Source organism: Streptomyces sp. NPDC046870 (genome assembly GCF_040704595.1).
In the GTDB taxonomy this organism is placed as follows: Bacteria; Actinomycetota; Actinomycetes; order Streptomycetales; family Streptomycetaceae; genus Streptomyces; species Streptomyces argyrophylli.
Genome location: NZ_JBEYXM010000008.1, coordinates 230,687 through 287,771, shown reverse-complemented (window position 1 = coordinate 287,771; position 57,085 = coordinate 230,687). Strand labels below are relative to the sequence as shown.

Genomic DNA, 57,085 nt, shown 5'->3' with positions numbered 1-57,085 from the left:
ATGTGAAGGGTCGTATAGACTTACAGAGTCACCTGTAGTCGTACTTCTGGAGCGCCCCCCATGGCGACAGTCCCGACCGCCCTCGCCGGCCGCCACTTCCTCAAGGAGCTGGACTTCACCGAGGAGGAGTTCCGCGGCCTGGTCGAGCTGGCGGCCGAGCTGAAGGCCGCCAGGAAGGCCGGGACCGAGACACGGTACCTGCGGGGCAGGAACATCGCGCTGATCTTCGAGAAGACCTCGACGCGCACCCGCTGCGCGTTCGAGGTCGCCGCCGCCGACCAGGGCGCCCACACGACCTACCTCGACCCCTCGGGCTCGCAGATCGGGCACAAGGAGTCGGTCAAGGACACGGCGCGCGTGCTGGGCCGGATGTTCGACGGCATCCAGTACCGCGGCGACAGCCAGGCCAAGATCGAGGAACTGGCCGCGTACGCCGGCGTGCCCGTCTACAACGGGCTCACCGACGACTGGCACCCCACCCAGATGCTCGCCGACGTGCTCACCATGACCGAGCACAGTGCCAAGCCGCTGCGGAAGATCGCCTTCGCCTACCTCGGCGACGCCCGCTTCAACATGGGCAACTCCTACCTGGTCACCGGCGCCCTGCTCGGCATGGACGTACGGATCGTCGCCCCCAAGTCCTACTGGCCCGCCCCGGAGATCGTCGACCGTGCCCGCGCGCTCGCCGGGACCAGCGGTGCCCGCGTCACCCTGACGGAGGACATCGGCGAGGGCGTCCTGGGCGCGGACTTCGTCGCCACCGACGTCTGGGTCTCGATGGGCGAGCCCAAGGACGTGTGGGACGAGCGGATCGCGGCCCTCGCCCCCTACGCCGTGACGATGGACGTGCTCCACGCCACCGGCAACCCGGACGTGCGGTTCCTGCACTGCCTGCCGGCCTTCCACGACCTCGGCACCACCGTGGGGCAGCAGATCCACGAGACCCACGGCCTGGCGTCGCTGGAGGTGACGGACGAGGTCTTCGAGTCCGCCCACTCGATCGTCTTCGACGAGGCCGAGAACCGCCTGCACACCATCAAGGCGGTGCTGGTCGCCACACTCGGCCGTGAAACCCTTGCCTGACCCGCCTCACCAGGCCTTATCCTGACCGGCGGCCCCGAGCCACCCCTTCTCGGGGCCGACGCCGCGCCCCTACGCCGGGCGCCCGCACCACCAGAAACGAGCACCACCCGCATGCCCGCTCCCCGTATCAAGTCCCCGCACCTGCTCGTCGCCGAATCCGGAGCCGACCGCGAGGGACACGGCCTGAAGCGCACCATGGGCCTCTTCCAGCTCATCTGCTTCGGCGTCGGCGCGATCGTCGGCACCGGCATCTTCGTCGGCCTCTCCGACTCCGTCGCACAGGCCGGTCCGGCCGTCGTCGTCTCCTTCGTCCTCGCCGCGCTGACCTGCGTGTTCACCGCCTTCTCCTTCGCGGAGCTGGGTGGCGCCATCCCGGTCTCCGGCTCCTCGTACTCCTTCGCCTACGCCGGCCTCGGCGAGTCCACCGCCTTCCTGGTCGGCTGGTGCCTGCTGCTGGAGTACGGCATCTCCATCTCGGCCGTCGCGGTCGGCTGGAGCGAGTACGTCAACGAACTGCTGCACAGCCTCACCGGCCTGCAGCTCCCGGCCGCCCTGTCCGCCGGCCCCGGCGACGGCGGCCTGGTCAACCTCCCCGCCGTGCTCGTCATCGCCATGGCCTCCGTGCTGCTGGTGCGCGGGGTGCGCGAGAGCGCCCGCGCCACCGCCGCCATGGCCGCCGTGAAGCTCGCGATCCTCCTCGCCTTCTGCGCCATCGGCTACAGCGCCTTCAAGCACGGCAACCTCACGCCGTTCTCCCCGGCCGGGCTCGGCGGCATCGGAGCGGGCACCACCGCCGCGTTCTTCTCCTACATCGGCTTCGACGCGATCACCACCGCCGGCGAGGAGGCGAAGAACCCCCGCCGGGACATCCCGGTCGCGATCATGGTGTGCATGGGTCTGGTGACGCTGCTGTACTGCGCGGTCGCGCTCGCGGCGATCGGCGCCGTCGGCGGTGGCCAGGTCGCCGGCCGCCCCGCCGCCCTCTCCTACGTCGTCAACGAGGTCACCGGCTCCACCGTCGGCGGCGGTGTCATCGCCTTCGGCGCGGTCGTCGCCATCGCCTCCGTCGTCCTCGCCGTGATGTACGGCCAGACCCGCATCCTGATGTCGATGTCCCGGGACGGCCTGATCCCGCGCGTCTTCGAGAAGGTCAGCCCGAGGACCTCCACGCCGGTCGCCGGCACCCTGATCGTCGCGGTCGTCTTCGCGCTCCCGGCGGCCTTCGCCTCCCTCGACGCCGTGATGAACCTGTGCACCATCGGCACGCTCGCCATCATGGCCGTCGTCAACATCGTGGTGATCGCCCTGCGCCGCCGCGAACCGGGCCTCGCCCGCAGTTTCCGGGTGCCGCTCTACCCGGTGGCCCCCCTGCTCGGCGTCGCCTTCTGCCTGTACCTGATGTACGAGACGGGCTGGCGGACCTGGCTCCAGTTCGCCGTGTTCCTCGCGGTGGGCCTGCTGGTCTACGGCGTCTACGGCCGCCGGCACTCCACGCTGGCGCGACCGGCCGCCGAGGTCACGCCGGCCGGCGCTGAGCGGGAATCACAGGCAGTCTGAACCACACCGCCTTGCCCGAGGGGGTGGGGCGGTGCCCGCAGGACGAGCTGAGGGCGCGGATCAGCAGCAGCCCGCGCCCGCCCTCCTGCCAGACGTCGGGCTCCTCGATCACGGGCCGGGTCAGGTGCCCGGGCGGGGCCGGGTCCGGGTCGTGCACCTCGACCTGGCAACCGGTCGGCGCCAGCTCCACCACCAGCTCTATCGGGCCGCGCCCGGCGGTGTGCTCCACCGCGTTGGCCACCAGTTCGGCCGTGAGCAGCTCCGCCGTGTCGCAGTCGGCCACGTGCTCCACCTCGGTGAGGGCCGAGCGCACCAGGGCACGCGCCACGGGCACCGCGGCCGCGGTGTGCGGCAGCGCGATGCGCCAGGAGGCCGATTCGGCGGGGCGTTCGTGCAAGGCGAGTCCGTTCATGGAGCAGGCTGTCCTGCTTTCGACTGTAGGAAATGGTACGGGCCCGGCCGTCCGAGGCCGTCGCCGGGCTTCGCCCGGGACCCCCCTGGCCCCGGCACCAGGCGGTCTACCCGGGTGAACGGCCCGCCTCCCCCGCGCGTCCGCACTGTTACGGCCCTGTCGACGACCGGTGACCGGCGCGCCGAAGGCTTGTCGCGCCATGGTGACGACAGTCACAAACAAGTGATAACTTCATGGGACAGAGCAACGTACGGCACCGCCGCGCTAGGAGGCCGCACGTCATGAGTCCCTTCACCGGCTCCGCCACCCGCACCGCCGACTGGGCCCACCTGCGGGTCGAGATCGCCGACGGGGTGGCCACCGTCACCCTCGCCCGCCGCGAGAAACTCAACGCGCTCACCTTCGGCGCCTACGCCGACCTGCGCGACCTGCTCGCCGAGCTGTCCCGGGAGCGCTCGGTGCGCGCCCTGGTCCTGGCGGGGGAGGGCCGCGGCTTCTGCTCCGGCGGCGACGTGGACGAGATCATCGGCGCCACGCTGGCCATGGACACGGCCGAGCTGCTCGACTTCAACCGGATGACCGGCCAGGTCGTCCGGGCGATCCGCGAGTGCCCGTTCCCGGTGATCGCGGCGGTGCACGGCGTGGCGGCCGGCGCGGGCGCGGTCCTCGCCCTGGCGGCCGACTTCCGGATCGCCGACCCCTCGGCCCGCTTCGCCTTCCTCTTCACCCGGGTCGGCCTGTCCGGCGGCGACATGGGCGCGGCCTATCTGCTGCCCCGGGTCGTCGGCCTCGGCCACGCCACCCGCCTGCTGATGCTGGGCGAGCCGGTGCGGGCCCCCGAGGCCGAGCGCATCGGCCTGATCAGTGAGCTGGCGCCGGAGGGCCGGGCGGACGAGACGGCCGCCGGGCTGGCCCGCCGCCTCGCCGACGGCCCGGCCCTCGCCCACGCCCAGACCAAGGCGCTGCTCACCGCCGAGCTGGACATGCCCCTGGCGGCGGCGGTGGAACTGGACGCCTCGACCCAGGCCCTGCTGATGAACGGCGAGGACTACGCGGAGTTCCACGCGGCCTTCACGGAGAAGCGCCCGCCGAAGTGGCGGGGGAGGTGAGGTCCGGTGCGCGTGGCGATCATCGGCGGAGGCCCCGGCGGGCTCTACGCCGCGGCCCTGCTGAAACGCCTCGACCCCGCCCGTGACGTCACCGTCTGGGAACGCAACGCCCCCGGCGAGACCTTCGGCTTCGGCGTGGTCCTCTCCGACGAGACCCTCGGCGGCATCGAGCACGCCGACCCCGTCGTCCACGAGGCCCTGCGACGCGAGTTCGTGCGCTGGGACGACATCGACATAGTGCGCCGCGGCACACGCCACCGCTCCGGCGGCCACGGGTTCGCCGCGCTGGGCCGGCACCGGCTGCTGGAGATCCTCCAGACGCGCTGCCGCTCGCTGGGCGTGGAGCTGCGGTTCTCCACGCCGGCGCCGCCCGTCGACCGGCTCTCGCAGGACCACGACCTCGTCATCGCCGCCGACGGTGTGCACAGCACCACCCGCGAGACCCTTTCCGATGTGTTCCGTCCCCAGGTGACCGAACACCACTGCCGTTACATCTGGCTCGCCGCCGACTTCGCCCTCGACGCCTTCCGCTTCGAGATCGCCGAGACCGAACACGGCGTGATGCAACTGCACGGCTACCCCTACGGGGCCGGTGCCTCCACCGTCATCGTCGAGATGCGCGAGGAGGTCTGGCGCGCGGCGGGGTACGACGAACTCACCCCCCAGGAGTCCGTCGAACGCTGTGCCAAGATCTTCGCCGACGCGCTCGGCGGACGCCCCCTGCGCTCGGGCACGTCGGCCTGGACCACGTTCCGTACCGTGGTCAACGAACGCTGGTCGCACGGCAACGTCGTCCTCCTCGGCGACGCCGCCCACACCGCCCACTTCTCCATCGGCTCCGGCACCAAGCTCGCCGTCGAGGACGCCCTCGCGCTGGCCGCCTGCCTGTCGGAACAGCCGGACGTGCCCGGAGCGCTGGCGGCCTACGAGGAGGAGCGCAAGCCCGTCGTCGCCTCCACGCAGCGGGCCGCCCGGGCCAGCCTGGAGTGGTTCGAGAACCTGCGGCTGTACCTCGGCCAGCCGCCCCGGCAGTTCGCCTTCAACCTGCTCACCCGCAGCCGCCGGGTCACCCACGACAACCTCCGGCTGCGCGACGCCCGCTTCACCGGGGCCGTGGAGCGCGAGTTCGGCTGCCCGCCCGGCACGCCCCCGATGTTCACGCCGTTCCGGCTGCGCGGCCTGACCCTGCGCAACCGGGTCGTCGTGTCACCCATGGACATGTACCGCGCCACCGACGGGGTCCCCGGTGACTTCCACCTCGTCCACCTGGGCGCTCGGGCCCTCGGCGGGGCCGGCCTCGTGATGACCGAGATGGCGTGCGTCAGCGAGGAGGGCCGGATCACCCCCGGCTGCGCCGGCCTCTACACCGGCCGGCAGGCCGAGGCGTGGCGGCGCGTCACCGACTTCGTGCACCGCCAGGCACCGGGCGCCGCGATCGGCGTACAGCTCGGGCACTCCGGACGCAAGGGCTCCACGAAGCTGATGTGGGAGGGCATGGACGAGCCGCTGCCCAGCGGCAACTGGCCCGTCGTCGCCCCGTCCCCGCTGCCGTACAAGCCGGGCAGCCAGATCCCGCGCCAGCTCTCCCGCGCCCAGCTCACCGACATCCGCGAGCAGTTCGCGGCGGCCGCCTGGCGGGCCGCCCGGGCCGGCTTCGACCTGCTCGAACTGCACTGCGCCCACGGCTATCTGCTCTCCGGTTTCCTCTCCCCGCTCACCAACCACCGCACCGACGCCTACGGCGGTTCCCTGGAGGGGCGGCTGCGGTTCCCGCTGGAGGTCTTCGACGCCGTCCGCACGGTGTGGCCGGCCGAGCGGCCGATGACGGTCCGGATCTCGGCGACCGACTGGGCCGAGGGCGGGACGACCGCCGAGGACGCCGTCGAGATCGCCCGCGCCTTCGTCGCGCACGGCGCCGACGCCATCGACGTCTCGACCGGGCAGGTGGTGGCCGAGGAACGGCCCGAGTTCGGGCGGTCGTACCAGACGCCGTTCGCCGACCGGATCCGGCACGAGGTCCGCGTCCCGGTGATCGCGGTCGGCGCGATCTCCTCGTGGGACGACGTCAACTCGCTGATCCTGGCGGGCCGCGCCGACCTGTGCGCGCTGGCCCGGCCGCACCTGTACGACCCGCACTGGACCCTGCACGCGGCGGCCGAACAGGGCTACGACGGCCCCGCCGCACCCTGGCCCGCCCCCTACCGAGCGGGCAGCCGCCGCCCCCGCACCGGCCGCACGGACGCCCCACGCCCCCGGCTCTCGCTCGGCGGCTGACACCACCGGGCCGGTCCCCTCGCGAGGGCCGGACGTCACAGCCCCGCGAACTCCGCTCCCGCGTCGCGGAGCCGTTCGTGGAGGCGGTGGAAGACCCGGGCCGAGCGGACGCCCGGCCAGTTCGCCGGGAGGAGGCGGGTGGGCAGGCCCGGGTCGGTGTAGGGGAGGTGGCGCCAGGAGTCCAGGACCAGGAGGTAGTCGTGGTACGCCTCCTGGGGCGGGGTGTCCGGCCGGCGCTCCCAGGACTGGAGCACGGGCTCGTGCGCGTCCAGGAAACGCTCGTGCTCCTTGGCGATCGCGGCCAGGTCCCACCAGCGGCCCACCGCCTCGGCCGTGGCCGCGAAGCCCAGGTGCTCACCGCGGAAGAAGTCCACGTACGCGTCCAGGCGCAGCCGCCGCAGGGTGTGCTCCGTCTCCTCGTACAGCCGGGCGGGGGCGATCCACACCCCCGGGGCCGCGGTGCCGAAGCCCAGTCCGGCCAGCCGGGAACGCAGCACGTGGCGTTTCTGCCGCTCCGACTCCGGGACCGAGAACACCGCGAGCACCCAGCCCTCGTCCGCGACGGGCGCCCCGGCGTAGATGCGCCGGTCACCGTCCTCCAGCAACTGCCGCGCCTCGGGGGAGAGCTCGTACGCCGCCGCGCCGGACTGCGTGCGGGCCGGCGACAGCAGACCGCGGCGTTTGAGCCGGGACACCGAGGAACGCACGGAGGGGGCGTCCACGCCGACCGCGGCCAGGAGCCGGATCAGCTCGGCGACGGGCACCGGGCCGGGCATGAAGCGGCCGTACGCGCCGTAGAGCGTGACGATGAGGGACCTGGGGGCGTGTTGCTCGGACACGTTGATCATTTTAGGTCGTCGGCATCACTGCTGGTCACCTCCGGTGCGCAGCCGGAACCGCTGCAACTTGCCGGTGGCCGTGCGGGGCAGCGCGTCGAGGAAGACGAACTCGCGCGGGCACTTGTAGGGCGCCAGCTGGGAGGTGAGGAACGCGCGCAGCGCCGACGGGTCGCGCGGGGCGCCGGCGCGCAGCACCGTGTAGGCGATCGCCACCTGGCCGCGGGCCTCGTCGGGCCGCCCGACGACCGCCGTCTCGGTCACGTCCGGATGGCGCAGCAGCGCCTCCTCCACCTCCGGGCCCGCGATGTTGTACCCGGCGGAGATGATCATGTCGTCGGCGCGGGACACGTAGCGGAAGTAGCCGTCGGCCTCGCGGACGTAGGTGTCGCCGGTGACGTTCCAGCCGCCCCGGACGTAGTCCCGCTGCCGGGGGTCGGCCAGGTAGCGGCAGCCGACCGGGCCGCGCACGGCCAGCAGTCCGGGCTCGCCGTCCGGCACGGGCCGGCCGTCGGCGTCCTGGACGCGCGCCTGCCAGCCCGGCACCGGCAGGCCCGTGGTGCCGGGCCGGATCAGCTCGTCGGCGGCGGAGACGAAGATGTGCAGCAGTTCCGTGGCGCCGATGCCGTTGATGAGGCGCAGGCCCGTGCGCTCGTGCCAGGCCCGCCAGGTGGCCGTCGGCAGGTTCTCGCCGGCCGACACGCAGCGCCGCAGGGAGGAGACGTCGTACGTGTCCAGCTCGTCCAGCATGGTGCGGTAGGCGGTGGGCGCGGTGAACAGGACCGAGACACGGTGCTCGGCTATCGCGGGGAGCAGCTGGCGCGGGCCCGCCTGTTCGAGGAGCAGGGCGCTGGCGCCGGCCCGCAGCGGGAAGACGACCAGTCCGCCGAGGCCGAAGGTGAAGCCCAGCGGGGGACTGCCGGTGAAGACGTCGTCCCCGTGGGGCCGCACCACGTGCCGGGAGAAGGTGTCGGCTGTCGCCAGCACGTCCCGGTGGAAGTGCATGCACCCTTTCGGGCGACCCGTCGTGCCGGAGGTGAACGCGATCAGGGCGACGTCGTCGGAGGCGGTGTCGACCGCCCGGTAGGGGCCGGCGGGGGCCGGCCGGCGCAGGAGGTCGTCGGGGGTGTCACCGCCGTACGTCGTGATCCGCAGCCCGGGTATCGCGGCCTTCGCCAGGTCGTCCACCACCCGGACGTCGCACAGCGCGTGCCCCACCCGGGCGATGTCGCACAGGGTCGCCAGCTCGTGCGGGCGCTGCTGGGCCAGCACGGTGACCGCGACCCCGCCCGCCTTCAGCACCGCCAGCCAGCAGGCGGCGAGCCAGGGCGTGGTCGGGCCGCGCAGCAGCACCCGGTTGCCCGGGACCACGCCCAGGGCGTCGGTGAGGACGTGCGCGATCCGGTCGACCCGCGCGCGCAGCTCCCCGTAGGTCCAGGTGGGGCCGTCCGGGGTGTGGAAGACCGGGCGGGCCGGATCGGCGTGGTCCAGGAGTTCGGCGGCGCAGTTGAGCCGGTCGGGGTACCGCAGCTCCGGCAGGTCGAACCGCAGCTCGGGCCACTCGTGCGGCGGGGGCAGATGGTCGCGCGCGAAGGTGTCGACGTGGGCCGAGCGATGCATGGCGGTCCGCCCCCTTGCCGTGACAGAGGTCCGGGACATCCAAGGCGGATGCCCGATCGGGCTTCCTGGTGGGCTCGCGCTCCCCCGGAGAGGGGGGACCCTCAGCGTATCGTGTCGGTGACGACAGTCAACTGTGCGCGATAACGTCGGGAGATGGGTAGGGAAGGGCGTGGGGACGGCCACGGGCCCGTCCCGGAGGGAGGACCGGCTGTGTCCGCATTCTCACTCGGACCGGAGCAGACCGCCTGGTGTGCCGAGCTGCGGGAGCTGGCCGCCGAGCGGCTGCGCCCGCTCGCCGACCGAGGCGAACCCGGCCGCGTCAACCGGCCGCTCCTCACCGAACTCGGCCGGCTCGGCCTGCTCGCGCGGCTGTTCGGCTCCGGTGCCCTGGAGCTGTGCCTGATGCGGGAGTCCCTGGCCCAGGCCTGCACCGAGGCCGAGACCGCCCTCGCCCTGCAGGGGCTCGGCGCCCACCCGGTGCACGCCCACGGCAGCCCGGCCCAGCGGGAGCGCTGGCTGCCCCGCGTCGCCGACGGCAGCGCGGTCGCCGCCTTCGCGCTCAGCGAGCCCGGCGCCGGCTCGGACGCGGCGGCGCTCGCCCTCGCGGCCGAGCCCGACGGCGACGGCTGGCGGCTCACCGGCGCCAAGTGCTGGATCTCCAACGCCCCCGAGGCCGACTTCTACACCGTCTTCGCCCGCACCACGCCAGGCGCCGGCGCCCGCGGGGTGACCGCCTTCCTCGTCCCCGCCGACCGGCCCGGACTCACCGGCGAGCCGCTGGAGATGATCTCGCCGCACCCCATCGGCGCCCTGCGCTTCGACGCCGTGCCGGTCACCGCCGCCGATCTGCTCGGCGAGCCCGACCGCGGCTTCGCCGTCGCCATGGGCACCCTCAACCTCTTCCGCCCCAGCGTCGGCGCCTTCGCGGTCGGCATGGCCCAGGCCGCGCTGGACGCCACCGTCGCCCACACCAGCCGGCGCGAGGCCTTCCACGGCAGACTGATGGACCTCCAGGCCGTGTCCCACCAGGTCGCCGAGATGGCCCTGCGCACCGAGGCGGCCCGGCTCATGGTGTACGCGGCCGCGGCGGCCCACGACGGCGGAGCCGACGACGTGCCCCGGCGGGCCGCGATGGCCAAACTGCTCGCCACCGAGACCGCGCAGTACGTCGTCGACACCGCCGTCCAGCTGCACGGCGCCCGCGCCCTGCGCCGCGGCCACCTCCTCGAACACCTCTACCGGGAGGTGCGCGCCCCCCGCATCTACGAGGGCGCCAGCGAGGTCCAGCGCGGCATCATCGCCAAGGAGCTGTACGCCACGGCGCAGAAGGAGGCACGGTGACGACCGAGCGCGTCAACCCGCCCGAGCTGTCCCCGCCCACGGGCTTCTCGCACGCCGTCGTCGCGGCCGGCACCCGCGTGGTGTTCCTCGCCGGGCAGACCGCCCTGGACGCCGACGGCAAGATCACCGGCGACTCGCTGCCCGAGCAGTTCGCCAGGGCCCTCGGCAACCTCCTCGGCGCCCTGCGCGCGGCCGGCGGCACCCCCGCCGACCTCGCCCGGGTCACCGTCTACGCCACGGACGTCGCCGCGTACCGCGCCCACGCGCGGCAACTCGGCCGCATCTGGCGGGAGTCGGCGGGCCGCGACTACCCGGCGATGGCCGTCGTGGAGGTCGTGCGCCTGTGGGACGAGCGGGCGCTGGTGGAACTGGACGGGTTCGCCGTCCTGCCGTAGCGGGGCAGGGGCGATCGCTGCCGCGCCTGCGGCGACCGGACCGGACGGTGCCATGACGCGCCACCGAAGGAGTGACGGTCACGCCCGCCGAGCCGACCTGCGGGTACCAGTGGAAGCCCTCGACCCCCTGGAACCCGGAGGTATCCCATGCCCCTGCGCCCCGTCGTCGCCACGGTCCTCGGCGCCACCGTCCTGCTGTGCGCCGCCGTCGGCCAGGCGGCCGCCGATCCCTCCGAGCTGATCACCGTCGACCCCGTCGGCCGGATCGCGTCCGACGGCACGGTGACGCTCTCCGGCACCTACCGCTGCACCGGCGGCACCGGCCCGGTTCTCGTCAGCTCCTCGGTCAGCCAGGGCGACCCCGGCCTCCAGCACGGCATCGGCGGCAGCGTCGCCCAGTGCGACGGCGCCGAACACCAGTGGGAGCACTCGGGCAAGGCCTCGCCGGAGGCGCTGAAGGCGGGTGCGGCGCGGGTGGAGGCCACCCTCACGGAGCTGCGTCCCTCCGGCATCATCGTGCTGCCCTCCTTCCACGCGGTGTCGCACCAGGACATCGAGCTCGCCCGGCAGGACGCCAGCTCACCGTCCGCGAAGGAGCCGGGGAAGTCGTCCGTGAAGGCGCCGGGCAAGCCGCAGGCGAAGGCGCCGGGCAAGTCGTCCGTGAAGGCGCCGGGCAAGCCGGCCGAGAAGGCGCCGGGCAAGCCGCAGGCGAAGGAGCCGGGCAAGCCGGCCGCCAACGAGCCGGGCAAGTCGGCCGTCAAGGCGCTCGGCAAGCCGCAGGCGAAGGCGTCGGCCGTGCCCGTTCGCTGATCCGCGACTCCCCGCAGGTCCTCTGCCTCAGGGGCGGCCGGCCGCGTCCGGGTCCGGCGGAGCCGCCCTGCGCCGGACCACCGGGGTGCCCGGCCGGCGCAGGGCGGCCACGAACTTGTAGCGGGAACCGCGGTACACCGAGCGCACCCACTCCACCGGGGTGCCCGCCGCGTCCCGCGAGTGCCGGGACAGCAACAGCATCGGCAACCCCACGTCGGTGCCGAGCAACTGCGCCTCGCGCGGGGTCGACAGCGAGGTCTCGATGGTCTCGTCGGCCTCGGCGAGATGGACGCCGTACACCTCGGCGAGCGCCGTGTACAGCGAGGGGTACGTGGCGAGGGACCGGCGCAGGCCGGGGAAGCGGCGTACGGACAGATGGGTCGTCTCGATCGCCATCGGGTCGCCGCTGGCCAGCCGCAGCCGCTCGATGCGCAGCACCTTCCCGCCGATCCCGATGCCCAGCAGACCCGCCAGCTTCTCGTCCGCCGGGACCTCCCCGATGTCGAGCACCTGCGAGGCGGGCGTGAGCCCCTGGGCCCTCATGTCCTCGGTGTGCGAGGTGAGTTGCAGCGTGCGGTACAGCTTGGGCTGGGCGACGAAGGTGCCCTTGCCCTGGATCCGGTCGAGCCGGCCCTCGCCCACGAGTTCCTGGAGGGCCTGCCGGACGGTGGTCCGCGAGGTGTCGAAGCGGACGGCGAGCAGACGTTCCGCGGGCATGGCCGAACCGGGCTGCAGCGCCTCGGCCATGGAGAGCAACTGCTGCTTGATCCGGTAGTACTTCGGCACGCGCGCGGTGCGGCCGGACGCCCCCCTGTAGGGCTGGGCGCTGCTGACGTCGGTGGTCATGCCTGCCTTCCCGGCTGTGTCGACGGTCTCCCGTTATAGCGACCAACTGCCCTATGGTCTAGTCCAACTGAACGGTCCGGGCGAAAGGGCCCGAATGCGGACGGACGCGCTCCGGTGACTTTCTCGTAACGGCCCGGACCGGCTTTCCGAACCGCCCTTGACACTCCAAAAGGTCTAGGCCAAGCTCCACCGTACTGGTCTACACCATTAGTGGCCAGGTCCCGAGCCCTACGTGCAACAGCGTCGTACGCAGGTCACCGCCGAGGGCGTGGGGGGTTAGTGGCATCCCTGAGGAGGGTGGCGTGAAGCGCAAGCTTGCGGCCGCGATCGTGATCGCGGGCATGATGGTGTCCGTGTCGGCGTGCGGCGGGGACGACGGCGACGACAGCGGCAAGAACGCGGGACCGGACAGCTTCAAGGGGCAGACCCTGACGGTCTGGGCGATGGACGGCTCCACGCCGGACCAGTGGGTCAAGGACGTCACGGCCGCGTTCGAGAAGAAGACCGGCGCCAAGCTGAAGTTCGAGACGCAGAAGTGGGACGGGATCCAGCAGAAGATCACCACCGCCCTCTCCGAGTCCAACCCGCCGGACGTGCTGGAGGTCGGCAACACCCAGACCCCGGCCTACGCGGCCACCGGCGGCCTCGCCGACCTGAGCGACCTGAAGAAGGAGATCGGCGCCGACTGGACGCCGTCGGTCTCGCAGTCCTCCGTCTACGACGGCAAGCAGTACGGGGCCCCCTGGTACTTCGCCAACCGCGTCGTCGTCTACAACAAGAAGATCTGGGCGAAGGCCGGCCTGAAGGACACCCCCAAGACCCGGGACGAGTTCTTCAAGGACCTGGAGACCATCGGCAAGAAGACGGACGCCGAGCCGATCTACCTGCCCGGCCAGAACTGGTACTTCTTCGACGGCCTGACCATCGGCCAGGGCGCCGACCTGGTGAAGAAGGACGGCGACAAGTACGTCTCCAACCTCGGCGACCCGAAGGTCTCCAAGGCCATGGAGATCTACAAGAAGTACGCCTCCTACTCCAAGGCCCCCAAGGACAAGGACGAGGCCACCCCGCAGCAGGCCGAGGTCTTCGCCAAGGGCAAGACCGGCGCCTTCATCGGCATGGGCTGGGAGGCCGGCACCGCCGTCAAGGCCAACAAGGCCATCGAGAAGGACCTCGGCTACTTCACCATCCCCGGCGAGACCGCGGACAAGCCCGAGGGCGTCTTCCTCGGCGGCTCCAACCTCGCCGTCGCCCAGGGCAGCAAGAAGCAGGCCCTGGCCAAGGAGTTCCTGAAGATCGCCCTGTCCGACCAGTACGAGGGCGAACTGGCCAAGCTCAACGGCGTCATCCCGAACAAGCAGGCCCTGGAGTCCAACCTCAAGGGCAACGCCGTCGCCGAGGCCGCCGCCCCCGGTGCCGCCGTCGGTGGCACCACCCCGCTGATCCCCGAATGGGGCGCGGTGGAGAACAACCCGAACCCGATCAAGTCGTACATGACGGCCGTGCTCAACGGCAAGTCCCCGGCGGACGCCGCCAAGCAGGTCGAGGGCGAGATCAACAAGCGCCTGGCCCAGCAGAACTGATGACCGCGCCGGGGGCGCCACGCTCGCGCCCCCGGCTCACCAGTGTCGTCCGTACGGCCACGGAAGAGATGGCAACTCATGTCAGTGCAGACCGAAGGCACGGACACGGCCGGGGAGCCCGCTGTCCGCAAGGCCCGGGTGCCGGCCCCGCCGCGCGGTGACAGCCGCACCAGCGGCGCCCCGTCCCGGCGCGGAGCCGCCGCCCCCTACCTGCTCCTGCTGCCCGCGCTGCTGGCCACGGCGGTGCTGCTCGGCTGGCCCCTGGTCAAGAACGGCCTGCTGTCGTTCCAGAACCTCAACCCGCGCCAGCTCATCCAGCACCTCACCGAGTGGAACGGCGTCGACAACTACCAGGAGGTGCTCAGCGGCGGGGACTTCTGGCGCGTCGTCGAACGCTCCGTCGTCTTCACCGCCGTCAACGTCGCACTGATCATGGTGATCGGCACCCTGGTCGGCCTGCTGCTGGCCCGCCTCGGCGCCAGGATGCGGCTGCTGCTGATGATCGGGCTCGTCCTCGCCTGGGCCATGCCGGTCATCGCGGCCACCACCGTCTACCAGTGGCTGTTCGCCCAGCGCTTCGGCGTCGTCAACTGGGTGCTGGACAAGCTCGGCTGGCACTCCATGGCCGACCACAACTGGCTCCAGACCCAGTTCTCCACCTTCGCCGTGATCACCCTGCTCCTCGTCTGGCAGTCCATACCCTTCGTGGCGATCAACCTCTACGCCGCGACCACCACCATCCCCCGCGAGCTGTACGAGGCGGCCTCCCTGGACGGCGCCGGAGCCTGGAAGAGCTTCACCTCGGTGACCCTGCCCTTCCTGCGGCCCTTCCTGTACGCCACGACCTTCCTCGAAGTGATCTGGATCTTCAAGGCGTTCCCGCAGATCTTCGCGATGAACGAGGGCGGCCCCGACCACCTCACCGAGACCCTGCCGATCTACGCCTATGTCGAGGGCGTCGGCAACCAGCACTTCGGAGTCGGCGCCGCCATCTCCTTCCTGACCATCCTGGTCCTGCTCGTCATCACCTCGTACTACCTGCGCATGGTGCTCAAGCAAGAGGAGGACGAGCTGTGAAGCGCTCGCTCTTCGGCCGTTTCTGGCCCAACGCGACCGCCGTCGTCCTCTTCGTCGGCTTCGTGTTCCCCGTGTACTGGATGTTCGCCACGGCCTTCAAGCCGACCGGCGACATCATCTCCGAGAACCCGGTGTGGTTCCCGACCGACGCCACCCTCGAGCACTTCAAGAAGGCCGTCGACGCCGACCACTTCTGGACCCTGGTCGTCAACTCCGTCACCGTCACGGTCCTGTCGGTGGTCTGCTCGCTCGTCATCGCCCTGTTCGCCGCCTTCGCCCTGGCCCGGCTGCGGTTCAAGGGCCGGCGCGGCCTCATCGTGACGTTCATGCTGGCGCAGATGGCCCCCTGGGAGGTCATGATCATCGCCATCTACCTGATCGTCCGCGACAACGACATGCTCAACAGCCTGGTCCCGCTCACCGTCTTCTACACGATGATGGTCCTGCCGCTGACCCTCCTCACGCTGCGCGGCTACGTCGCCGCGGTGCCCAAGGAGCTGGAGGAGTCGGCGATGGTCGACGGCTGCACCCGCACCCAGGCCTTCGTCAAGGTGATCTTCCCGCTGCTCGCGCCCGGTCTGATGGCGACCTCGCTGTTCGGCTTCGTCACCGCCTGGAACGAGTTCCCGCTCGTCCTGATCCTCAACAAGGACATCGAGAAGCAGACCCTGCCGCTGTGGCTGTCCCAGTTCCAGACCGCCTTCGGCGACGACTGGGGCGCCACCATGGCCGCCTCGTCCCTGTTCGCGCTGCCCATCCTGATCCTCTTCATCTTCCTGCAACGCAAGGCTGTCAGCGGTCTGACCGACGGCGCCGTGAAGGGATGACGCCCCCGATGACCACCATCGCCACCGCCGCGTCCGGCAGCGGCTCCGCCGCCGGCGACGGCCTGACCCGGGACGCCCTCGCGGTGCTGCAACCGGGGTTCGACGGCACCACCGCGCCCGACTGGGTGCGCCGCCGCATCGGCGAGGGCCTCGCCTCCGTCGCCCTGTTCGGCCGCAACGTCGTCAGCGAGGAACAAGTGACCGCCCTCACCGGGCAGTTGCGCGCCGAACGCGACGACCTGCTGGTCGCCATCGACGAGGAGAGCGGCGACGTCACCCGCCTCGACGTGCGCACCGGCTCCTCCTTCCCCGGCAACCACGCCCTCGGCGCCGTCGACGACCCCGATCTCACCCGGGCCGTCTCCCGCGAGCTGGGCCGACGCCTGGCTGCCTGCGGCGTCACCTTCGACTGGGCGCCCTCCGCCGACGTCAACGCCAACCCCGACAACCCCGTCATCGGTGTGCGCTCCTTCGGCGCGAGCCCCGCGCTGGTGGCGCGGCACACGGCCGCCTGGGTCGAGGGCCTGCAGTCCACCGGCGTCGCCGCCTGCACCAAGCACTTCCCCGGCCACGGCGACACCAACGTCGACTCCCACCACGCCGTACCCCGCATCGACGTCGACGCCGACACCCTGTACGCACGCGAACTGCCTCCGTTCCGCGCGGCCATCGCCGCCGGCACCCGGGCGATCATGAGCGCGCACATCCTCGTGCCGGCGCTCGACCCGGACCGCCCCGGCACCCTGTCCCGGCGCGTCCTCACCGAGCTGCTGCGCGGCGAACTCGGCTACCAGGGCCTGATCGTCACCGACGGCATGGAGATGCGCGCCATCTCCGGCACCTACGGCCTCGAACACGGTGTGGTCCTCGCCATCGCGGCCGGCGCCGACGCCATCTGCGTGGGCGGCGGACTGTGCGACGAGGGAACCGTGCTGGGGCTCCGGGACGCCCTGGTGGCCGCCGTACGCTCCGGGGAACTCCCCGAGGAGCGGCTCGCCGACGCGGCGGCCCGGGTCCGTGAGCTGGCCGCCTGGACCGTCGCCGCCCGCGGTGACGCCGCCAGGACCCCGGCCGACCCGGAGATCGGCCTGGTCGCGGCCCGCCGTGCGCTGACCGTGACCCGCGCCGGCGCCGCCGCACCCGTCACCGCACCGGTGTACGTGGCCCAGTTCAACCCCACGCCGAACATCGCCGTCGGCGACCGGACCCCCTGGGGCGTCGCCGGCGAACTCCAGCGGCGACTGCCCGGCAGCGCCTCCGGCTCCTTCACCGGCGAGGGCGCCGGTGCCGCCGTCCTCGCCGCGGCCGAGGGCCGCCGCATCGTCGCCGTGGTCCGCGACGAGCACCGGCACGACTGGATGCGCTCCGCGCTCGACACCCTGCTCGCCGCCCGGCCCGACACGGTCGTGGTCGAGATGGGCCTGCCCCAGGCCCCGCCGCGCGGCGCCCTGCACATCGCCACCTACGGCGCCGCCCGCGTCTGCGGTGTGGCGGCGGCCGAAGCGGTCGCCGCGGGCTGACCCACGCGCTCACCGGCCGCCCGCCGCAGCGGGCGGCCCGCTCGCTCTTGCTCTTTTCCCGGATCTCCACCGCACTTCGTGTTCCAGTTCCAGAGGAATCGCATGCAGACGCCCCACCCCTTCCTCCACCGCGCGGCGACCGGCCGCCCCTACTTCAGCGCCGACGGCGAGACCTACCTCGCCCCGACCCCCCTGCGCGACCTGCGCAAGACCCAGCCGCTGCGCGTACTGTCCGAGGAGGACTTCGCCTTCTGGCAGACGTACGGCTACGTCGTCGTGCGCGAGGCCATCACACCCGGCGAGGCCAAGCAACTCCTCGACTTCGCCTGGGAGTTCCAGGGGCTCGACCCCGACCGCCCCGACACCTGGTACGAGGAGCCGGAGTTCCGGTCCGAACTCGACCGGCACCTCTTCATCTACGGCTTCGTCGAGGCCTACCACCACCAGCTCCTGTGGGACAGCCGGCAGAACCAGCGCGTCTTCGACGCCTTCGTCGACATCTGGGACAGCCCGGAACTGTGGGTCACGCTGGACCGCCTCAACCTCAACCCGCCCAACATACGCACCCGTTCGCGCTCCCTCATCGAAGCCACCGACGAGGGCTTCGACATCGAGCTGCACTGGGACGTCGACACCACCCTCGCCGTCCTCCCGCAGCGCGTGCAGGGGATCATCGCGCTCACCGACACCCGCCCCGAACTCGGCGGCTTCCAGTGCGCGCCGGAACTCTTCCGCCGCTTCGAGGAGTGGCGCGTCGCCCAGCCGCCCGGCCGCGACCCGGTCCGCCCGAACACCGACCGCGCCGAGTTCCCGGTGGTCCGCCCCGACCTTCAGGCCGGCGACCTGCTGATCTTCAACGGGCTGCTCGCCCACGGCGTGGCGCCCAACCTCTCCGACAACGCTGTCCGAGCCGTCCAGTACCTGTCGATGATGCCCGCGCTGGAGGAGCACACCACCCTGCGGGACTCCCGCGTGGACTCCTGGCGCACCCTCGCCACCCCCGACTGGAACGCCACCCTGCTCGGTGACGCCCGCGAGCCCGAAGCCCTCCGCTACGGCCCCGCCGAACTGAACGGCCTGGGGCGCAAGCTGCTCGGCCTGGACTCCTGGGCCGCCGCGGAAGGTGCCCGGTGAACCGCGTCTGCCTCACCCTGCCCACCAACCGGGCCTGCTCCGCGACCATCACCGCCCTGCACGCCGAGGCCGTCCACGCCGCCCGGCACTTCGGCGCCGACGTCCAGCTGCTGATCCTGGACTCCGCCGACGACCGCACCCGCGGCGAGCACACCCGCACGGTCGCCGCCCTGCCCCCGCACCAGGGCGTGACCGTCCACCACTACGACGAGGCGGCCCAGCGGGACTTCCTGCGCCGGGCCGTCCGGAGGGCGGGCCTGCCCGAACCGGACCGCCTGCTGCGCCTCATGCTCCCGCCCGCCGTCTCCTACGGCGCCTGCACCAACCGCGCCTTCCTGCTGGCCGCCGCCCTCGGCTGCGACTCGGTGCACCGCCGCGACTCCGACAGCACCTACCAGCTCCACGCCGGACAGCCGGTGTTCCCCGTCCACCACGAGCTGCCCTGGCTCGGCCGCCCCGCCGCCGGGGCCGCGGCGGCCGTCACCCGCACCGACCTCGAACCGGCGCTGGCCCACCGCCCGGTCTCGCTGGCCGGAGCGTCCTTCATCGGCGAACTCTCCGTGGACATCGCGGAGATACGGCGCCTGGACGAGGCGGTCTACCACGACGTGGTCGGCCTCTGGGCGCCCGGCGACTGGCCGGAGGACCGCAGACGCGCGCTGGTCGAGGAGTCGTTCACGGGCGCGGGCACCACTCCCTTCACCGGGGACCACTCCACCCTCACCCTGGTGGACCCGATGCGCGTCGACATGTGCAACGTCGCCTTCGACCGCGCGGTGTACGAGCGCGTCCCCCTCCCGCCCGCCACCGACACCATCGGCAGCGACTACTTCCTCCTCCACCTCGTCCACGACGCGGGCCTGCCCGGCATCCTCCACAACCGCCACATCGAGAACTTCCACACCCCCGAACGCCGCACGGACACCGGCTTCCCCGCCTACCAGCGCCGCTTCGTGAAGTTCCTGCTGTCGATGCTGTACTTCCACGACGTGTACGACCGGATGGCGGCGCGGGGCTCGGGCCTGCTGGACGAGCGGCAGCACGTGCGGACCGAGGCGGTCACCGCCTTGCTGCGCGAGAGCACCGGCCTGGACCGCACGGAGAACATCTGGCGCCTGGACCGGGTCGACACCGCCTACCGCAAACTGGGCGGCCGGTACGCGGCCTTCGCCGGCCAACTCTGGAGGGAACGCGAAGCATTACTCGACCAGGCCGAGCGGGACATCGAGGACTTCGCCCACCTGACCACATGCTGGCCGGCACTGATCAGGGCGGCCCGCGCATGAGCGCCCCGAAGGCGCGCGGGGAACGGCGCGCCCAACCACAGGGGACCGGCAGCCGCACGACGGCACTCCGTGGCACCCCGGACCGCCTCCTCTACGACCTCACCGGCATAGAGCGCCAATACGACGCCCTGCTCGAAGAACTGCCCGGCACCCACATCCGCTTCGCCCTCAAGGCCTGCCCGGTCGGCGGGGTCCTGCACAGCCTGGCCGCCCGCGGAGCGGGATTCGACGCGGCCGGCCCCGCCGAGATCGAACAGGCACTGCGTGCCGGTGCGCACCCGGACCGCATCCACTACGGCAACACCATCAAGTCGGACCACGACATCGCCGAGGCCCACCGCCTGGGTGTCCGCACGTTCGCCACCGACAGCGTCGAGGACGTCACCGCCATAGCCGCGCACGCGCCCGGCGCCCGCGTGTTCTGCCGTCTCGCCACCAGCGGGGACGGCGCCCTGTGGGGCCTGAACCGCAAGTTCGGGTGCGCTCCGGACGACGCCGTCCGGATCCTGGACACCGCCCGCGCCGCCGGCCTCGTCCCGGCCGGCCTGTCCGTGCACGTCGGCTCCCAGCAGATGACCGGCGAGGCCTGGCAGCAGGCCCTGGACACGCTCGCCGGGACGCTGACGGCACTGGCCGGGCGGGGGATCGTGCCCGACCATGTGAACCTCGGCGGCGGGCTGCCGGCGCTCGGCTACCTCGACCTGCGCGGCAATCCCCTCGACCCGCCGCTGGACAAGATCTTCACCGTGCTCCGCGAGGGCATGGAACGCCTGACCGCGCTGGCCGCCGCACCGCCGCGCTTCGTGCTGGAGCCGGGGCGCCACCTGGTCGCCGATCACGGTGTGGTCCGCGCCCACGTGGTCCGGCTGACCGAGCGCACGCAACCGGACGGCGGGCGGACCCGCTGGCTGTACCTGAGCGTCGGCAAGTACAACGGCCTGTACGAGATGGACCAGGTCACCCACCCGCTGGTCTTCCCCGGGCGGGAGACGGAGGAGCACGTTCCCGCGATCGTCGCCGGACCCACCTGCGACAGCGACGACGCCTACGGCGCCGGCCGCCACCCGGTGCCCGTGCCCCGGTCCGTCCGCTCCGGCGACCCGGTCCGGATCCTCTCCGCCGGCGCCTACGCCAGCAGCTACATGACCCAGGGGTTCAACGGCATCCGCCCGCTGCGGGCCGAGTGCACCCGCGGCCAGGAAGGACACCACTGAGATGACAGGCCTCGTACGGGGCATCACCGAGGCCGACTGGCCGCAGGTCGCCGCCCTGGAGGCCGGGGCGTACGCGGACACCTCGCTCACGGAGGGCGAGGCCGTCCTGCGGTCCCGGGCCCCGGCGGGCACCAGCTTCGTCCTGGAGCTCGACGGGCGGATCGCGGGCTACGTCCTCGCCCTGCCGTACCCGCGGTTGCACTGCCCCGACCCGGCCCGCCCGGAGCGGGTCGCCCACCACACCACCAACCTCCACCTGCACGACCTGGTCGTCAGCGCGCCCGTGCGGCGCCGGGGCCTGGGCACCCGCCTGGTCCGGCACCTCACCGACGCGGCCCGCGCCCGGGGCTTCGCCACCATCTCGCTGGTCGCGATCGCCGGCAAGGAGCCCTTCTGGCGGGCCAACGGCTACCGCCCCGACCACGGGGCGCGGGTGCCGGCCGGCTACGGCGGCGGCGCGGTGTACATGTCGGCCCAGGTGGCCGCCGTGCGGCAGGCGGGCTGATGAGCACACCCACCGCCCCCTCCTTCCAGCGCGCCAAGTGGTCGATCGCCGCGCTGTTCTGTTTCCTCGGCTTCCAGTACGGCACCTGGGTGTCCCGGCTGCCCGCGCTGAAGACGCGGCTGGACCTGGGCGCCGGCGAGGTCGGGCTGCTGCTGATGGCCTGCGGGGCCGGAGCGGCCGCCTCCTTCCCGCTGGTCGCCGTCCTGATGCGGCGGCTCGGTTCCCGCCTGCTGTCCCTGGCCTCCGCCGCCGCCCTGATCGCCGTCCTGGCCGCCCTGTCCGCCGTACCGGACTACCCGCTCGCGCTGCTGGCCGTGTGCGCCGACGGCGTCGCGGTCGGCTGCCTCAACGTGGCCATGAACGCGCAGGGCGCCGCGCTGGAGAGCACCCACGGGCGTACGGCCATGTCCCAGCTGCACGCCACCTTCAGCGGCGGGCTGCTCGCCGCCGCCCTGCTCACCTCCGGCGTGACCACCCTGACCGCGTCCGTTCCGGCGCACTTCGCCGTGGCCGGCGTGCTGCTGCTGCTCCTGCTCGGCGGCGCCCGGCCGGGCCTGCTGACCCACCGGGAGCCCGACCCCGCGGCCCCGGACGGGCCGAAGCGCCGCGGCCGCCGCGGCCTGCCCTCCGGCACGACCCTCCTCATGGGCTGCGCCATGGCCTTCGGCACGATCACCGAGGGCGCCATGAACGACTGGTCGACCCTCTACATGAAGGACGTCGTGAAGGCGTCGGCGGCCGTCGCCCCGCTCGGCATCGCGGTCGTCTCCGTGATGATGCTGCTGGCCCGCGCCTGGGCGGACCGCTGGCGCACCCGCTGGGGCGACGGACGTGTGGTGCGGGCCGGCAGCGCGGTGGCCGCCGTGGGCCTCGCCCTCGCGCTGGTCGCCGGGGGAGTGGTGCCCACGCTGCTCGGCTTCGCCTGCGTCGGCCTCGGCGCGGCGGCCGTCACCCCGTGCGTGTACGTGGCGGCGGCCGGCCACGGCGCGGACGCGCTGGCGCTGGTCGCCGCGATGGGCACCACGGGCCTGCTGGCCGGCCCCGCCCTGATCGGCTTCGTCGCCGGCGCGGCGAACCTGACCGTGGGCATGGCCACGGTGGCGGCCTCCGCCCTGATCGTCACGGCGACCGCCTTCCGCATCCCGTGGCGGGCCCGCACGCCGGAACCGGTCGGCTGACGCCTGATCCCGCAGGCGTGACCCGACCGGCTCCGCTGAACCGTCCCTCCGCTACGCTCTGCGGCGGTGTCCCGGCGCGCGTGAGGCGGAGTTCTCCTCCCAGGCGGTGTGCACCTGGGCGGAGTCCAGCAGGTGCTCGCCGTAGAGGTCCTGCAGCCAGTTCCCCTGGTAGATGGTGTCGAGGTAGCGCTCCCCGAGGTCGGGGGCTATCGCCACCGCCGTGAGGTCACGGGTGCCGTGCCGGGCCAGCCAGTCCGTCGCGGCGCTCACCACGGTGCCCGTGGAGCCGCCGAACAGGAAGCCCCGCCGGGCCAGCCGGTGGCAGGTGCGGATGGTGTCCGCCTCCTCCACCCGGACCACCTCGTCGACGTAACTCTCGTCGAGCAGCGGCGGGCGCATGCTCATGCCCAGGCCGGGGATCATCCGGCGGCCGGGGGTGCCGCCGAAGGCCACCGAGCCCACGCTGTCCACGGCGACGATCCGCACCGGCCGGTGCCACTTGCGGAAGTAGCGGGCGCAGCCCATCAGCGTCCCGGCGGTGCCCGTCCCGACGAACAGCACGTCCAGGCGCGGGAAGTGGACGGCGATCTCCGGTGCCGTCGTGCGGAAGTGCGCCCGCCAGTTGCCCGCGTTGGTGTACTGGCTGAGCCACACGTAGCGGTCGTCGGACGCGCACAGCGAGCGGACGTACTCGAGCCGCGTGCCCAGGAAGCCACCGCCCGCGTCCAGGTCGGTCACGACGTGCACGTGACTGCCGAGGGCTTCCATCAACAGTTTCGTCGACAGGTTGCACCGGGGGTCCGTCACGCACAGGAACCGGTAGCCCTTGCTGGCGGCGATCATGCTGAGGGCGACGCCCAGGTTTCCGGACGAGGACTCCACGAGGATGGAATCCGGCGTCAGGGATCCTTCCCGCTCGGCGCTCTCCACCATCTCCTTCGCGGCCTTCAACTTGATGGAGCCGGCGAAGTTGAAGCCCTCGCACTTGAGGTAGAGGCGGTGTCCGAAAATCGACTCTAGGTCGACGAAGAGACTTCCTTCGTTGAAGGCGTGGGGAGCGGAGATGACGGGCACGGCAGGCCTCCTGGTCCCAGGGCTGAGGGCAACGGCCTCAGCCGTACCGGCGCAGATCGTGGAAGAAGTCGTCGATGAGGCGGAGTTCTCCCGCCCTGGCCACTTGCTCGTAGACGTACTTGCCGACGGCCAGGTCGAGCACGCCCAGGCCGAAGGGCGAGAAGATCACCGGCTGGTCGCCGGGCGGGGCGGCCCGTCCTTGCAGCACGTCGTAGAGGGTCCCGTTGAGGAAGTCGCGGTTCCCGGTGCGCTGCTCGACCAGGTGCGGGGAGGTGTCCGCCTTCAGGCAGTGCTCCACGTCGTCCACGAAGTTGGCCGAGGCGAGCAGGACCTCGGGCGCGAGGTCGCGCAGCGACACGTGCAGCACCAGGGGGTTGTGGGCGAACCAGCCGGGGGCCGTGACATGCGGCCGGCCGGCGACGGTGGCGAAGATGACGAGGTCGCTGGAGCGGATCAGGTCCTCGGCGCTGTCGTGGACGGTGACCTGACCGGTGGCACCCGCCTGGCGCAGGTAGCCGCAGAAGCCGGCGGTGCTGTCGGGGGACACGTCGTGCACGCCGACGGCGTCGAAGGTCCAGCCGGAGCCGGCCAGGAACGTGTGGATGTACCGGGCGATCAGACCGGTGCCGAAGAACCCGACGCGCCGCGGACGGCTCCGGGTGCGGCTGAGCCAGTCGGCCGCCAGCGCGGCGGAGGCCGCGGTCCGGGTGGCGCTGATGACGGAACTCTCCAGGCACGCGAACGGGTAGCCGGTGTCGTGGTCGTTGAGGATCAGCACCGCGGAGGCCCGGGGCAGCCCGGTGCGCACGTTGTCGGGGAAGCTGGAGATCCACTTCAGGCCGTCCACCCGCGTGGAGCCGCCGATGGAGGCGGGCAGCGCGATGATCCGCGCCGTCGGCCGGTCGGGGAAGCGCAGGAAGTACGAGGGCGGGTTGACCGAGTCCCCGGCGCCGTGCAGCCGGTAGGTGGCCTCCACCAGGTCCACCAGCTCCTGCTCGCGCCCGCCGAGGGCCTCTTCCACCTGCTTGCCGGAGATCACCGCGAAGGAGGGCACCCGCCCCTCGTGGGGCGTGCCCGGTTCGGTGGCGGTAGACAGCATGTCGGTCATCGACGGCTCGCCTCCCCCGTCGGGCAGGAGTCGGCCAGGCGACGCGGCTCGGCCATGCCCACCAGCACCTGCCGGTCGCCCGTGAACGCCTCCCGGCTGTGCGCGGAGCCGATGTTGTCCACCAGCATCAGGTCACCGGCCTGCCAGGGCTCGCGCCGGGTGTGCTCCTCGTAGGTGGCGTTCAGGAGCTGGACGACGTCCTCGCCGATCGGGCTGCCGTCGCCGTACCGGGTGTTGAACGGCAGGCTGTCGGCGCCGTACTCGTCCACCAGGTACTCGCGCACCTCCGGGGCCAGCGTCCATTCGTTGAGGAACGCGATCTGGTTGAACCAGCACCGCCTGCCGGTGACCGGATGCCGTACGACCGCGCAGCGGCGCTGCTCGGTGCGCAGGGACCCGTCCGGCTGCCAGTGGAAGTCGATGGCGTTGGCCCGGCAGTAGCGCTCGATCGCGGCACGGTCGTCGGTGCCGAAGGACTCCGCCAGGGACGCGCCGATCTCCTCTTTGTAGCTGCGGGTCAGCAGCCAGCCCTCCCGCTCGAACCGCTCGGTCAGCTCGGCGGGCAGGGCCTGAAGGACCCGCTCGGCGTCGGCGACCCCGGTCGCCCCGCCCTGTCCGGGCGCGGTCAGGCACGCGAACAGCAGCAGGCCGGGCACCTCCAGCGGGTAACTCAGCTCGTGGTGCATGCACATCGGCTGGTTGGCCGGCCACGGCGTGGAGGAGTACAGGCCATGGCCGTGGTCCTGCCGGGGGGCGAAGGCCTCCCGCTCCGGCATGAGCGTCCCGGCCAGCCGTGTGAAGACGGCACCGACCTGGTCCGCGTCCCGCAGGCCGAGCCCGCGCACCAGCAGTGCCCCGTGCTCGGTGACCTGTGCCCGCAACGCCTCGCGGTGTTCGGCCGCCCAGCTCGCGGCGTCGGCGGGCCTCTCCACGCGCAGCAACGGTGGTCGGTCCGGCCGCAGCTCCACGTCGAGCGGTGCTGCCAGGGATGAGGACGGCATCTCGGTTTCCTTTCGGTCGCCCGTCGTGTGGACGTACGGGTCAGGTGGAGGCGAGGGGGACGGCCGCGCTCAGCACCGCGTGCGCGGCCCCGGCCGGCCGGGTACGGAGGAAGTAGTGGCCCCCGTCGGGCAGTTCGTGCAGGTCCACGTGGTCGGCCAGGAGCAGCCAGTCACGGTGGCGCTCGGCGTGGCCGGCGGTGTGCGGGTCGTCGGCGGCGACCACCACCGAGACCGGCGCCGCCAGCTTCACCGGCGGCGGCGCCTGAAGGACCGCCTGGAAGTAGCGGTGGGCGGACACGCAGTCGTGCCGGTAGGCGGCACCGATGTGTTCGGCGTGCCGCGCGTTCAGTTCGGCGAGCTCGGTGTAGCCGCTGTCCGCGGTCAGCCGCGCCGCGATCTCCGCGTCGCTCAGGCTCGTCAGCTCGGCGACGGCGGCCCCACGGTCCTCGGCCGTGCCGAGCAGTTGCGCCCCGAGGAACACCCGGGTGACCCGCACCCCGCGCTCCTGGAGCGTCCTCGCCGTCTCCAGGGCCGGCGCGGCGCCCGAGGAGTGCCCCCACAGCATGACCCGGGTCAGGCCGCGCGCCGTGATCTCGTCGGCCACCTGCGCGGCGACGTCCGCGATCGACGCGAACGGCTCCCGGTGCGCCGCCAGGTCGTGACCGGGCAGGTCCACCGCGAGGACCGCCGTGCCGCTGCCCGCCAGCGCCGCCGCCATCGGCCGGTAGTTCACCGCGTTGCCGCCCGCGTACGGGAAGCAGACCAGCGCGCACTCGGGGGAGCCGCCCGCTTCCGACAGCGGCTGGAGCAGCTCCGGGCGCTGCCGGGCGGCACCGTCGAGGAGGGCGGCCAGGTCGGCGAGCACCGGGTGCCGGGTGATGTCCCGCAGGGAGACCGCGCGGTCGAGCGCGATGCTGAGCTTGACGGCCGACAGGGAGGTGCCGCCCGAGGCGAAGAAGTCGTCCGTCCGGCCGATCCGGTGCTCGGGCACGCCCAGCAGTTCGGCCCAGGCCGCCGCCAGCCGCCGCTCGCTCGGGCTGAGCGCCTCCCGGCCCGCGCCGGCCGCCGCCCCGGGTTCGGGGCCGGTGCGCGCGGCCTCGGCGGTCAGGGCCTTGCGGTCGATCTTGCCGTTGGCGGTCAGCGGCAGGCTCTCCCGCCAGTGGAAGGCCGCCGGGACCATGTAGGCGGGCAGGGCCGCCGCGAGCGCCTCGCGCAGCACGTCCGGCTCGTGACGCCGGCCGGAGTGGAAGGCGATCAGCTGCGTGTTCCCGCCGCCGCGCTCGACGACGACCACCGCACCGTCGCGCACCCCGTCCACCCGCAGCAGGGTGTTCTCGATCTCGCCGATCTCGATCCGGAAACCGCGGATCTTGACCTGGCTGTCCCGGCGGCCGAGGAACTCCAGCTTCCCGCCGGGGTGCCAGCGTCCCCAGTCACCGCCCAGGTAGAGCCGCTCCCCGGGCCGGTACGGGTCCGTCCGGTAGGCCTCCCGGGTCCGCTCCGGATCGTTGACGTAGCCCCGGCCCACACAGACCCCGGAGAACGCGATCAGCCCGGGAGCGCCCAGCGGCACCAGCGCCAGCTGCTCGTCCACGACGTACACGCGCACGTTGTTGACCGCGCGCCCCAGCAGCACGCGGTCGGGGACGCCGTCCAGGACCTCGTGGTTGGTGTCGTCCGAGGTCTCCGTCAGGCCGTAGGCGTTGAGCAGCCTGATGCCCGGCTGGAGCGCGAACCAGCGCTGCACCAGCTCCCGTTTCAGCGCCTCACCGGTCACCGACACCCACCGCAGGTCCGGCAGCTCCCGCGGGCGCTGTTCCAGGTACGAGACCACGACCTCCAGGTAGGAGGGCACGAGCTGGGTCACGGTGACCCGGCCCCGCACCAGCGTGTCGACGAACCGCTCCACGTCCACGACCACGTCCTGGCCGATCAGCAGGGTCCGCCCGCCGACCAGCAGCGCGGACACCAGCTGCCACAGGGAGATGTCGAAGCACTGCGGGGCGGTCTGCGCCACCACGGAGCCCTCGCCGATCCCCAGGTCGTCGATCTTGGCGTACAGGTGGTTGAGCAGACCGGCGTGCTCGCACATCGCGCCCTTCGGCTCGCCGGTGGAGCCGGAGGTGAAGAAGAGGTAGGCCAGCTGACCGGGGTCGACGCGCACCCCGAGGTCGTCGTCGGCGTGCGGTTCCGCGTACGCGGTCTCGACCGGCAGCTTCTCGGCGTCCGGCACGGTGGCCAGCGCCTCGTCCAGGGTCCCGGTGCTGCCGGACTCGGTGAGGACCAGCCGGCACCCCGCCCGCGACAGCGTCGCCGCGATCCGGCCGGCCGGGAAGTGCGGCTCGATCGGCAGGTACGCCCCGCCCGCCTTGAACACCGCCAGCGTCGCCGCCAGCCAGTCGAGGTTCCGCTCGGTGACGACCGCGACCACGTCCTCCCGGCCCACCCCGCGCGCCACCAGCGCCCGCGCCAGCCGGTTGGCCCGCGCGTTCAGCTCCCCGTACGTCCACGCGCGCTCGCCGTGCACCGCGGCCACCGCCCGCGGATGCGCCCGCGCCCGCTGTTCGAACAGCTCGTGCGCGCGGGCGTCCGGCAGCGCCCGGTGCGGCCCCGCCAGCCCTTCCAGCTGCTCCCGCACCTCCACGGCCGACAGCAGGCTCTGCTGGGTGTGGTCGGCGTCCGGATCGGCCGCCAGCAGCCGCAGCGCCTTCAGGTGGTAGCCGCCGATGCGGTCCGCGCCCTCCGCGTCCAGCACGTCCGTGCGGTGGCGCAGGCGCAGCTTCAGCCGGCCGCCCGAGTCGCACCAGCGCACCTGGAGCACACCGTCGTCGTGGTGGTCCTCCCCGGCGTCCATGGGGCCGAACACCACCTCGTACGACGGCTCGGTCACCCCCAGTTCCCGGCGCAGTTCCGGCACCGGGAACTCCCGGTGCGCCAGCACCTCCGCCTCGGCGCGCTCGGCGGCCGACACCAGGGCCCGCCAGGACCCCGACGGCACGGTCAGCCGGAGCGGCAGCGGCTCGCCGCGCACTCCGGCGGCGTACCCCGTGACCACCTCGCGCTCGCCGGACAGCGCGGCCAGCACCTTGGCGTGCGCCGCCAGCAGCAGCGCGCTCAGCGGCAGTCCCGACCGCCGCACCAGTGCGCGCACCGAGGTCGCCACGTCGTCCGGGACCGGCGTCTCCTGCTCCGACGCTCCCGGGACCGCCTCCCGGACCCACCGCGGCACGGCCGTGCCGCCGCCTGCGGTCAGCACACGGCTCCAGAACTCCCGGCCCGCCTCGACCGCTTCCACCGCTTCCACGCGCGTTCCCATCGAAATGGCCTTCCTCATCTCGTGACGGACGCGGGGGCGTCGGTCGCTTCCAGTGCCCGGGCCGTGCCGCCGGGCCGGTGGCCGGCCCCGGGCATGTCCACGGCCGGGTTGCCGCCCCACTGAGCGTTCGGGGGGACTTCCTCGCCTTTCATGAGGAAGGAGTCGGGTGCCAGCACCGCGCCGTCGCCCATGGTCACGCCGTAGTGGACATGGGCGCCGACGCCGAGCGTGCAGCCCGCGCCGAGGGTGGTGCCGTCGGACTTGAATGTGCCGTCCTCCTGCGAGTGGCACTGGATCTTGCTGCCGGCGTTGAGGGTGCACTCGTCGCCGACGGTGGCCAGGGTCCGTTCGGTCATGTAGCAGCCGTCGTCGAACACCCGGCGGCCGATGCGCACGCCCAGCAGGCGCCACACCAGGGCCTTGAAAGGAGTCCCGTTGAAGATGTTGAGGTAATGGCTCGGCATTTTCCACACGCGCTCGTGCCACCAGAAAATCGGGTGGTAAATGGAGCACAACTGCGGAGTGAGCGCGCGGAACCTCGTCAGGCAGCGCTCCACGAGGATGTAGTAGCCGGTGGAGAACGCGAGCGTCATGGCCAGATACAGGGCGATCACCACGTGCCCGACCACGCCGTACAGGTCCACGGAGACGAGTCCGAACAGGGTGAGCGCGAAGACGAGGAACCAGCGCATGCACAGCATCAGGGCCATCGAGCGCAGGTTGTAGCGGTTCTTCGCGCTGAGGTGGCGGCGCAGTTCGTCGCCTTCCCGCAGATGATCGAACCGGGCGTCCCGGTCCACCGAGCGGGGAATCTCGAAGCACGGCGAACCGAGCAGTCCCACGCCCTCCCGCACCTCGCCGTCGAGGGGAATCATCACCTTGGTGGCGAGAAGGCAGTTCTCACCCGTCCTGCCGCCCACGGGATAGGCGATGTTGTTGCCCAGGAAATTGTGCTGACCGATCTCCACCCGGGACACCCGGAAAGACGTGCTGGAATAGTCGGCGTTGACGACGGAGAGCCCGTCGGCGATCATCGTCCCGGTGCCGACCGTGACCATGAAAGGCGTCTCGTGCTGCATCTCGGTGCCGAAATTCGAGCCGGTCTGCTCCACCCGTGACAGGTCGTAGCCGAGCCCGCGCAGATAATGCACGATGTACGAGCTGTCGCCGAAGAGCCAGGCGAAGAACTTGATGTTCGTCATGCGTGCCGCCGCCCGGTGCAGGGTGTAGTGGAATCCGTAGAGCGGATACACCCGGTCGGGTTTGACGAACAGACCCAGCAGGCGGGGAACGGTGCACAGGACAACGAGGCCCAGGACGAGGAAGCCGCAGAACAGGGCCAGCGAGATGCCGAGCGCGTCCGGGACCAGTTCCGACCGCGTCAGCGCCGCCGTCTGCGGATCGAGCCGCTCGCCGATCGCCGGGACCTCGGTGAACAGCATGTACACGCCGCCGAGGGTGAGCGGCAGGTACAGCAGGAGCGTCTGCAGCAGTGTGAGGGCGCCGAACCAGGCCCGGCGCGCGGTGCCGCACCTGACCGGCGGGACCCGCAGGTAGTCGACCTGGGCGGGCTCCGCCGGGGAACCGTGCCAGCGCTCGCCGTCCGGCACCGCCTGGCCGCTGTGCAGTGCGGAGGAATGGCCCAGCTGGGCGCCGTCGCCCAGCGAGGTGTCGATGTCCAGGACGGTCTTCTCACCGATGTACACGTCCCGGCCCAGCGTGACCCGGCCGGTCTGGATCCGGCCCGCGTGGGCCCGGTAGCAGAGGAAGAACGTGTCCTTGCGGATCACCGTGCCGGCGCCGACCGTCAGCAGGTCGGTGCAGACCGGGACCGAGCGGGAGAGGATCGTGACGCCCTTGCCGATCCGCGCGCCCAGCGCCCGCAGATACAGCACGTACAGCGGGGTTCCGACGAAGAACACCATCGGATTGGCGTGCAGCAGCACCTTCACCAACCAGAAACGCAGATACGCCGCTCTCCAGACGGGGAACTCACCCGGTTTCCAGCGGCCGACGAGCAGCCATTTCGCGACGACCGGAAAGGTGCACAGGGCGAGGAAACCGATACCGCCGAACAGCAGCGACCGCACATAAATGCCGACGAACCCGGAACCGGCGGCGATCCACTCATATCCCCGGGCGGTGACGAATCCCCAGACGAGGGAATACACGAGGAAGATCAGCAGCTGGGCCGTCCCGCACAGCAGATGGTGGACGGGCTTCACGCGCGTCACCGGAGCGGGGGAGGCCGCGGGCTCCGGCACCGGCGGGGCCGTATCGGCGGGAGCCACCTGGACGAGGGCCGCCGTCAGACTCCGGATCGTGGGATGCCGGTAGATGTCCCGCATGGACGGCGAGGGAAGATCCGGGTTCTTTCTCAGCCGCGCGCAGAACTGCGCCATCACGAGGGAATTCGCCCCGAGGTCGTTGAAGAAGTTACTTTCGGCCGGAACATGGTCGCAGCCGGTGACCTCGGCAAGGGTTTCCGCGAGTTTCCGCTCGGTCCACACCATGTCCGGCCCTATGTCGCCCAGGGAGACGGCAGGTTCGCCGGGCCGGGATATGGGGACCTCGGAGGACTGCTCCACCATTACATCTCCTGAGGGCGTTCGGATCGCCAATGGCCGGCCGGACGGTCCCTGATCAGGAACCATCGGTTTCAGTCTGGCGAGGCGCACAGCAGGCTGCCACTTCGCATCACCCCCATTCGCCGCGCCCGGAAGCGCCCGTGGCTCCGTATTCCTTGGTTTCCGCCCGGCGGGCCCCCCACGACGCCTCACCCGAACGGCCGCGCCCCGGACCACCCACCCCTCCCGAGGAGCACCACCGGGCGCATTACCCGGCGCCGGATATGCCACCGGAAACCCGGCTCGGCGGTTTTCCCGGCCGGCACCGGGATCACGGCCGTGGACGCCGAGGCGGACTTCGTCGAGCGGATACGGGTGTACCGGCTCGCGATCGGCCGGGATCCCGCCTTCCGCGAGTCCTCCGGCGTGCCGGCCGACGCGAGGCGTGGCCACGTCCGGCGCGCGTCACCCGTGTGGACCCCCAGCGGGGGGCGTCGCCGTCACCGGCGAACGGCCGCCGCGGTACGCGTCGCGAACGCGTCGCCGTCGTCGTGCGGGCCGGCCGGACCCTGACGGCAGGATCGCGCAACCGTGGAGCGTCGCCGCCGCGGACCGGCTCGCGCGCCCCGACGGAGCACGGCGGCGGCACCGACCCGAGCAGCCGGTCATCGGCCCTTGGTGACCGGAACCGCCGGAGTCCGTCGACCCCGGTCGCCCGGCTGCTCACACCGTCCGTCGAGGAGGCGCCCCGGCTCTGCCGAGCGGACCGTCTTCCGGACGAGGCGGCGTCACCGCGCGGGGACTTCCGCCGCACCGGCGGCGGCGTCCGGTCGCCCCGGCCGCCGATGAGGGGCCCTCTGACACGCCGGCCCCGCACCAGGACACCGCCGCTTCCGCCGCCCGAACCGGCCCGGCCGATCCGGACATCGCGGGGAGCCGCCGAGGTACCCGTCACGGCGCGGACCGACCGGAGGAGGGAAACGGTGGCCGGGACCGACGACGAACTGCTCGCCTTCGACACCGGCGACCTGGAGGACTGGGACGAGCACCGTGCGCGGGCCGCTCTCGGCGGCGCACACGGCGCCTTGTACCGGAACCACCTGCGCATCGCCCTGCACCTCGACTCCTGGGCGGAGGCCGAGGGCCGCCGGACGGATGTCGACGCACGGTACAAAGCCGGATACAGCCAGGCCCTGCGGGACATGGCCGCGTTCCTGAGACAGACCTACTACCTCCCACGCGGCCCGGACTGAAGCCGGGCCGCCGGGTGTCAGCCGGGGGCCTCCTCGGACTCCTCTCGTTCCCCCAGGGCCTCGTCGGTGCTCTCGCCGGACGTGTCCGGCTGGGGACGCCCTTCCTCCTCCGGGTGGACGTCCCGCTCGTCCGTCTCCCGCTCCAGAGGCGACGTGGGCTCGCGCTGCGCTTCGCCGGAACTGCTCATGGCTGCCTCCCTCGGGGCGCCGCTGCGGACGTACCGGGTTCCCCGGACGGTGGTGTGTAACGAGGACCGGAGCAACCCGGAGCGAATTCGCCGACGGCCGCACGCGGTGCCGCGGGGACACGGACACCGGGCAGACGGCGCCAGGCGACCTGCTCCGTTTGCGGCCGGCGGGGCTGGGGACCCGGCCGACCATGAGCACTACGTCACGCCTCCCCCGGACAGGGCGCAACCGTCTCCTGCGGCTGCTGGACCGCCTGGAGCGGGAACCCAGGGCCGACGCGGTGATCGACGGGGTCCGCAAGGGGGTGCAGGCCCTGCCGCTCGGCGACGGGCGCGACCTCCTGCACGGCAGGTGGCTGGGGCACCCGGTGCATCCGCTGATGGTGCAGGTGCCGATCGGCAGCTGGCTGTCGGCGGCGGTACTGGACCTGTACCCCGGCCGCTCCCGCGAGGCGGGCCTCCTGGTCGGCGTCGGCCTGGCCTCCGCCGCGCCCGCAGCCCTGGCGGGCTGGGTCGACTGGGCGGAGCTGCACCGCCAGCAGCAGCGCGTCGGACTGGTGCACGCCCTCGCGAACTCGGCTGCCGTCGGTCTGTACGCCGCCTCGCTCGGCTGCCGCGTCAAGGGGCGCGGCGCGGCGGGCCGGGCCTACGGCTTCCTGGGACTGACGGCGGTCGCGCTCGGCGGCATGCTGGGCGGCCACCTGGCCTACCGCCAGGCATCCGGCGCCAACCACGCCGAAGAGGTCCCGCACGTCGTCACCGGAGGCTGGCACCGGATCGGAGCCGTGGCCGAGTTCCCGGTCGACCAGCCCGTGCGGCGCAGCGTGGACGACGTCCCGGTCCTGGTCGTCAGGGAATCCGGCGGGGCGATCCACGCCCTGGCCGAGCGGTGCAGCCACCTCGCCGGGCCGCTGTCCGAGGGCACGGTGAGCGACGGATGCGTCCAGTGCCCCTGGCACGGGAGCGTCTTCCGGCTGTCGGACGGCTGGAACGTCCGCGGCCCGGCCACCGCCCCCCAGCCGGCCTTCGACACCCGGATCACCGACGGCTACGTCGAGATACGCCTGCGCCGGCAGGACCGGGACGGGCAGGCGTCCGACGAGGCCGAGGCGGGACGGCGACGCACGGGAACGGGGGCCCATGGGTACGGCAGCTGACAGCCGCCTCACGGCACGTCTGCACGGGCTGGTGCGGCGGACCGGACGGCGGTACGCGGCAGGACACGACCGGCCGCTGGGCGGCTACCTCGCGGCCATGGCGGGCTTCGCCACGTACACGACGGCCTGGGCCACCACCGTACGGCTCCTCGGCCGGCCGGTGCCCGACCGGCCCGCGCCGTGGGACGTGGCCCTGACCTCGGTCGCCACGTTCCGGCTCAGCCGGCTGCTGACCAAGGCGTCGGTCACCAGCCCGCTGCGCGCCCCCTTCACCCGGTACGTCGCCCCGCAGGGCCCGGCCGAACTGCACGAGGAGGCACAGCCCGAGAACGGCAGGCACACCGTCGGAGAGCTCGCCACCTGCCCCTTCTGCATGAGCGTCTGGGTGGCCTCCACCCTCACCGCCGGCCAGCTCCTCTGGCCGCGCGCGACCCGCACCGCCATGGGCGCGCTCACAGCCCTGGCCGGTGCGGACGCCCTGCAACTGGCGTACAGCGCGCTGGTCGAGAAGACGACCGGTGAATGACCCGCCGGCGAGGGGCTGAAGGGGACCGGCCGCGCGGGTGAAGGCCGTCCGTCGCGGGTACTCGCCGGGGCATGCTCAAGCGCGCACTGTGGCAGGGACTGCTCGCCGGCACCGCCGGCGGGGTGGTCATGACCCTCGGTGAGAAGATCGAGCAGGCCGTCACCGGCCGGCCCGACTCCCATGTGCCCGCGCGGGTGCTCCAGCGGCTGACCGGCCTGCCCGAACGTCCCGGCAGGCAGCCGCTGCCGGTCAACTGGGCCATGCACCACGGCCAGGCCGCCCTCCTCGGGGTGCTGCGGTCGGTGATGGCCCAGACCGGACTGCGCGGACCCCTCGCCTCCGCCAAGTTCACCGTCGTCCGCCTCACCAACGACCAGATCCTCGAGAACGCGACCGGCGTCGGCGCCCCGCCCGCCACCTGGCCCCGCCGGGAACTCGCCGTGGACCTTCTCCACAAGGCGGTCTACGCCTTCACCACCGGCGCCGTCGCCGACGCCCTCGCCGCCCGCGGTGGACCCGGCCCCGGACAGCGCCACGCCGCCGCCCGCCCCGGACGCCACGCCCACTTCGGCCCCCTGCCCCGCGGAGAAGCCTTCGGAGCGGACGGACGAAGGTGAGTCACGCCGGCCGGCACCTCTCAGGGCATGGTGCTCTGGGCGAGGACCAGGTCGGTGACCGCGGGCAGGCCGCCTTCGGCAAGGGCGGCGCGCTGCCGGTCCGCGCCGGTCCCGTCCTGCAGAAGCCGGTGCACCAGGGCCGTCACCTGCCGGTTGTCGCCGGACGCGTCGAGCGCGGGAGCGACGTAGCGCAGCAGCTCGTACAGCATCTCGCCGGCCCGGCGCTGCCGGCCGCCCGGATCGACCAGGGTGCCGCTCAGTCCGTGGCGGGCCGCGTGCCACATGCTCGCCTGCAGCAGCTCCTGGTCGCAGTCGAGCGCCGGAGCGCCGGCGGCGGCCTCCGCGAGCACCGTCTCCACCAGGGCCCGGACGAGACCCGCGAGCATCACCGCGTCGTCCGCGCGCAACTGCACGTCGAGGCACCGCACCTCGACGGTGGGGTACCGGGCCGAGAGCCGAGCCTGCCAGTACAGCTGACCGGTGTCCGAGATCAGACCGCTGTCCAGCAGCTGCCGCACGCGCCGGTCGTGGTCGGCGATGTCGGCGAAGTGCGGGGGCATGCCGCTGACCGGCCAGCGGCTGAAAACCACGGTGCGCCAGCTGGCGAAGCCGGTGTCGTGGCCGTCCCACAGCGGAGAGTTCGCGGACAGGGCGGTGAGGGTGGGCAGCCAGACCCGGATCCGGTTCAGGATCTGCACACCGGTGTCCCGGCTGGGTACGCCGACGTGCACGTGCATGCCGTTGACCAGCTGCTCCGCCACGAGCTGGGGCGCCTGGGTGAGCATGGCCCGGTACCGGGCCTGGTCGGTGACGGCCACGGGGTGGCCGTGGCGCAGCGGTGGTGTGGCGCAGGCCGCGACCCGGCAGCCGTGCGCCTCGGCGGCCGCCCCGACGGCGTGCCGCAGCCGGAGCAGGTGCCCGCCGACCTCCTCCAGCGTGGAGCACACCGGGGTGGCCACCTCCACCTGCGCCTGCAGCAGCTCGCAGTGCACCTCCTGGTCGGCCACGAGGTGCCCCAGGCCGGCCGCGGCCCGTACCTTGTCCGCCGCGGGTACCGGTAGACCCGTGACCGGGTCGAGCAGCAGGTACTCCTCTTCGACACCGATCGTCGTCATCGATCGCCTTCTGTTCCGCCCGGCTGTGACACCGGACTGGCTCCCGATGCGCCTGGCCGGTGCATCGCACGGCGAGGACCCGTTTCGAGGGCCGCTCGCGGTGGCCGAGTGACCGCACCCGCTCCCCGCTAAACCACCGTCCGGCGCCGACGAGCCGCGCGGCAGCGGCGGACGGCGGCTCCGGCTGACCGCGTCAGTCCTTCCCCATGGCCTTGCGGACGGCGTCCTTGGTGCGGTCCATGAGCGCGGCCACCGGACCAAGGGCGAGGTTGGCGGTGGCCGACTCGACGCCGGGGTGCGGCCGGGTGGGGTCGGGGTGCCCGCCCTCGGTCTGCACCCGGTACGCCCACGAGCCCCTCCCGCCCCGCGGGTGGGCGGTCGGGAGGGAGCTCGCGGTGCGGTGCCCGGGGCTCTCAGATGTCCCGGAAGATCTCGATCTGCGCGCCGATCGAGTTCAGGCGCTCGGCCAGGTCCTCGTAGCCGCGGTTGATGACGTACACGTTGCGGAGCACCGACGTGCCCTCCGCCGCCATCATCGCCAGCAGTACGACCACCGCGGGGCGCAGGGCCGGCGGGCACATCATCTCGGCGGCCCGCCAGCGGGTCGGGCCCTCGACCAGCACCCGGTGCGGGTCCAGCAGCTGGAGCCGTCCGCCGAGGCGGTTGAGGTCGGTCAGGTAGATGGCCCGGTTGTCGTACACCCAGTCGTGGATGAGGGTCTTGCCCTGCGCCGACGCGGCGATGGCCGCGAAGAACGGGACGTTGTCGATGTTCAGGCCGGGGAACGGCATCGGGTGGATCTTGTCGATCGGCGCCTCCAGCTTGGAGGGGCGGACCGTGAGGTCGACCAGGCGGGTACGGCCGTTGTCCGCGCAGTACTCCGGCGACCGGTCGTGGTCGAGGCCCATCTCCTCCAGGACCGCCAGCTCGATCTCCAGGAACTCGATGGGCACCCGGCGCACCGTCAGCTCCGACTCGGTGACCACCGCGGCGGCCAGCAGGCTCATCGCCTCGACCGGGTCCTCGGAGGGGGAGTAGTCGACGTCCACGTCGATGTTCGGCACGCCGTGCACGGTGAGCGTGGTGGTGCCGATGCCCTCCACCCTGACGCCCAGCGCCTCCAGGAAGAAACACAGGTCCTGGACCATGTAGTTGGAGGAGGCGTTGCGGATGACCGTGACACCGTCGTGCCGGGCGGCGGCCAGCAGGGCGTTCTCGGTCACCGTGTCGCCGCGCTCGGTCAGCACGATCGGCCGGTCGGGACGGACGGAGCGGTCCACCCGGGCGTGGTAGTGGCCTTCGGTGGCCGCGACGTCCAGACCGAACCGGCGCAGCGCGATCATGTGCGGCTCGATGGTCCGCGTACCCAGGTCGCAGCCACCGGCGTACGGCAGCTTGAAGCCGTCCATGCGGTGCAGCAGCGGGCCGAGGAACATGATGATCGAACGGGTGCGGACGGCGGCCTCCGCGTCGATCGCGTCCATCTCCAGCTCGGCGGGCGGGACGAGCTCGAGGTCGACCCCGTCGTTGATCCAGCGGGTACGCACGCCGATGGAGTTGAGCACCTCCAGCAGGCGGTACACCTCCTCGATCCGTGCCACGCGGCGCAGCACCGTACGCCCCTTGTTCAGCAGCGAGGCGCACAGCAGCGCCACGCACGCGTTCTTGCTGGTCTTGACGTCGATGGCGCCGGACAGACGGCGGCCGCCGACCACGCGCAGATGCATCGGACCCGCGTAGCCCAGCGACACGATCTCGCTGTCCAGGGCTTCACCGATTCGGGCGATCATCTCAAGGCTGATGTTCTGGTTGCCGCGCTCGATGCGATTGACGGCGCTCTGGCTGGTGCCGAGCGCCTCCGCGAGCTGCGCCTGTGTCCAGCCCCGGTGTTGCCGGGCGTCACGGATGAGCTTGCCGATGCGTACGAGGTAGTCGTCTGACATGAGGTCGAGGTTATCTCAGATATGAGATGGCGCCCGTCAGGGGGTCCCTTCGAGTGACGCCGGTGACGGACAGTCAGGGCCGGTCGCTCTGGGGCACGCCGGGTGACCGGAAAGGCGGGGTTGAATCCACCCGTACCGGTCGATCTGGTGCTCGGCGCGGGAGGCGGTCGCCTGGTGTGCGCCCCGGCCGCCGGGAGGCCCGCCCCGGCCGCCGGGAGGCCCGCCCCGGCCGTCGGGGGCCCGGCCGGCCAGGCGGGCCCCGCCGTCGTGGTGCGGCGCGTGGTGTACGGGTGCGCCGGACCCGGGTCGGGCATGACCGGACGGCGCCCATGTACTAGAGTTATCTCGACATCGAGATATCTGCCGAGGCGCACCGTAGCCGCCACTCCAGTAAGGCATGCCTAACTTAGTCTGACCTCACTGGTTCGGCCAAGCCGGCGTGGCGGCACGATTGACGGTGGTACGCGCACATCAATGAAGGAGACTGTCGTGTCGGCGAACAGCTTCGACGCCCGCAGCACGCTGCAGGTGGGCGACGAGTCGTACGAGATCTTCCGGCTGGACAAGGTGGAGGGCTCGGCCCGCCTGCCGTACAGCCTCAAGGTCCTGCTGGAGAACCTGCTCCGCACGGAGGACGGCGCGAACATCACCGCCGACCACATCCGCGCCCTCGGCACCTGGGACTCCCAGGCCCAGCCCTCCCAGGAGATCCAGTTCACGCCGGCCCGCGTGATCATGCAGGACTTCACCGGCGTGCCCTGTGTCGTGGACCTCGCCACGATGCGTGAGGCCGTGAAGGAGCTGGGCGGCGACCCGGCCAAGATCAACCCGCTGGCGCCGGCCGAGCTGGTCATCGACCACTCCGTCATCGCCGACAAGTTCGGCACGAACGACGCCTTCAAGCAGAACGTCGAGCTGGAGTACGGCCGCAACAAGGAGCGCTACCAGTTCCTGCGCTGGGGCCAGACCGCCTTCGACGAGTTCAAGGTCGTCCCGCCGGGCACCGGCATCGTCCACCAGGTGAACATCGAGCACCTGGCCCGTGTCGTGATGGTCCGCGACGGCAAGGCCTACCCGGACACCCTGGTCGGCACCGACTCGCACACCACCATGGTCAACGGCCTCGGCGTCCTCGGCTGGGGCGTCGGCGGCATCGAGGCCGAGGCCGCCATGCTCGGTCAGCCGGTCTCCATGCTGATCCCGCGCGTCGTCGGCTTCAAGCTCACCGGTGAGCTCCAGCCCGGCACCACCGCCACCGACCTGGTGCTCACCATCACCGAGATGCTGCGCGAGCACGGCGTCGTCGGCAAGTTCGTCGAGTTCTACGGCGAGGGCGTGTCCGCCACCTCGCTCGCCAACCGCGCCACCATCGGCAACATGTCGCCGGAGTTCGGCTCCACCGCCGCGATCTTCCCGATCGACGACGAGACCCTGAACTACCTGCGCCTGACCGGCCGCTCCGCGCAGCAGGTCGCCCTGGTGGAGGCCTACGCCAAGGAGCAGGGCCTCTGGCTGGACCCGGCCGCCGAGCCCGACTTCTCCGAGAAGCTGGAGCTGGACCTCTCCACGGTCGTCCCCTCCATCGCAGGCCCGAAGCGCCCGCAGGACCGCATCGTCCTCGCCGAGGCCGCCCAGCAGTTCGCCAAGGACGTCCTCAACTACGTCGAGGCCCCCGTCGCGCAGACGGCGGACGCCGCCGCCTCCCCGGTCGACGAGGCCAGCGCCGAGTCCTTCCCGGCCTCCGACGCCCCGGCCTACGGCCACCAGGACAACGGCGCCGGCGCCCCGCAGCACGGCCAGGGCACCGGTGCGGTACCGTCCAACCCGGTCCGGGTGACCGCCCCCGACGGCACCAGCTACGAGCTGGACCACGGTGCGGTGACGGTCGCGGCCATCACCTCCTGCACCAACACCTCGAACCCGTACGTCATGATCGGCGCCGCCCTGGTCGCCAAGAAGGCGGTCGAGAAGGGCCTCACCCGCAAGCCGTGGGTCAAGACCACCCTCGCCCCGGGCTCCAAGGTCGTCACCGACTACTTCGAGAAGGCGGGCCTCACCCCGTACCTCGACAAGGTCGGCTTCAACCTCGTCGGCTACGGCTGCACCACCTGCATCGGCAACTCCGGCCCGCTGCCGGAGGAGGTCTCCAAGGCCGTCAACGACCACGACCTCGCGGTCACCTCGGTCCTCTCCGGCAACCGGAACTTCGAGGGCCGTATCAACCCCGACGTCAAGATGAACTACCTGGCGTCCCCGCCGCTGGTCGTCGCCTACGCCATCGCGGGCTCCATGAAGGTGGACATCACCCGCGACGCCCTCGGCACCGACCAGGACGGCAACCCGGTCTACCTGAAGGACATCTGGCCCACCGAGGCCGAGGTCAACGACGTCGTCGCCAACGCCATCGGCGAGGACATGTTCGCCAAGTCCTACGAGGACGTCTTCGCCGGCGACGCCCAGTGGCAGTCGCTGCCGGTCCCGACGGGCAACACCTTCGAGTGGGACCCGGAGTCCACCTACGTCCGCAAGCCCCCGTACTTCGAGGGCATGGGCATGGAGCCGGCCCCGGTCGAGGACATCTCCGGCGCCCGCGTCCTGGCCAAGCTGGGCGACTCGGTCACCACCGACCACATCTCCCCGGCCGGCGCCATCAAGGCCGACACCCCGGCCGGCAAGTACCTCACGGAGCACGGCGTCGAGCGCCGCGACTTCAACAGCTACGGCTCCCGCCGCGGCAACCACGAGGTCATGATCCGCGGTACGTTCGCCAACATCCGCCTGCGCAACCAGATCGCGCCGGGCACCGAGGGCGGCTACACGCGTGACTTCACGCAGGACGGCGGCCCGGTCTCCTTCATCTACGACGCCTCGCAGAACTACCAGGCCGCCGGCATCCCGCTGGTCGTCCTGGCCGGCAAGGAGTACGGTTCCGGCTCGTCCCGCGACTGGGCGGCCAAGGGCACCGCGCTGCTCGGCGTCAAGGCCGTCATCGCCGAGTCCTACGAGCGCATCCACCGCTCCAACCTCATCGGCATGGGCGTGCTCCCGCTGCAGTTCCCCGAGGGCGCCTCGGCCCAGTCCCTCGGCCTGACCGGTGAGGAGACCTTCTCCATCTCCGGCGTCACCGAGCTGAACGAGGGCCGTACGCCGCGCACGGTCAAGGTCACCACCGACACCGGTGTCGAGTTCGACGCGGTCGTCCGCATCGACACCCCCGGTGAGGCCGACTACTACCGCAACGGCGGCATCATGCAGTACGTGCTGCGCCAGCTTGTCGCTTCTTGACCTGACGTGAACGAGCGCCCTGCCCCTGCATCTCGCGGGGAGCGGGGCACTCGCGCTGGGCAGGGCGGAAGACACCCCTGAGACCGGGTCGCACGCCGATCCGTTCCCGGGGCGGAGTCGCGCGTCCTACGACGACGAAGAGCCCCGCACCTGGTACCAGGTGCGGGGCTCTTCTGTCCTCGCGAGCGTGTGGCGAACGAGCGCCGCCAGTGGAGGGCGAGCCAGGTGCGGGTGGCGCGGAGGGGGCGAGGGCGTGAGTCGCCCGGTCGGGGGGAAGGGGAGGGGACCAGGGAGGGAAGAACGCACTGCACAGTGGCTTGTATGTGTGCATACTCCCCTAGAAGCTCGCAGTTCAGGCTGCTCCTGGTGATGCCGAGTCACCAACTCGTGCGGAAAGGAGCCGAGCGGGGGTTCCGTATCTGGTCGGTATGGGATCCGTCGCAGCTGGAGGCCGACTTCGCGGGGCGCGTCGACGAGGTCTCCGAGGAACTGCTGCTCACCGATTTCAGCGACGAGACCGGACTGCGCGAGACCATCGCGCGGACCGCGCGACGCAATGGCATCGACGCTGTGCTGCACTGTGGACACGGCAGTTCCGTCCTGCCGGTGGTCCGGGAGGCATGGCGGCTGGGCCTGTCTCCGAACCCCCCGGCGGTGTACGAACGGCTCCAGTCCGGCGAAGGGGACGGCCGGGCCCTTGCAGAGGCTCCCAGGGTGAGCGTCGAGACGCTGACCGTGAACGGCACCCATCACGTCGTGGGGATGACGGCTCAACGCACCACGGGGCCACCGCACTTCCTCGTGACGGGCTACCTCCATCCGGCGCCGTTGACCGACGATGAACAAAAGATCATTTCGGCGGCGGTCGAGGAGCGACTGACGGCGAGCGGATACCGCTTCGGCCCGGCTCACACAGAGGTGGCGCTGCTGCCCTACGGGCCGCGGATCGTGTCCTGCCGCCCGCACCTGGGCGCCGACCGTATCCCCCTGCTCGTCGAGATCGCGCGCGGGTTCGACCTGGAGGCGGCGGTCTTCACATGCCTCCTGGGCGGCCGCCCGGTCGTGCCGAAGGCTTCCCAGTACGCGGAGGTCGGTTTCTTCCTGCTGCCCGAAGGGCGGCTGGAGACGTACACCGGCACGGAGGACATCGCCGTGACCCCATGGGTCCGTGGAGCGCGCTTTCCGTACACCGCCGGCGACTGGATCGCGGCGGTCGGTGATCCGCGCGCCCGGCGCGCCTACGTCGTCGTGGAGGGGAGCACACCGGAGGTCACTCGCGAACGAGTCGCCAAGGCGCGACAGGATCTTGTCGCCGATATCAGGCCGACTGCCCGGTGACGCGCGCCGGGTAGTTATGTTTTCCTTCACGAGGCGGAGGGGCGAGACGCGGGATCCGACAGGCCTGTGCGTGTGCTCCGCGAGGTGTTGTACGCCTCTGTGGCGTGTGTCCCATCTCATCGCTGACGAGGGAGGATAAGGTGCGGGCCGCGACATCGAGTCACAGTGAAGACGACATAGGCCCCAGTCCGGAATTCGCCGTTCTGGGATCTCTGGAAGTCCGTAGCGGCAGCGAACTCGTATCAGTCAACGGGGCTCTGCAGCGGCGCGTTCTCGTGATGCTGCTCCTGGAGGCGGGGCGCGTCGTGCCCGTCTCCCGTCTGGTGGCGGCCGCATGGAACGACGAACCGCCGGACAGCGCCGAGCACCAGGTGCGCAAGACGGTTGCCAAACTGCGCAGCCGCATTCCGCACGGCCCCGACATCATCGTCACCGACGGACCCGGATACCGCGCGGTCGTCGACACCGAGCAACTCGACCTGCTGCGCTACCAGCAGCTGTTAAGACAGGCCAGGGCATCACTGGAGGCGGGGGAGACCGAACGGGCCGCGGCACAACTGCGTGAGGCCCTGGCGCTGTGGCGAGGGCCCGTGCTGTCCGGTTCCGGCGGCCGTGTGGTCGACGCCGCCTCGACGGCTCTGGAGGAGCAGCGGCTGACCGCCGCCGAGCAGCTCTACGATCTGTGCATCGACGCGGGCGAGGCCGCCGAGATCACGGGTGAGCTGCGTGTCCTCGTCGACGAGCATCCGCTGCGCGAGACGCTGCGCAGCCGGCTGATGCTCGCCCTCTACTACTCCGGCCAACAGGCGGCCGCGCTCAACGAGTTCGCCCGTACCCGAGCACACCTTGCGGACGAGCTGGGCATCGACCCCGGCGCGGAGCTGACCGGACTGCACGAGCGCATCCTGCGCCAGGACCCGTCGCTGACCCGCCAGGAACGTGCCGTGTCCCGTGTCCCGCACCAGGTGACGGAGGCTCCGCACGCGCTGCCGTTCGACGTGCCCGACTTCTCGGGCCGCAGCTCGGAGCTGCAGTGGGTCTGCGACGCGGCCAGGCGTGCCCTGGAGGGGGCACCGACGGTGCTGGCCCTCGACGGCATGGGCGGCGGCGGAAAGACGGCACTGGCCATCCGCGCCGCCCACCAACTGGCCGAGCAGTATCCGGACGGCAGCCTCTTCATCGACCTGCACGGCTTCACACCGGGCCAGACGCCACTCAGCGCGTTCCAGGCACAGGGGGACCTGCTCGCCGCCGCCGGTGTCCCCAGCGAGGAGCTGCCCACGGCACCGGCGGGACGCGCCGCGCGGTGGCAGTCGTACATGCGGGGCCGTCGCATGCTTCTGGTTCTGGACAATGCCGCCGCCTCGGAGCAGGTGCGGGAGCTGATTCCAGCCTCGTCCGACAGCCTGGTCCTGATCACCAGCCGCCCGCGGCTGACCGGACTGGACGGAGCCGAATGGCTCTCCCTGGGCGCCCTTCCGGAGCCGGAGAGCCACCAGATACTGCGTAACACCCTCGGTGCCGAACGCGTCGAGAGGGAGCCGGTCGCGGCCCTTGAGCTGCTGCGGCTGTGCGGAGGACTACCGCTGGCGGTCCGGATCGCCGCCGCCCGGCTGGCGAACCGCCCGCAGTGGACGGTCCAGCGACTCGTCGAACGGCTGCGGGACCACGACCGGCGTCTGGACGAACTCACCAGCGAGGGACGGGGAGTGGCGGGTGCGCTGCTGCTGTCGTACCAGTCCATGCCCCGGGAACAGCGAACGGCCTTCCGGCTGCTGGGACACCACCCCGGACGCTATCTGGATGCCGAGGAGGCTGCCGCGCTGCTGGACACCGATGTGCTGACGGCCGAGGACGTGCTCGAGGAACTGGTGGACGTACGGCTGTTGGAGGCCAGGGAGCCGGGGGTGTACGCGCTGCACGATCTGGTGCGCAGCTTCGTGCAACGCGTCGCGCAGAGCCAGAAGACGCCGGAGGACGGGCAGGCGGTGCGGCGACTGCTGGATCACTACCTGATCGCGGCGGAACGTGCCTGCGACACGCTGTTCCCCGGACGGCGCCACTTCGGAGACGTCGACGAAAAAGGACAGGATCGCGACGAGTTCGACCACAAGGACAAGGCACTCCAGTGGCTCGACCAGCACCGCGAGAGTCTGCTGGCGGCGGTGGACGCCGCGTACCACGAGGGACTGCTGTGGCACGCTGCGCGGCTGCCGCGTGAGTTGGGCTTCCACTCGAGCATCCGCGCCTACGACGCCAGCGCGAACGCGACGTTGGAGAAGGGAGTCAGCGCGTCGCGACAGCTCGGGGACCGGTCGTTGACCCGGCTGAACCTGATGAATCTGGCCATGGGCAAGTGGCGGCTGGGGCAGTTGAGCGAGGCCGTCGCCCGGCTGGAGGAAGCCGTGGACCTGTCCCGGCAGATGGACGACGTGCACAGCGAGGCGGAGTGCCGGGCCCGGCTGGGACAGGCATGCAACAGCATGGGGGAGCTGGAACGCGCGCTGCGGCTGTGCCAGGAGGCCAACGCGCGGGCGCAGGAACTCGGCTACACCCGACTCGACGGCTCGTCGCTGAGCACGCTCAGCCTGGTCCAGGTGCGGCTGGGGCTGTTCGACGAGGCGGCGGCATCGGCGGAGAGGGCGGTGGCCATCTTCGACTCGATCAAGGAGATACAGCTCTCCGTGGACGCGCTGAGCAATCTCTCCCAGGCGATCGAGCGCCTCGGCCGCTTTGAGGAGGCGCTCGCCTGGGCCGACGCGGCGCTGGAGCGGTGCCAGCGCATGAGCATGCCCTCGGTGCTGCCGCTCGTACTCGCCCGCAGAGCCGATGTGCTGGCGCGCATGGGAGAGCTGGACGAGGCGGCGGACAGCGCCGACCGCGCACTCGCCAAGGCCACCAGCAGTACCGACGACATCCACCGTGCCACCGTGCACCTCTCGGTGGGGCGCGTGCGGTACGGGCAGGGGGACCTGGACACGGCGCAGGCTCAGCAGCTTCTGGCCCACGAGATCGCCTGCCGTATGGAGTTGCGCTACGACGAGGCCTGCGCGCTGTGGGGCCTCGGCCGCACCGCCGAGGCCCGGGGGGACTCGCAGCTGGCCCAGCAGCACCGATCGGCCGCGAACAACCTCTTCTCCCTTATGAAAGTGCCGGAGAGCGCACGCTGAGCCCGCAGGTCTGGCGGCCTACGAGCAGGGGGATCGGGCGGGTGTCCGGAGGGGAACGGGCCGGGAAGGCAGATCGCGAACATCATTGAAGTCACAACGGCCTACCTCTCCAAAGGAGTTCTCATGCGCTTCGCCCCTGTCGCCGCCGCCTCCGTCATCGCTCTTGGGGCGCTCCTTGGGGGATTCACGGCCTCCTCCGACGCCGCCGCGGCGGGGAAGGCCCAGCAGCGCACCGTCGCCCTCGCCTCTCCGACGGACCTGACCGTCTCCGAGACGGACAACAACGGCAACGGCTGAGCGGTGGGCCGCAACCACTGGTTGCGGTCCACCGGTCCAGTCACCCGGGAGAGTCACTGCTCCGGGACGAGCCTCGCCGTTCGGACACGGCCGGCGCCGGCCGTTCGCCACGGCGCGGCGGGATCGCCGTACCGGGCGGGCTCGGCCGCGGCCGGCCGGAAGTACCGGTGCAGGCCCAGTTCCGCCGTCATCGCGTGCACCCAACCAGCTCTGCATGCCCGGCCGCACCACGTCGCGCGTGGTCTCGGCGGCCATCGCCGGCGTCATGACCGGCGCGGTGCAGACGGCGTGCGGCTCCGAGTCGGTCTTCCGGGAGGCTGCGAAGCGCGAGCAGGACTCACCGTAGTCACCCCCGCCACCCCTGTTCCCGGGAGCAGTCACGTCCGAATCGGGTTGGCAGGCGGGCGGCGGCAGGGTCACCGCCGCCGACGACTCCGGCTGGCAGTGAGCAACGGACCCAGACCCCGTCTTCGGAGGAGAAGTCGCATGACGACGACCGCGTACCCCACAGCGCAGGACATCGAGAGCGGCGCCGCGGAACGGCTGCTGGCGCTGCGCGACGGAGACTTCGGCAGCCTGCCGACGGCATGGGTGCCGCTCGACGACCTGACCGTGAGCACCTCGCCGCGCCTCGACGGGCAGGACAGTGTGTACGTCCGTGCCCTCGCCGACACCGAGGCCGCGATGCCCGCGATCCTGGTGCACCAGCCCACCATGCGGGTCATCGACGGAACGCACCGGCTGCTCGCCGCGCGGCTCGCCGGGCGGAAGGACATTGCCGTCCGCTTCTTCTCCGGTTCCGAAGAAGAAGCGTTTCTGCTCTCCGTGGCCTGCAATGTCGTACACGGAAAGCCCCTGTCGCTCGCCGACCGTGTCGCGGCGGCCGCGCGGCTGCTCGACGATCATCCGCGCTGGTCGGACCGGTGTGTGGCCTCGGTCGTCGGGCTGTCCGCGCACAAGGTGGCCGAGGTCCGCCGCAGCAGCGAGGGCCCGGCGGCGCAGGGCACCAGCCGGATCGGCCAGGACGGGCGGGTACGGCCCCTCAACGCGGCGGAGGGCCGCCGGCTGGCCTGCGAGATCATCGCGCGGGAGCCGCAGGCCTCGCTGCGCCAGGTCGCCCGGGAGGCCGGGATCTCCCCGGCCACCGTCGCCGACGTGCGCGCGCGCCTCCGGCGCGGGGTCGATCCGGTGCCCGACCGGCAGCGGGGCACGGTGTCCGGGGCCGGTGACGACACGGGTGCGCCTCGTGTGCCGGGGCATGAGCCGGAGACGGTGTCCGTCGAGAAACTCCTCGCCCTGTCCGAGACGCTGCGCAAGGACCCCTCGCTGCGGTTCAACGAGGTGGGGCGGCTCGCGCTCCGGCTCTTCGACGCCTGTGCGGTGTTCGTCCGGCAGCAGCAGGCGGTCACCGCACAGGTGCCACCCCACTGCAAGCGCCCGATGGCCGAACTCCTCACCTCCTACGCCCGCCTGTGGCAGTCGTACGCCGACGAACTGGCCAGGGATGCCATACCGTTGAGCCGCGCTCTGTGAGCGCGGCCGTCCAACCGCACGGCATCCGCGGTTGGACGTGACGCCACCGGGATGACAGAGGATGGGCGCCACGCGGCACGGCCATCCCGCAACTCCCGCCTCACCTCCCCTGTTGTCCCCTCTGCCGCTCGCCGGCCCAGCAGACCCGGAAGACTCCCCGGGCACCCGAAGCCCTCACGACCCGCAAGCCCCTCCCCGCCCCCGACCCCCGGAGACCGGACGATGACCGCGCAGGACGCCTGGAGCAGCCCGGCCGCTCGTTCGCCGGGAGGCCGGCAGCGCAGTGAGTGGACGGTCGTGCCGCTGCGGCGGCCCCTGGCCCGGGTCCGGTTGTACTGTCTGCCCTGGGCCGGAGCCGGGGCGGCGGGTTTCCGGGACTGGGCCCGGGGGCTTCCGGAGTGGGTGGAGGTCGTTGCCGTGGCGCTGCCGGGGCGGGAGCGGCGGCTGGCCGAGCCGGCGCTGGACAGTGTCCGCCGGATCGCCGACCGGCTCGCGCCCGTGCTGCTAGCGGACGCAGGCGAGTTGCCCCAGGCCCTGTTCGGACACAGCCTCGGCGCGCTGGTGGCGCACGAGACGGCGCTGCGTCTCACCGCGGCCGGCGCCGGACCCGAACTGCTCGTGGTCTCCGGCTCCCGCGCCCCTCATCTGCCGGTGCGCGGCGAGGAGTTGCACCGGCTGCCGGACGACGCGTCCTTCCTGCGGGCGCTACGCCGGCTCCAGCCGCCCGGCGACGCGGTCCTGGACCACCCCGAGCTGGTGTCCCTGCTGCTGCCCGCGCTCCTCGCGGACTTCACCGCCGCCGAGACCCACCACCGCCCCGCGCGGGCCGACCTCGCCTGCCCGATCACCGCGCTGTACGGCACCGACGACCCCCTCGCCCTCCGGTCGGACCTGGACGCCTGGGGGCGCTGCACCACCGGCGGCCACTCGGTCCACGAGGTCCCCGGCGGCCACCTGTTCGTGATGACGCACCAGCGACGGGTACTGAACTCGGTCACGGACGCACTGCGGCGCTCCGGCCGTGAGCACGACGACCACGACGAGAGAGGAACGACATGAGTGCATCCGGCGGGGCGCGGGTCTCCGTCCTGCGAAACCGCGACTTCTCGCTGCTCCTGAGCGGACAGCTCATCTCCAGCCTGGGCAACCAGATGCAGCTGTTCGCGCTGCCGCTGGTGGTGCTGGCCATCTCCGGCACGCCCACGCAGGCCGGTCTGGTGATGGGCCTGAACACCGTCTCGTTCATCGTGTTCGGCCTGGTCTCCGGCGCGCTGGTGGACCGGTGGAACCGCAAGGTCACCATGATCTGGTGCGAGATCGGCCGGGGCCTGCTGGTCCTCAGCGTCGTCGTCGCCCTGTGGAACGACCGCCTGACCATGACCCAGCTCTACCTCGTGGCCCTGGCCGGCGGCGTCCTCGCCACCCTCTTCCAGGTCGCCAACACCGCCGCGCTGCCCAACGTCGTCGACGCGCCCCAGCTCCCCACCGCGCTCGGCCTCTTCCAGTCGATGTCCAACACGCTGCGCATCGTGGGCGCCTCGATCGCGGGCGCGCTGTACGGACTGGGCCGGGTCGTCCCCTTCCTCGTGGACGGGATCTCCTTCCTCGTCTCCGCGGCCTCCCTGCGGTTCATCCGCACCGAGTTCCAGCAGGAGCGCGAGGAGGGCGAGGAGCGCCGGCCGCTGACGGTGCGCACACTGACCCAGGAGATCCGCGACGGGGTCGGCTGGGTCTGGCGCCGGCCCGTGATCCGCTTCCTGACCTTCGTGCAGGCCGCCGACAACCTGCGCTACGGCGCCGGATACCTCGTCATCATCATGCTGGCGAAGGGCGTGGGCGCCGACTCCACCGAGATCGGCCTCATCTTCAGCGGTGCCGCCGTGGGCGCGCTGGTGGGAGCCGCGCTCTCGAACCGGATCATCAAGCACTTCCCGCTCGGCCGGATCGCGGTCGTCACCATGACCGTCGTGGCGCTGGCCTTCCCGCTGTACGCCCTGGCCCCCAACCCGCTGCTGCTGGGCCTGGTGGCGGCCCTGGAGTCGCTGGTCCGGCCCGTCTACACGGTGGCGCTGACCAGCTACCAGCTGTCCATCACACCGGACGCCATCCAGGGCCGGGTCACCAGCGCCGTCTCCACGCTCGTCTTCGGCGCGATGTCCATCGGCACCATGGCCGGCGGCGCCCTGGTCGCCGCGCTGGGCGGCGACCACACGGTCCTGCTGTTCTCGGCCTACCTGCTGCTGCTCGCCCTCGTGACCGCCTGCAACCGCGCCGTGCGCCGGGCGCCCCGGGTGGGCGAGGCAGCGCCGGTCGAGGAGGAGCCGGTCACCGCGGGCGGCTGAGCCCCGGCCCGCCGACGACGAAGGCGCCGCCCCGCAGGCCGGGAGCGGCGCCTTCGTCTTGTGCATGTCCGAGTCCTCGGGGCCTCAGAAGCGCTGCATGACGTGCTTGATGCGGGTGTACGCCTCGAAGCCGTACGCCGACAGGTCCTTGCCGTAGCCGGAGTCCTTGAACCCGCCGTGCGGCATCTCGGAGGGGAAGCCGAGGTGGGTGTTGATCCAGACACAGCCGTGGTCGAGGGCCTGGCTCAGGCGCAGGGCGCGGGCGCCGTCCCTGGTCCACACGGCGGAGGCGAGCCCCTTGGAGACGCCGTTGGCGAGCCGTATCGCCTCCTCCTCGTCGGTGAACCGCTGCACGGTGATCACGGGGCCGAAGACCTCCTCGTGGGTGATCTCGTCGTCCTGGCGCACGCCGGCGATGACCGTGGGGGCGAAGAAGTAGCCGCTGTCGCCCACGCGGTGACCGCCGGTGAGCACGCGCGCGTGCTCGGGCAGCCGGTGCACGAACCCGGAGACGCGCTCCAGCTGGTCGGCGTTGTTCAGCGGCCCGTACAGCGCGCCCGCCTCGGAGGGCGGGCCGGTGCGCACCGCGCGGGCCGCCTCGGCCAGGCGCTCGGTGAACTCGTCGTAGACCTCGTCGGCGGCCAGCACCCGGGAGGCGGCGGTGCAGTCCTGCCCGGCGTTGGCGAAGCCGCCGGTGACGATCGTCTCGACGGCGGCGTCCAGGTCGGCGTCCGCGCACACGATCACCGGTGTCTTGCCGCCGAGTTCGAGGTGCAGCCGCTTGAGTCCGTCCGCCGCCGACCGGGCCACCTCGCGGCCCGCGCCGACCGAACCGGTCAGCGACACCATCGCCGGGACGGGGTGCTCCACCATCAGGCGGCCCGTGTCGTCGCCGCCGCAGATCACGTTCAGCACGCCCGGCGGCAGGAACTGCGCGGCCAGCTCCGCCAGCAGCAGTGCGCTGGTGGGGGTGGAGGGGGCGGGCTTGAGGACCACCGTGTTGCCGGCCGCGATCGCCGGGGCCGACTTCAGTACGGCCATCAGCAGCGGGAAGTTCCAGGGGGCGAGCTGCGCGCACACGCCGACCGGCTCGCGGCGGACGTACGAGGTGTGGCCGGCCGCGTACTCGCCGGCCGCCGTGCCGTTCAGCAGCCTGGCGGCGCCGGCGAAGAACCGCAGCTGGTCCACCATCAGCGGCACCTCGCCGGCCGCGGCGGCGCTGCCGGTGTCCCGCAGCTCGGCCTCGGCGAACTCGGCGGTCCGCGCCCTGAGCGCGTCGGCCAGCGCCAGCAGGGCCTCCTGGCGCTCGGCGGGCAGGGTGCGCCGCCAGGAGACGAAGGCCCGCTCGGCTGCCCGCATCGCCTCCTCGACCTCGGCCGGGCCGGAGGCGCAGGTACGGGCCCGCACCTCGCCCGTGCACGGGTCGACGACGTCGACCACGGCGTCTGTGGCGGCCGGGGCAGGCTTGCCGTCGATGAAGTTGTCGAGCGTCTCGATCGAGTGGGACATGGTTCTCCTTCGGACAGGCCCCAGGGGAGGGGAGCGAGGGGGCGGCGGCCGTCCCGGTGACGGGACGGCCGCCTGCGGAAACGTCCGGGCGTCAGCGGCCGGCGGCCGTGCCCTGCGGGTCGACGAGCAGCGAGGTGAGGCCGTGGAAGCCGAGGTTGTTGTTCCAGTTGAGGTCCGGCGAGGTGACGCGGAGACGGGGGAAGCGCCGGTAGAGCGAGGCGAGGGCGATCCGGGTGGACTGGCGGACCAGCGGGTCGCCGAAACACAGGTGCCGGCCGGCGCCGAAGGTGAGGTGGCGGTTGGGCTCCGGCCGGGTCAGCCACAGCTCGTCGGGCCGCTCGAAGCAGGTCGCGTCCCGGTTGGCGGAGGCGACGTACAGCAGCATCGGCTGGCCGGCCCGGATCAGCACGTCCTGCCCGGACTGAGTCGGCACGGTGATGTCGTCGGCCGCGACCCGCCCCACGAACTGCACCGGCGTACAGAAGCGCAGCAGCTCCTCGACGGCCGGTCCGACGGTGTCGGGGCGCAGCAGCAGCTGCCGTTCCGCGAGCGGGCGGCTCTCCATCGCGTACACGCTGTTGCCGATCAGGTAGCGGATGGAGGCGACGCCGGCGAACAGCAGCAGGGCCGCCTGGGCCACCACGTCCTCCTCGGAGAAGCGGTGCCCGTGGACCTCCATCACCCGCAGCTGGTGCAGCAGACCCGACTGCCGCTCGGAGTGCCTGCGGCACTCGTCGGAAGCGAGGAACTCGGTCAGCTCCGCGGTGCTGCGCCGGGTGCGCTCCAAGTGCTCCACCGAGACCTGCGTCGAGCCGAAGAGGTGCGCGATGTCGTCCGTCCACCGGTTCAGCTCGGCGTGCGCCTCCACCGGGACGCCGAGGACGTCGGCGATGACCATGGCGGGCAGCGGGAAGGAGAACTCCGACATCAGGTCGAAGCCGCCCGGGTCCACGGAGTCCAGCAGCCCGTCGACGAGTCCCTGGATACGGGGCTCCAGCGCAGCGTCGGTGAACGGCTTGTAACTGCGGTTGGCCTGGCGGCGGTTGCGGGTGTGCTCCTGCCCGTCGTGGAAGGCGAGCCAGCGTTCGTAGACCGAAATCATGTCGGAGAACCGGGACCGCTGTTCCGGCGGCAGAAAACGCAGCGGCACGTCGGCGCGGGCGTTGGAGAGCCGCTCGTCCTTCATCAGGTTCAGGCAGTCCGCGTAGCCGAAGAAGAGCCACGCACCGCCGAAGATGCGTTCCGAGAGATAGGCGGGGCTCTGCGCCCGCATTTTCGCGTAGAAGGAAAACGGGTCCGGTATGTATTCGAACTCGTTGTGCGTGAATTCGGCGGCGGAGAGGGAGAGGTCGGGAACGACGGTCACGCTGGCCTCCAGGGAATTCCGGTTCCGTTCGGCTGTCCGGGTGGAGTGGAACAGAAACTCCGGACGGCACACAAGAGATGAACACCGGGCCGTGAACAGCGTGTTCAAAAACGCAGTCTGGTCACCTCCCGGGCGCCGACTTACATTCGGCCAGTCACTCGACTTAGGAGGTGTTGTATGACTGAGGCGCCCGAATGGGAATCGGTGCAGCGGCGGTACCGGATCGACCGCCGCGCCTACGTCGACGACGACGTGCTCGACCGCGAGTACCGGCGCGTCTTCCGCCGCAGTTGGCAACTGCTGGGTTTCGCCTCCGAGTTGCCGGACCCGGGCGACTACGTGGTGCGCCGGATGGGGAACGACGGTGTGATCGTCACCCGCGACGAGCACGGCGAGTTCCACGTCCTGCTCAACTCCTGCAGCCACCGTGGCACCCAGCTGTGCCGCGCCACCTTCGGCAACGCCGCCCACTACCGGTGCAGTTACCACGGCTGGACCTTCGCCAACGACGGCCGGCTGGTGGGCGTCCCCGGCATCCGGGCGAGCTATCCGCGCGACTTCCGCAAGGAGTGCTACGACCTGCCGTCCGCCCGCGTCGAGTGCTACCGCGGCTTCGTCTTCGCGACCTGGGCCACCGACATTCCCGAACTCGTCGACTACCTGGGCGACTTCCGCTGGTACCTGGACGCCATGCTCGACCTCGCGGGCGGCGAGTGGGAGGTGTACGGCCCACCGCAGCGGTCGGTGATGACCGGCAACTGGAAGGTCGTCACCGACAACTTCGCCGGCGACGGCTACCACATGCAGACCACCCACCAGTCCGCCTTCGACATGGGCATCTACGGCGACACCCTGGCCGGCGGAACCCTGGGCCGCGGCGCCCTGGACCTGCTCGCCGTCAACATGGGCACCGACGAGGGGCACACGCTGCGCGCCGGGTACGTGGTCACCAAGGGCGAGGAGTCCCTGGCCGGCCGCGATCTGTCGCACCCCGTCTACATCGGGTATCCGCGCGAGGCGTGGGACGGCTTCTCGGCCGCCCAGACCCCTGAGCAGATCCGCTTCAACTCGCACTGCGAGGTGGCCCACGGCGTGGTCTTCCCCAACGCCGCCTTCCTCAGCGTCTCCCACGACAACGCCATCGGCCGCCCCGGCGACCCGCTGACCCGGTACGTGGTGTGGCGGGTGCACAACCCGATCGACGCGCGGCACACCGAGTGCACGTACTGGACGCTCGTGCCCAGGGCGATGAGCGAGGAGTGGAAGCAGCGCTCCTACGCCTACCAGGCCCGCTCCCAGTCGGCCGGCGGAATCCTCTTCGAGATGGACGACTTCGAGAACTTCTCCCGCATCGACGCCGCGATGGGCGGGGACCACGTCGACTCGGCCCTCACCGACTTCACCCTCGGCCTCGGGCTCGGCGTGCCCGCGACCGACTTCCCCGGGCCGGGCAGCGCACAGTACATCACGCTTTCCGAGCACAACCAGCGTGCGTTCTACCGCCGTTGGTCCGACCTGATGGGAGAGGAAGAGCGATGACCGACATCGTCGCGCACCCGGCGGCGCCGGCAACCGCGGACGAACCGCTGCCCGAGGCACCCGAGTCGGATGCGTTCCCCGCCCGCGGCGCCCGGCGCGCCGACCTCGACGCGGAACTGACGGCGTTCTACGCCGAGGAGTCCGCCGCCCTGGACGAGGGCCGCGCCGACGACTGGCTGGCGCTGCTCGCCGAGCCCTTCGTCTACCAGGTCCCGGTCCCCCTGCTGCGCGAGGACCCGTCCCTGCCCCGGCACAGCGAGCGGGCCATGCTCTTCGAGGCCACCAAGAAGATCTTCGCCATGAAGTTGGGCCGCACCGGCCTCCAGCACGCCTGGTCCGACCGCCCGGCCGCGGCCACCCGGCACTTCGTCGGCGCGGTCCGCGTCTTCGCACTCGACCGGCCCCGACTGCTACGCGTCGACTGCAACGTCCTCGCCACCCTGGCCCGCGGGCACGAGACGGCGCTGGCCACGGCCGCCCGCCACGACGTCGTGGTCCGCGGCGCCGACGGCCTGCGGCTGCTGCGGCGACGGGTGCTGCTGGACGCCGAGGTGTCGACGCACGCCCAGCTGTCCCTCATTTTCTGAGTCCCTCATTTTCCGAGTCCCGCGTTTTCCGAGTCCCTCGTCTTCATGATCGGAGGCGGCCATGGATGGCCTCGCCTGGGACACCGCACAGCCACGGGAGTCCGTGTTGTGCCGCATCGTCTGCGAATCGGCCGCCGTCACCGTGGCCGTGCGCCGCACCGGGAACGGTGCCCGTCTGCAACTCACTTCGGAGCGCTCCGGGGCGCGGGTCCTGCTGGACGCCACCGTGCTGGACGCCCTGTGCGTGCTCACCCCGGACCAGGCCGCCGAACTGGTCCGTGCCGGCACCGAGCGCGACCCGGAGGTGCCGGCATGAAGCCCGTCGAGTTCCGCTACCACGCGCCGGCCACCCTGGAGCACGCCCTGGACCTGCTCGCCGACACCGGGCCCGGCGCCGTCCCGCTGGCCGGCGGGCAGAGCCTGGTGCCGCAGCTCAACGCCCGCCACCGGCGCCCCTCGGCGGTGATCGACCTGGGCGGGGTGCCCGGTCTTGACACGGTCGCCGCAGGCCCTGCGGGCGTACGGATCGGGGCGCGGACCCGGCTGGCCGCCGTGGCGGACGACCCCCTGGTCCGCCGCCGGCTCCCGGTGTTGTCCCGGGCCGCCCTGAGCGTCGCCCACCACACCGTCCGGCAGCGGGCCACGCTGGGCGGCAGCCTCTGCCACGCCGACCCCGCCGCCGAACTGCCCGCCGTGACGCTCGCGCTGGACGCACGGCTCGTCCTGGTCTCCCGGGACGGCGGCGAACGTGCCGTACGCGCCGTCGAGTTCTTCACCGGCCGCCACCGCACGGCCCTGCGCGCCGGTGAACTCCTCGTCGCCGTCGAGTTCCCGCCGGCCCCCGGTTTCCGCTTCGCCTTCGACGAGGTCACCCGTCGGGGCGCCGCCGGTTTCCCCCTGGTGGCCCTCTGCCTGGGCGTCACCACGGAAAGCGGCGTGGTCACCGCGGCCCGGCTCGCGGCGGCCGGCGTCGCCGACACACCGGTCCGGCCAGCCGCCGTCGAGGACGCCCTGCGCGGACTGCGCCTGGACGGCGACCTGGGCCCCGCGCTCGACGCGGTCGGCACCGCCGTACGACCGCCCGCCGACCAGCACGGCGACGCCCGTTACCGGACCGCCCTGCTGCGCGCGCTGCTACGCCGCTGCGCCGCGCATCTGACCCACGGGAAGGCCGACGATGACTGAGCCGACCGCATTCACCGGTCCCACCGGTCCCACCGGACCCGCCGTGCGGACGCGCGACCTCACCATGACCGTCAACGGTGCCCGACGCACCGCACCCGCCGAGGACCGTACCCTGCTCAGCGACCACCTGCGCCGCGGGCTCGGCCTCACCGGCACGCACGCGGGCTGCGAACAGGGCGTCTGCGGGGCGTGCACGATCCTCGTGGACGACGTGCCCGTGCGGTCCTGCCTGATGCTGGCCGTGCAGGCCGAGGGGCGTTCGGTGCGCACGGTCGAGGGGCTGGAGAACCGGCCGGACGGTGAACTGTCGTCCCTGCAAAAGGATTTCCTCGACCATCACGGCCTCCAGTGCGGCTTCTGCACCCCGGGCCTGCTGATGAGCCTCGCCCACGCGGAGGAAGAGGGGCTCACCGAGCAGCAGGTCACCACCACCGTGCTGCCCGGCCATCTGTGCCGGTGCAC

General features: G+C 72.0%; 47 protein-coding genes and 1 pseudogene (1 of these 48 only partly in view). 33 read left to right on the top strand and 15 right to left on the bottom strand.

Annotated features, from left to right (window positions below; all coding sequences use genetic code 11):
* The first annotated feature begins 60 nt into the window (after positions 1-60).
* Both argF and AB0946_RS20405 read left to right on the top strand, forming a co-directional pair.
* On the top strand, positions 61-1,083 hold the full coding sequence (gene argF / locus AB0946_RS20410) for an ornithine carbamoyltransferase (RefSeq protein ID WP_366762025.1): 1,023 nt from the start codon (positions 61-63) through the stop codon (positions 1,081-1,083).
* 111 nt (positions 1,084-1,194) lie between these two features.
* Complete coding sequence (locus AB0946_RS20405) at positions 1,195-2,640, top strand: amino acid permease (protein ID WP_366762024.1); 1,446 nt, start codon at positions 1,195-1,197, stop codon at positions 2,638-2,640.
* Here the strand turns inward: AB0946_RS20405 and AB0946_RS20400 are convergent.
* The gene (locus AB0946_RS20400; protein WP_171151951.1) at positions 2,600-3,052 is read right to left on the bottom strand and encodes an ATP-binding protein; all 453 of its coding nucleotides are present in this window, start codon (positions 3,050-3,052) and stop codon (positions 2,600-2,602) included. The genes AB0946_RS20405 and AB0946_RS20400 overlap by 41 nt on opposite strands.
* Before the next feature lie 281 nt (positions 3,053-3,333).
* On the opposite strand from AB0946_RS20400, the gene AB0946_RS20395 reads away from it, so the two are divergent.
* Both AB0946_RS20395 and AB0946_RS20390 read left to right on the top strand, forming a co-directional pair.
* Complete coding sequence (locus tag AB0946_RS20395) at positions 3,334-4,161, top strand: enoyl-CoA hydratase family protein (protein ID WP_366762023.1); 828 nt, start codon at positions 3,334-3,336, stop codon at positions 4,159-4,161.
* Between the two features lie 6 nt (positions 4,162-4,167).
* Positions 4,168-6,435: a bifunctional salicylyl-CoA 5-hydroxylase/oxidoreductase gene (locus AB0946_RS20390; protein WP_366762022.1), complete on the top strand. Its 2,268-nt coding sequence runs from the start codon at positions 4,168-4,170 to the stop codon at positions 6,433-6,435.
* Between the two features lie 35 nt (positions 6,436-6,470).
* On the opposite strand, the gene AB0946_RS20385 is transcribed toward AB0946_RS20390, so the two are convergent.
* Positions 6,471-7,283 (bottom strand): PaaX family transcriptional regulator C-terminal domain-containing protein, encoded by an 813-nt coding sequence (locus AB0946_RS20385; RefSeq protein WP_366762021.1) that lies wholly within the window; start codon positions 7,281-7,283, stop codon positions 6,471-6,473.
* Between the two features lie 15 nt (positions 7,284-7,298).
* Positions 7,299-8,891, bottom strand: a complete 1,593-nt coding sequence (locus AB0946_RS20380) for an AMP-binding protein (RefSeq protein ID WP_366762020.1) — start codon at positions 8,889-8,891, stop codon at positions 7,299-7,301.
* 210 nt (positions 8,892-9,101) lie between these two features.
* On the opposite strand from AB0946_RS20380, the gene AB0946_RS20375 reads away from it, so the two are divergent.
* The 3 genes from AB0946_RS20375 (at position 9,102) to AB0946_RS20365 (ending at position 11,437) form a co-directional block, all read left to right on the top strand.
* Positions 9,102-10,232, top strand: a complete 1,131-nt coding sequence (locus AB0946_RS20375) for an acyl-CoA dehydrogenase family protein (RefSeq protein ID WP_366762019.1) — start codon at positions 9,102-9,104, stop codon at positions 10,230-10,232.
* Positions 10,229-10,627 carry a RidA family protein gene (locus AB0946_RS20370; protein ID WP_366762018.1) on the top strand — a complete coding sequence of 133 codons (399 nt, stop codon included), beginning with the start codon at positions 10,229-10,231 and terminating at the stop codon, positions 10,625-10,627. The genes AB0946_RS20375 and AB0946_RS20370 overlap by 4 nt, the downstream gene beginning before the upstream one ends.
* A 147-nt stretch (positions 10,628-10,774) precedes the next feature.
* Positions 10,775-11,437, top strand: a complete 663-nt coding sequence (locus AB0946_RS20365) for a DUF6299 family protein (RefSeq protein WP_366762017.1) — start codon at positions 10,775-10,777, stop codon at positions 11,435-11,437.
* A gap of 27 nt (positions 11,438-11,464) precedes the next feature.
* Here AB0946_RS20365 and AB0946_RS20360 read toward each other — a convergent pair whose 3' ends face one another.
* Positions 11,465-12,283 carry a GntR family transcriptional regulator gene (locus AB0946_RS20360; protein ID WP_366762016.1) on the bottom strand — a complete coding sequence of 273 codons (819 nt, stop codon included), beginning with the start codon at positions 12,281-12,283 and terminating at the stop codon, positions 11,465-11,467.
* A gap of 302 nt (positions 12,284-12,585) precedes the next feature.
* Here AB0946_RS20360 and AB0946_RS20355 point away from each other — a divergent pair, with 302 nt between their 5' ends.
* The 9 genes from AB0946_RS20355 (at position 12,586) to AB0946_RS20315 (ending at position 22,607) form a co-directional block, all read left to right on the top strand.
* Entirely contained in the window at positions 12,586-13,866 is a 1,281-nt protein-coding gene (locus tag AB0946_RS20355; protein WP_366762015.1) for an extracellular solute-binding protein, read from the top strand.
* Between the two features lie 78 nt (positions 13,867-13,944).
* Entirely contained in the window at positions 13,945-14,943 is a 999-nt protein-coding gene (locus AB0946_RS20350) for a sugar ABC transporter permease (protein ID WP_366762014.1), read from the top strand.
* On the top strand, positions 14,940-15,770 hold the full coding sequence (locus AB0946_RS20345; RefSeq protein ID WP_366762013.1) for a carbohydrate ABC transporter permease: 831 nt from the start codon (positions 14,940-14,942) through the stop codon (positions 15,768-15,770). The genes AB0946_RS20350 and AB0946_RS20345 overlap by 4 nt, the downstream gene beginning before the upstream one ends.
* A gap of 8 nt (positions 15,771-15,778) precedes the next feature.
* On the top strand, positions 15,779-17,290 hold the full coding sequence (locus AB0946_RS20340; protein WP_366762012.1) for a glycoside hydrolase family 3 protein: 1,512 nt from the start codon (positions 15,779-15,781) through the stop codon (positions 17,288-17,290).
* Between the two features lie 102 nt (positions 17,291-17,392).
* On the top strand, positions 17,393-18,424 hold the full coding sequence (locus AB0946_RS20335; protein ID WP_366762011.1) for a phytanoyl-CoA dioxygenase family protein: 1,032 nt from the start codon (positions 17,393-17,395) through the stop codon (positions 18,422-18,424).
* A complete protein-coding gene (locus AB0946_RS20330) occupies positions 18,421-19,710 on the top strand; it encodes a DUF6271 family protein (RefSeq protein WP_366762010.1) in 1,290 nt (429 codons plus the stop codon). Before AB0946_RS20335 ends, AB0946_RS20330 begins: the two co-directional genes overlap by 4 nt.
* Positions 19,707-20,924, top strand: a complete 1,218-nt coding sequence (locus tag AB0946_RS20325; protein WP_366762009.1) for a type III PLP-dependent enzyme — start codon at positions 19,707-19,709, stop codon at positions 20,922-20,924. Before AB0946_RS20330 ends, AB0946_RS20325 begins: the two co-directional genes overlap by 4 nt.
* 1 nt (position 20,925) lies before the next feature.
* Positions 20,926-21,429 (top strand): GNAT family N-acetyltransferase, encoded by a 504-nt coding sequence (locus AB0946_RS20320; RefSeq protein WP_366762008.1) that lies wholly within the window; start codon positions 20,926-20,928, stop codon positions 21,427-21,429.
* Complete coding sequence (locus AB0946_RS20315) at positions 21,429-22,607, top strand: MFS transporter (RefSeq protein ID WP_366762007.1); 1,179 nt, start codon at positions 21,429-21,431, stop codon at positions 22,605-22,607. Before AB0946_RS20320 ends, AB0946_RS20315 begins: the two co-directional genes overlap by 1 nt.
* A gap of 51 nt (positions 22,608-22,658) precedes the next feature.
* On the opposite strand, the gene sbnA is transcribed toward AB0946_RS20315, so the two are convergent.
* Genes sbnA through AB0946_RS20290 form a run of 5 tightly spaced genes read right to left on the bottom strand, consistent with a single transcriptional unit; the run spans position 22,659 to position 31,619 of the window.
* Positions 22,659-23,681 carry a 2,3-diaminopropionate biosynthesis protein SbnA gene (sbnA, locus tag AB0946_RS20310; RefSeq protein WP_366762006.1) on the bottom strand — a complete coding sequence of 341 codons (1,023 nt, stop codon included), beginning with the start codon at positions 23,679-23,681 and terminating at the stop codon, positions 22,659-22,661.
* 37 nt (positions 23,682-23,718) lie between these two features.
* Entirely contained in the window at positions 23,719-24,789 is a 1,071-nt protein-coding gene (sbnB, locus tag AB0946_RS20305) for a 2,3-diaminopropionate biosynthesis protein SbnB (protein WP_366762005.1), read from the bottom strand.
* Complete coding sequence (locus tag AB0946_RS20300; RefSeq protein ID WP_366762004.1) at positions 24,786-25,790, bottom strand: TauD/TfdA family dioxygenase; 1,005 nt, start codon at positions 25,788-25,790, stop codon at positions 24,786-24,788. Before AB0946_RS20300 ends, sbnB begins: the two co-directional genes overlap by 4 nt.
* Positions 25,791-25,830: 40 nt before the next feature.
* Positions 25,831-29,106 carry an amino acid adenylation domain-containing protein gene (locus tag AB0946_RS20295; protein ID WP_366762003.1) on the bottom strand — a complete coding sequence of 1,092 codons (3,276 nt, stop codon included), beginning with the start codon at positions 29,104-29,106 and terminating at the stop codon, positions 25,831-25,833.
* A gap of 14 nt (positions 29,107-29,120) precedes the next feature.
* Positions 29,121-31,619 (bottom strand): Pls/PosA family non-ribosomal peptide synthetase, encoded by a 2,499-nt coding sequence (locus AB0946_RS20290; RefSeq protein ID WP_366762078.1) that lies wholly within the window; start codon positions 31,617-31,619, stop codon positions 29,121-29,123.
* Between the two features lie 1,037 nt (positions 31,620-32,656).
* Between AB0946_RS20290 and AB0946_RS20285 the strand changes: the two genes are divergently transcribed.
* Positions 32,657-32,926: a hypothetical protein gene (locus tag AB0946_RS20285; RefSeq protein ID WP_366762002.1), complete on the top strand. Its 270-nt coding sequence runs from the start codon at positions 32,657-32,659 to the stop codon at positions 32,924-32,926.
* Positions 32,927-32,943: 17 nt separating this feature from the next.
* Here AB0946_RS20285 and AB0946_RS20280 read toward each other — a convergent pair whose 3' ends face one another.
* Entirely contained in the window at positions 32,944-33,114 is a 171-nt protein-coding gene (locus AB0946_RS20280) for a hypothetical protein (RefSeq protein ID WP_366762001.1), read from the bottom strand.
* Between the two features lie 191 nt (positions 33,115-33,305).
* Here AB0946_RS20280 and AB0946_RS20275 point away from each other — a divergent pair, with 191 nt between their 5' ends.
* The 3 genes from AB0946_RS20275 (at position 33,306) to AB0946_RS20265 (ending at position 35,414) form a co-directional block, all read left to right on the top strand.
* A complete protein-coding gene (locus tag AB0946_RS20275; RefSeq protein WP_366762000.1) occupies positions 33,306-34,271 on the top strand; it encodes a Rieske (2Fe-2S) protein in 966 nt (321 codons plus the stop codon).
* The gene (locus AB0946_RS20270) at positions 34,255-34,797 is read left to right on the top strand and encodes a DUF1360 domain-containing protein (RefSeq protein WP_366761999.1); all 543 of its coding nucleotides are present in this window, start codon (positions 34,255-34,257) and stop codon (positions 34,795-34,797) included. Before AB0946_RS20275 ends, AB0946_RS20270 begins: the two co-directional genes overlap by 17 nt.
* 71 nt (positions 34,798-34,868) lie before the next feature.
* Complete coding sequence (locus AB0946_RS20265) at positions 34,869-35,414, top strand: hypothetical protein (protein ID WP_366761998.1); 546 nt, start codon at positions 34,869-34,871, stop codon at positions 35,412-35,414.
* A 20-nt stretch (positions 35,415-35,434) separates the two neighbouring features.
* On the opposite strand, the gene AB0946_RS20260 is transcribed toward AB0946_RS20265, so the two are convergent.
* The 3 genes and pseudogenes from AB0946_RS20260 to AB0946_RS20250 form a co-directional block, all read right to left on the bottom strand.
* Complete coding sequence (locus AB0946_RS20260) at positions 35,435-36,529, bottom strand: glutamate--cysteine ligase (protein WP_366761997.1); 1,095 nt, start codon at positions 36,527-36,529, stop codon at positions 35,435-35,437.
* 193 nt (positions 36,530-36,722) lie between these two features.
* A pseudogene (locus AB0946_RS20255) lies at positions 36,723-36,839 on the bottom strand (hemerythrin domain-containing protein); the annotation flags it as partial.
* Positions 36,840-36,942: 103 nt separating this feature from the next.
* Positions 36,943-38,472, bottom strand: coding sequence for a UDP-N-acetylglucosamine 1-carboxyvinyltransferase (locus tag AB0946_RS20250; protein ID WP_366761996.1), 1,530 nt, complete (start codon positions 38,470-38,472; stop codon positions 36,943-36,945).
* A 489-nt stretch (positions 38,473-38,961) separates the two neighbouring features.
* Between AB0946_RS20250 and AB0946_RS20245 the strand changes: the two genes are divergently transcribed.
* From AB0946_RS20245 to AB0946_RS20210, 8 genes are all read left to right on the top strand, one after another.
* Positions 38,962-41,757 carry an aconitate hydratase gene (locus tag AB0946_RS20245; RefSeq protein WP_366761995.1) on the top strand — a complete coding sequence of 932 codons (2,796 nt, stop codon included), beginning with the start codon at positions 38,962-38,964 and terminating at the stop codon, positions 41,755-41,757.
* A 321-nt stretch (positions 41,758-42,078) separates the two neighbouring features.
* A complete protein-coding gene (locus AB0946_RS20240; RefSeq protein ID WP_366761994.1) occupies positions 42,079-43,095 on the top strand; it encodes a phosphoribosylglycinamide synthetase in 1,017 nt (338 codons plus the stop codon).
* Positions 43,096-43,235: 140 nt separating this feature from the next.
* Positions 43,236-46,265 carry a BTAD domain-containing putative transcriptional regulator gene (locus AB0946_RS20235; RefSeq protein ID WP_366761993.1) on the top strand — a complete coding sequence of 1,010 codons (3,030 nt, stop codon included), beginning with the start codon at positions 43,236-43,238 and terminating at the stop codon, positions 46,263-46,265.
* A 123-nt stretch (positions 46,266-46,388) separates the two neighbouring features.
* The gene (locus AB0946_RS20230) at positions 46,389-46,562 is read left to right on the top strand and encodes a hypothetical protein (RefSeq protein WP_366761992.1); all 174 of its coding nucleotides are present in this window, start codon (positions 46,389-46,391) and stop codon (positions 46,560-46,562) included.
* 214 nt (positions 46,563-46,776) lie between these two features.
* Positions 46,777-46,908, top strand: coding sequence for a hypothetical protein (locus AB0946_RS20225; protein ID WP_366761991.1), 132 nt, complete (start codon positions 46,777-46,779; stop codon positions 46,906-46,908).
* Positions 46,909-47,048: 140 nt separating this feature from the next.
* Positions 47,049-48,095, top strand: coding sequence for a ParB/RepB/Spo0J family partition protein (locus tag AB0946_RS20220; RefSeq protein ID WP_366761990.1), 1,047 nt, complete (start codon positions 47,049-47,051; stop codon positions 48,093-48,095).
* Between the two features lie 222 nt (positions 48,096-48,317).
* Positions 48,318-49,154: a thioesterase domain-containing protein gene (locus AB0946_RS20215; protein ID WP_366761989.1), complete on the top strand. Its 837-nt coding sequence runs from the start codon at positions 48,318-48,320 to the stop codon at positions 49,152-49,154.
* Positions 49,151-50,437, top strand: coding sequence for an MFS transporter (locus tag AB0946_RS20210; RefSeq protein WP_366761988.1), 1,287 nt, complete (start codon positions 49,151-49,153; stop codon positions 50,435-50,437). Before AB0946_RS20215 ends, AB0946_RS20210 begins: the two co-directional genes overlap by 4 nt.
* An 84-nt stretch (positions 50,438-50,521) precedes the next feature.
* Here AB0946_RS20210 and AB0946_RS20205 read toward each other — a convergent pair whose 3' ends face one another.
* A complete protein-coding gene (locus AB0946_RS20205; protein WP_366761987.1) occupies positions 50,522-51,946 on the bottom strand; it encodes an aminobutyraldehyde dehydrogenase in 1,425 nt (474 codons plus the stop codon).
* A 91-nt stretch (positions 51,947-52,037) separates the two neighbouring features.
* Positions 52,038-53,312: a cytochrome P450 gene (locus AB0946_RS20200; protein ID WP_366761986.1), complete on the bottom strand. Its 1,275-nt coding sequence runs from the start codon at positions 53,310-53,312 to the stop codon at positions 52,038-52,040.
* A 177-nt stretch (positions 53,313-53,489) separates the two neighbouring features.
* Between AB0946_RS20200 and AB0946_RS20195 the strand changes: the two genes are divergently transcribed.
* The 5 genes from AB0946_RS20195 to AB0946_RS20175 all read left to right on the top strand — a co-directional run.
* Positions 53,490-54,851, top strand: coding sequence for a Rieske 2Fe-2S domain-containing protein (locus AB0946_RS20195; protein WP_366761985.1), 1,362 nt, complete (start codon positions 53,490-53,492; stop codon positions 54,849-54,851).
* Positions 54,848-55,438: an aromatic-ring-hydroxylating dioxygenase subunit beta gene (locus AB0946_RS20190; RefSeq protein ID WP_366761984.1), complete on the top strand. Its 591-nt coding sequence runs from the start codon at positions 54,848-54,850 to the stop codon at positions 55,436-55,438. Before AB0946_RS20195 ends, AB0946_RS20190 begins: the two co-directional genes overlap by 4 nt.
* A 61-nt stretch (positions 55,439-55,499) precedes the next feature.
* Complete coding sequence (locus AB0946_RS20185; RefSeq protein ID WP_366761983.1) at positions 55,500-55,754, top strand: hypothetical protein; 255 nt, start codon at positions 55,500-55,502, stop codon at positions 55,752-55,754.
* Positions 55,751-56,623 (top strand): FAD binding domain-containing protein, encoded by an 873-nt coding sequence (locus AB0946_RS20180; RefSeq protein ID WP_366761982.1) that lies wholly within the window; start codon positions 55,751-55,753, stop codon positions 56,621-56,623. Before AB0946_RS20185 ends, AB0946_RS20180 begins: the two co-directional genes overlap by 4 nt.
* Positions 56,616-57,085: the 5' portion of a (2Fe-2S)-binding protein gene (locus AB0946_RS20175; protein ID WP_366761981.1), read on the top strand. It continues 85 nt past the right edge of the window; only the first 470 of its 555 coding nucleotides appear in the window; the start codon lies at positions 56,616-56,618; its stop codon lies beyond the right edge, outside the window. The genes AB0946_RS20180 and AB0946_RS20175 overlap by 8 nt, the downstream gene beginning before the upstream one ends.

Excerpts from the sequence above, each read along its gene's own strand:
- AB0946_RS20395 (WP_366762023.1), top strand. The coding sequence starts at position 3,334 with ATGAGTCCCTTCACCGGCTCCGCCACCCGCACCGCCGACTGGGCCCAC.
- AB0946_RS20260 (WP_366761997.1), bottom strand. The coding sequence starts at position 36,529 with ATGACGACGATCGGTGTCGAAGAGGAGTACCTGCTGCTCGACCCGGTC.
- AB0946_RS20350 (WP_366762014.1), top strand. The coding sequence starts at position 13,945 with ATGTCAGTGCAGACCGAAGGCACGGACACGGCCGGGGAGCCCGCTGTC.
- AB0946_RS20295 (WP_366762003.1), bottom strand. The coding sequence starts at position 29,106 with ATGGGAACGCGCGTGGAAGCGGTGGAAGCGGTCGAGGCGGGCCGGGAG.
- AB0946_RS20190 (WP_366761984.1), top strand. The coding sequence starts at position 54,848 with ATGACCGACATCGTCGCGCACCCGGCGGCGCCGGCAACCGCGGACGAA.
- AB0946_RS20220 (WP_366761990.1), top strand. The coding sequence starts at position 47,049 with ATGACGACGACCGCGTACCCCACAGCGCAGGACATCGAGAGCGGCGCC.
- AB0946_RS20365 (WP_366762017.1), top strand. The coding sequence starts at position 10,775 with ATGCCCCTGCGCCCCGTCGTCGCCACGGTCCTCGGCGCCACCGTCCTG.
- AB0946_RS20335 (WP_366762011.1), top strand. The coding sequence starts at position 17,393 with ATGCAGACGCCCCACCCCTTCCTCCACCGCGCGGCGACCGGCCGCCCC.
- AB0946_RS20385 (WP_366762021.1), bottom strand. The coding sequence starts at position 7,283 with ATGATCAACGTGTCCGAGCAACACGCCCCCAGGTCCCTCATCGTCACG.
- AB0946_RS20195 (WP_366761985.1), top strand. The coding sequence starts at position 53,490 with ATGACTGAGGCGCCCGAATGGGAATCGGTGCAGCGGCGGTACCGGATC.
- argF (WP_366762025.1), top strand. The coding sequence starts at position 61 with ATGGCGACAGTCCCGACCGCCCTCGCCGGCCGCCACTTCCTCAAGGAG.
- AB0946_RS20275 (WP_366762000.1), top strand. The coding sequence starts at position 33,306 with ATGAGCACTACGTCACGCCTCCCCCGGACAGGGCGCAACCGTCTCCTG.
- AB0946_RS20280 (WP_366762001.1), bottom strand. The coding sequence starts at position 33,114 with ATGAGCAGTTCCGGCGAAGCGCAGCGCGAGCCCACGTCGCCTCTGGAG.
- AB0946_RS20185 (WP_366761983.1), top strand. The coding sequence starts at position 55,500 with ATGGATGGCCTCGCCTGGGACACCGCACAGCCACGGGAGTCCGTGTTG.
- AB0946_RS20250 (WP_366761996.1), bottom strand. The coding sequence starts at position 38,472 with ATGTCAGACGACTACCTCGTACGCATCGGCAAGCTCATCCGTGACGCC.
- AB0946_RS20205 (WP_366761987.1), bottom strand. The coding sequence starts at position 51,946 with ATGTCCCACTCGATCGAGACGCTCGACAACTTCATCGACGGCAAGCCT.
- AB0946_RS20405 (WP_366762024.1), top strand. The coding sequence starts at position 1,195 with ATGCCCGCTCCCCGTATCAAGTCCCCGCACCTGCTCGTCGCCGAATCC.
- AB0946_RS20290 (WP_366762078.1), bottom strand. The coding sequence starts at position 31,619 with ATGGTGTGGACCGAGCGGAAACTCGCGGAAACCCTTGCCGAGGTCACC.
- AB0946_RS20240 (WP_366761994.1), top strand. The coding sequence starts at position 42,079 with ATGTGTGCATACTCCCCTAGAAGCTCGCAGTTCAGGCTGCTCCTGGTG.
- AB0946_RS20360 (WP_366762016.1), bottom strand. The coding sequence starts at position 12,283 with ATGACCACCGACGTCAGCAGCGCCCAGCCCTACAGGGGGGCGTCCGGC.
- AB0946_RS20380 (WP_366762020.1), bottom strand. The coding sequence starts at position 8,891 with ATGCATCGCTCGGCCCACGTCGACACCTTCGCGCGCGACCATCTGCCC.
- AB0946_RS20215 (WP_366761989.1), top strand. The coding sequence starts at position 48,318 with ATGACCGCGCAGGACGCCTGGAGCAGCCCGGCCGCTCGTTCGCCGGGA.
- AB0946_RS20225 (WP_366761991.1), top strand. The coding sequence starts at position 46,777 with ATGCCCGGCCGCACCACGTCGCGCGTGGTCTCGGCGGCCATCGCCGGC.
- AB0946_RS20300 (WP_366762004.1), bottom strand. The coding sequence starts at position 25,790 with ATGCCGTCCTCATCCCTGGCAGCACCGCTCGACGTGGAGCTGCGGCCG.
- AB0946_RS20320 (WP_366762008.1), top strand. The coding sequence starts at position 20,926 with ATGACAGGCCTCGTACGGGGCATCACCGAGGCCGACTGGCCGCAGGTC.
- AB0946_RS20180 (WP_366761982.1), top strand. The coding sequence starts at position 55,751 with ATGAAGCCCGTCGAGTTCCGCTACCACGCGCCGGCCACCCTGGAGCAC.
- AB0946_RS20325 (WP_366762009.1), top strand. The coding sequence starts at position 19,707 with ATGAGCGCCCCGAAGGCGCGCGGGGAACGGCGCGCCCAACCACAGGGG.
- AB0946_RS20265 (WP_366761998.1), top strand. The coding sequence starts at position 34,869 with ATGCTCAAGCGCGCACTGTGGCAGGGACTGCTCGCCGGCACCGCCGGC.
- AB0946_RS20210 (WP_366761988.1), top strand. The coding sequence starts at position 49,151 with ATGAGTGCATCCGGCGGGGCGCGGGTCTCCGTCCTGCGAAACCGCGAC.
- AB0946_RS20270 (WP_366761999.1), top strand. The coding sequence starts at position 34,255 with ATGGGTACGGCAGCTGACAGCCGCCTCACGGCACGTCTGCACGGGCTG.
- AB0946_RS20400 (WP_171151951.1), bottom strand. The coding sequence starts at position 3,052 with ATGAACGGACTCGCCTTGCACGAACGCCCCGCCGAATCGGCCTCCTGG.
- AB0946_RS20315 (WP_366762007.1), top strand. The coding sequence starts at position 21,429 with ATGAGCACACCCACCGCCCCCTCCTTCCAGCGCGCCAAGTGGTCGATC.
- sbnB (WP_366762005.1), bottom strand. The coding sequence starts at position 24,789 with ATGACCGACATGCTGTCTACCGCCACCGAACCGGGCACGCCCCACGAG.
- AB0946_RS20340 (WP_366762012.1), top strand. The coding sequence starts at position 15,779 with ATGACCACCATCGCCACCGCCGCGTCCGGCAGCGGCTCCGCCGCCGGC.
- AB0946_RS20230 (WP_366761992.1), top strand. The coding sequence starts at position 46,389 with ATGCGCTTCGCCCCTGTCGCCGCCGCCTCCGTCATCGCTCTTGGGGCG.